The organism is Gimesia fumaroli (genome assembly GCF_007754425.1).
In the GTDB taxonomy this organism is placed as follows: Bacteria; Planctomycetota; Planctomycetia; order Planctomycetales; family Planctomycetaceae; genus Gimesia; species Gimesia fumaroli.
In genome coordinates this window covers 5915448-5973118 of the sequence record NZ_CP037452.1, presented here as the reverse complement: position 1 = coordinate 5973118, position 57671 = coordinate 5915448, and the positions used below count along the sequence as shown (strand labels likewise).

The window sequence follows — 57671 nt, the reverse complement described above, 5'->3', positions numbered from 1 at the left end:
ATCTGGAAGATTTCAGTGAAGACCATGCGAACGTGATCACGATTTCCAATAACGATATTACGATGAACCAGGGGGATGGTATCGAGTACTCGAATGTGTCCTCTTCGTTTAATCCTACCGATGTATTTACTGTGAATATCACTGGCAACGTGATCGACTTCAACAATGGTCGTGGTTTCGATGTCTTAGCCCGACCGGGTAACGGCGGTTCGTATTCCGAAACTGCGATCACGTTTAACAACAATATCGTGAACCGCAACGACCTGGAAGGTATCTACGTGGTCTACACAGCGGATGATGCACAAAACCAGACAGATCCGGCAACAGATCCACTGGCTAATATGGGAAGTACTTTAAGAGATGTCTATCTGAGGTTCAGTATGGACAGCAACATTGTTGTTGATAACGGTATCAACAGTGGCTTCAGTTCGACCGGTTTAGTCGTTCGGGTTGGTACCACACGATCCTTTAGCAGTACCACAACCTCAGGCGGGTTTGCCAGTGACGGTCTTGGGAACTTCCTGAACTCTGGTGTGATCATGACGGCAACCAATAACAGTTTAACGGGTAACCTGGGTGATGATGTGTACTTCGAATCATTCGCTTCTACGGTAGACCCGACTACCACAGCGGGAACCTGGGGTAATACGATCAACCCAACTGCCATCACTGCATTCCGAACCGATCCTCTGGCTCGTCTCGACCTGGACTGGGACGGCAATACGATTCTGTCCTCTGATACAACCAACATTGGAGCCTTCTATGACAACGCTGATACGTTTAAATCACGTTTGAACAACGTTGCCAGCCCAGGACCATTCACGTCAACGTCAAGACGTCGTAATGCACAACGTCTGGCCGTTCGTATTCCCAACCTGAATGCACCGGGAACGACAGGACCTGCCGACTTCCGGTACTCTGGTCTGGGAGCAAGTACCTTCCGAGTTGATAGTACCGGGGATCTGGGAATCTTCACTCTGGATACCAATCCTTTCGTGACTACGCCGAACGATGCAAATGGTGTACTCCTGCCGGGAACAATTACAGGCGAACTACCCTTCGGTTGGGGACAATTCTAATCTCCCTCACTGGGTATGATTTGAAACTCTGTTAAAACGAAAAGGCCATCCTGAGTGATTCAGGATGGCCTTCTTTAATAGACGGTTCAACTTTATTTTATTTAAGCGGGCGACAGAAACTGTTCGATCCGATCCAAGCCTTCTTCCAGTGTTTTGAGATCCGTAGCAAACGAAAGCCGAACATAACCCGGGGCACCAAAGGCGTCGCCGGTCACTAATGCAACATGAGCTTCTTCCAGCAGTGCGGTGCAAAATTCGCTGGAGTCTTTGACGACCTTGCCGCCACCCAGTGGCTTATTGAAGTGGGCACTTACGTTGAAGAATGCATAAAACGCGCCCCCCGGTTCAGCAAAACTGATGTCCGGGAATTTTCGTAAGCGTTCCAGAACATAGGCTCGGCGTTCCTTAAACGCTTCCAGCATCGCCGCCACGCTTTCCTGAGGTCCGCTTAAAGCAGCAATCGTTGCGGCCTGGCTGATGCTGCAGGGATTTGATGTTTCCTGGCTCTGCAGTTTGGTCATCGCTGCCGTCAGTTCGACGGGAGCAATCGTCCAGCCAATCCGCCAGCCGGTCATCGCGTAGGCTTTACTGACGCCGCTGACGATAATTGTCCGTTCGGCGACGTCCGGGCCGAAGGAAGCAAAGCTGCGAAATTCCGAACCTTCGTAGATCAGTTTTTCGTAGATCTCATCTGACAGCACGGCGATATCTTTTTCCACCGCGACGCGTGCCAGTGCTTCGAGTGCTTCCACCGGGTAGGCGGCTCCGGTTGGGTTACAGGGATTGTTGAGCATCATCAATTTCGTTTTCGGCGAAATCGCCTGTTTGAATTGTTCGGCACTCATGCAGAAACCACTCTCTTCGGTCGTTTCGACCATCACAGGAGTCGCTCCCGTTAGTTCGACCAAGGCGCTGTAACTGACCCAGTAAGGGGTGGGAATGATCACTTCATCGCCGGGGCCACACAGCGCAGTCAACACATTATGAATCGAGTGCTTGGCGCCATTGGAGACCACCACCTGATTGGGTTGAAAGCTGAAACCATAGTCACGCTGATAGGCATCGCAGATCGCCTGTTTGACTTCCGGGGTTCCCGCGGCGGGAGTGTAATGTGTCTGCCCCGCGTCCATCGCTGCTTTGGCAGCGTCACAAATGTGGTCCGGCGTATTGAAATCGGGCTCTCCCAGCGTGAACTCGTAGACTTTGACGCCCGTGTTTTTTAATTCCTTCGCTTTGGCAGCAGCTGCGATTGTGGCAGAGGGTTTTAGTTTCTGGACAGTGGAGGAGAGCTGCATCGACATAATTGTGATCTTTGTAGTCTGAATGAATAAAACAGTTTGGATCTGAAAACCAGATTCAGATCGGCTCAAATTCCCTGCTATGACACCGGGAACTCTAAGATGTTCGAAAACACCTGATTCTTTTCACCTGAGTGGAAAGCGTCAAGTCTCTGATAGCTTTGTTTACAAATCGCCAGGGAATCTGGGGCAAATGCCTGTGGGAATTCCTGTTTTCCACCCCTAATAGCTCGGACCAGGAGCGCCAGGTCTGATTTGAGAACGCACAAGGGGCAGAACGGGCATCGATTAACGGGACGCGGGCAACTCGCTCTCGGCATTTTTTCCGACTTCATGGGCCGACATCGCTACATGAATCCGCGATGTCATTTTGAACTCGGACCGGGGTTGTGTCCCCCCTTTGGTTTCCCGTGTGATTTCCACGGTCCATTTCGCCAGACCAAAGGGAATTTCTTTCGTACGCCAGATGGTGCCTTCATTTTTAGAGCGGGCACTGGGGCTTTCGCTCATGAAGGTCCCCTTAAATTCACGGGCAGAAACAGCCCCGGCTGGGGTTTCCACGGTTGTTGCTTCGCCTTCCGAATCCCATTTGGTGTAATGTTCGAGCATGGTGATCATCGGGTAGAATCGCAGCACATTCGTTTTCAAAGGTTCCACGTCCCGATCACCGATTTTTCGATAGCCACGAATAATCGGGAGAAACGTGATCGGAATATTTTGTTTGTCTACCAGCTGGCCGCTGACCGCAGATTCCGGAACAAGCACTTTATAAATCCGCGGACCGGAGACGCCCGGGGCGACCCCTGATTCCGTCGCCTTGCCGGTAATACACTTGAATTCAAGCCAGCGACACGCTGTTTGTGCACCTTCGAATTCCGCCATTTCGGAACCGACCGAACTGATAATCAGATGTCGCGTCCATTGAAGTTTGGCATTCAAATCGTTGGATTCCGGTCCTGGCATCTCTTTTTCATAAGTGCCTTCAAATCGGACCCAGGAACCATCGGGGGGCAATTCCCAGATCAACCCTTGTGCAAACAGGGAACTCGAACAGGAAACTACCAGACAAACGGCAAGAAAGATTGATCGGACAGACATATTGTGAAAACCAGAGCTGAACACAGAAAACGAAGGGAGACGGTCAATTACAGTCAGAACTTAAGACTCCAGTGTGACAAAAGAGGCATCCCCTGACAACACTTTTCGGATTTTCCGGCAGGAATTTTCCCAAGCGAATCACTTTCAGAGCGAATAACGGGAGCATCAGTCAACTCTTTCTTGACCGTTGCCCGTCTTTGGCCTTAGACTGCTTGTAGGAGTTAACACGGTTTTAACGTTTCCCGGAATGTTGAGAAGCCGGTTCCTGCTCTGCTAACAATACATACGTCCCCTCTACTGGAGATTTCTGATGTCGATGTCGTTCCTGAAAAATCGATGGTTACTATTCGCTCTGGTTTTGGGGTGTAGCTGCTGTTTCATGCTGGATTCCGCTTCAGCCGCCGAGGAAAAAGCCAAGCCCACGCGGGAAAACTGGGCACACATTATTATTAAAGGCTCCTATCCTGAAGGCCCCCAGATGCCGGGGCTGTTCGGTGATGTGACCGAGTCGCTTTCAAAGGTCACCGGGCGACTGGAAAAAGCAGCCGAGGATAAATCCCTGCAAGGCGTCATTCTGCATTTGAAGGGCACTCAACTGGGCTGGGCGAAAATCAACGAATTACGCGAAGCCATTTTCAAAGTCCGAAAAGGTAAGAAAAAAGTATATGCCTGGATTGAGTCGGGCATGACGAAAGATTATCTGATCGCAACTGCTTGCGACCAGATTGTAATGCCAGAATCCGCCACGCTGATTCTGCTCGGGATGCGCGCCGAGGTCAGCTTCTATAAAAACCTGTTCGACTGGCTGGATGTCAAACCGGACGTCTTGCGAGTCGGAGAATACAAGTCGGCTGCGGAACCCTACACGCGAACGGATATGAGCCCCGCATTTCGAGAAGAGATGGAAGCACTGCTGGATGACTATTTCCGTCAGATCAAAGAGATGATTTCCAAATCCAGAGGCATGTCGGCTGAAGCAGTGGAAGCTGCGATCAACGCCGGACCCTATATGGCCACGGATGCCAAACAGAAAGGGCTTATTGATCACATTGCTTATGAAGACCAACTCCCCAAGCTGATCACCGGAGGGAAAGCCAAGACCGAAGTCAGGATCATCAAGAAATATGCGAAAAAGCGAGCGGATACCGACTTTTCAGGGATCGCCGGTCTGATTAAATTGATGGATCTGCTAGCCGGCATCGATTCCTCACAACGCATTGGTTCAGGACCAAGGATTGCCGTGATTTATGCCACTGGCGCCATCATGTCTGGTTCCAGTTCACAAGGCGGACTTCTGGGTGTGCATGTGCTGGGTTCTGATACCTTCATCAAGGCTGTTGAGAAAGCGGCCAAAGATGATCAGGTCAAAGCGATCGTCCTGCGGGTCGACAGCCCGGGGGGAAGTGCTCTTGCCAGTGATTTAATGTGGCGCTCACTGCAGGAAGCAGACAAGCCAATTGTGGTCAGCATGGGTGATGTTGCCGCCAGCGGTGGTTATTATATTTCCATGGGCGCGAATCGCATCTTTGCAGAGCCAGGCACGTTGACTGGATCGATTGGTGTGGTAGGTGGAAAACTGGCTGTGGAAGGTCTGTATAACAAAATCGGAATTACCACCAGCGTGATTTCACGAGGCAAGAACAGTGGGACCTTCAGCCCCATGACCGGCTTTACCGAATCAGAGCGGGCCGCTGTGACCAAGCTGCTGTATGCCGTCTATAAACAGTTTACGGAAAAAGCCGCTGAGGGACGAAAAATGGAGTATACCGCATTGGAAAAACTGGCCAGAGGCCGCGTTTATACTGGGGCGATGGCGCTCAATAATGGCTTGGTGGATCAACTGGGAACGCTGGACGATGCCATCGAGCACGCCCGCCAGCTCGGTAAAATTCCGGATGGTGAGAAATTTGAAAAGTTAATTCTTCCCCGTCCAACCAGTCCTTTTGAGCAGATTTTTGGCCCCATTGATGCACAAGCCGGGCAGGCTCAGCAAATGTCACGCATGCTCAATCTCCTTTCTCCCGAACTATCACAGCAATTGAAACAACTGGATCTGATCAACTTGCTGGCCCGGGAAAAAACGCTCACGCTGATGCCATTTCAGATTCGTGTGAACTAGTAAAAAATTGGTCTGAAGATTTTACAACTCTGAAACTGAAGACCAGAGTAGAAATATGAGAACGAGGAGACAGGATGTTTAACGGCTTACGAAAAGCGGACCAGGTTTTTTGCTTCTTTGCGTTAGTGGCTTTCGTGATCGGGGGGAACGGGAATCCCGCTTATTCAGACGAAAAAGTCAATCTGGCCGAATTCTATGGATTCAAGCCTCTCGAACTCTTCAAGTTATCCAGCCGTTCTTCCAATATGCTGGCGGAAGATATGAACGGCGATGATCTGAATGACTTGATTCTGATCGATAACAGCCACAGCCGCATCGATATTTTACAGCAGCGTGCCGCCGGGGATCGGGAAGTGAATGATGATTCCGATGACGGAGTCAATTCCATTCCCAGTGATGCTCGCTTGAAGCATGTGAAGGTGCCTGTAGACGTTTCCGTTTCTGCTCTGACGGTTGGTGACTTTAACGGCGATGGTCGTAATGATCTGGCATACCTTGCACTGCCGGATCGTTTGATTATTCGCTATCAGTCGGAAAAGGGAGACTGGACCAAACGCAAGCGAATTCGACTTGCCGATTTGCTGCCAACGCAGTGGACGATTGCTGCCGGCGATCTGAATTTCGATCAGAAAGACGATTTAATCGTTCTGGCTAAAAATCATACCTACGAGATTCTGCAGAACGCGCAGGGTGAACTGGAGACGCCACGCTCGATATTAAATACGTCTCCCAAGCTGGGGTTGGCTGCGGTTGCCGACCTGAACGGCGATGGTCGTAACGATTTCACCTACGCTACGCGTGATGGAAAAAACCAGATTTTATGTGCCCGCCTGCAAAAGCAGGATGGAAAACTGGGACCGGAAATTCGGTTTGAACTTTCCAACCCGCGTTCTGTTACGCTGTCGAACATTGATGGCAAACCGGGTTCTGAAATCATGACCATTGATTCACAAACCGGGCGTCTCAAAGTGCAGCAGCTGGAACAGACACAGAATCAAGACAGCGAACTCTCCAAACGTTTGACGCTATATGGATTTGGCGAAGAAGGCTCAGGCCGCAATCGTGGTTTTGATCTGGGAGATATCAACGGCGATGGATTAAGCGACGCTGTCGTTTCTGATCCGGAAACAGCACAAATGCTCGTTTATCTGCAAACCAAAGATCGCGGCCTCGACCTGGGACAAACATATCCCGGTCTGCTGGGCGTCGATCAGTTACGCATTGAAGACGTGAACGGCGACGGACGGGGCGAAGTCTTTGTACTAAGCGAACGCGAAAAAATTATCGGCGTCAGTTCGTTGGAAAATCAACGTTTATCATTTCCCCAGATCCTGCCCATCAAAGGGGAGCCGCTGGCCTTTGAACTGGCTGACCTGGATGGGAACCGGACGCCCGAATTGATTTATGCCGCCAAAGTCGGCAACAAAAGCAGGTATAGTTATAAGCTGCAGGCACTTCGTCTGGGCAATGATGGGAAGTGGAGCGAATACGAGTTCCCCAGCGATCCTCCCAGCTTGGATGCACCCAAATCATTAGTCAAGCTCGACGCCAACGGAGACGGTATTTTTGAACTCATGGCATTTTACGGGCTCTCACGATCACCCAAAATGATCTCGCTGCCACCAAGACAAACACCCAAATTTATCGCACCCTCCGGAGGAATCAATCTGGATGAGATTAAACCGGAATCCATATTTATCGGCGGCAAAAAACGGGACTGGGTGCTGACGGCGCAGAATAACTTTGCCCGCCGACTGAGATTGAATTCGGCCAATCAATGGCAGGTGGTTGATCAGTTCAATGCTCCCGAAAGCAAAGCCCGTGTTGTCGGTGCAGTGAATATCGACCTGGATGGGGAACCGGGGGATGAAATCGTGCTGGTCGATCTGGGGGTTGAGAAACTTCGTATTCTGCGGAAAGAGTCCAACGTCTACAGACCCTGGAAAGAAGTGGAAATTGGCGAATTTCCGTTTATATCCGCGCATGTGGCCGACTTGAACGGCGATCAAAGGCCTGACCTGTTACTGTTCGGACGAGGACAATTCGGGATTCTCTATTCTGGTCAGACACCTCCGACATTGAAGGAAGTAGCTTCCTTTGAATCAAAACTGCCGCAGGCCTACTTTACCGATTCTGTCGCCGGCGATCTGAACAGCGATGGTCGGTCTGATCTGGTGATTCTCGATACACGCACCCATCATGTGGAGATTCTCAACTTCGGTGCGAAACAGGATTTGAAGCATGCCTTGAACTTCAAGGTTTTTGAAGAGAAAACCTTTTCGCGCTCTAACCGGGCTGGCGTTAATCCACGGGAAGCCGTGATCGCCGATCTGACCGGTGACAACCGCAAGGACCTGATCCTGCTGTGCCACGACCGCGTATTGCTTTATCCGCAAGATGACGGGAAAGAGTAAAGAGTGAGCCGATTACAGGTCGGTGGTGTCGTGCATCGCGTACTTTTGTGATAACCGGTCCAACCCCCAGACCAGAAAGGCCGCACCCACAATCAGTGCGAGCGAAGACCAGAACATACCGTCAAAACTGCCCGGCCAGACATTCTCGTAAATTCGATGTTTGAAGGGCACCATTTCAGGTGTCTGATCGGCGGTGTAGGGGGTCGCATCAATCTTAAACGGCCAGATCCGCCTGAGTGAACCCACCATCAAGCCACAGAGAACGGCCATCGTCAACGTGTGGAAATTGTGCAATAGCCAGCGTAGCACTTTGCTGAACAGGATCAGTCCGAGTAAACAACCCATCACAAACACAACAACCGTCAGTAAACCGTTCCAGTCGATGTTCCCTTTAAGTAGTTCTTTCGGAATGGTTTTCAATAAACCGGTGATGTCGTGATATTTTCCCAGCAGGATCAGTATCAGCGCACCACTAATCCCAGGCAGAATCATCGCACAGATGGCAATCATCCCGCAGAGAAAGACATAAAAGTTTCCTTCAGGCGGCTTGACCGAATGTTCGCCCACCAGCAGGTAAACACCAATCAGCGAAGCGGCAAACGCGATCACATTTGCAATCGTCCAGCGATCCACCATTTGTGCCACTAGAAAACTGGAAGCCAGGATCAATCCGAAAAAGAGCGATAGCGTCAGTTGCAGATGATAATCGAGCAGATAATGCATCAGGCTGGCCAGACTGACGACGCCTGTTAGAATTCCCACACCCAGCGGAATTACAAATCGCAGGTCGAGATGTTGTGCCGCCTCAGACCATTTCCGCTGCATCAACAGTTGGAACAATCGGGCGTCACAGTGACTGATGGCAGTAATCAGACGTTGGTAGATGCCCAGAATCAGTGCGACCGTTCCCCCGGAAACGCCGGGAATGATGTCGGCGCCCCCCATTAAAAGCCCTCTTCCAAGTTGAATCAGATCTCCTTTGGCGGGAAATTTGGAGGGGGACTGGGAAACGGAGGGTTCGGAATCAGACATCAATCAACCTTGATTTAATGAACAAAAGGATCTTCGATTCAATTATTTCGACGCCAGCAATTGAACACAGGATACGAGATCAGGTATGTTTCATAGAGATGCAAAGTGTAATCTAGTGAAGCGTTTCTGAAAAGCGTTGATTTCTGATCCCTCAATAGTAAAGAGAAAAGCACTATGAAAGGCCCCGGATTGAAGCTGGACCTCGATGTCAGGCGACTCTGGAAGTGTCCTCAAACGGGCGAAACGATTCGATTGAGCGGCGATGTCACTGCGAAAACAATGCAGGTGAAGGGCGAAACCGTCTTCATGCAACTCGTCGAAGAAAAACGCAGTCTCTACCGGGATCCGTTTCATTTTGACTATTATGAATTACCGGAAGGCGATCAATCTTCTTCAGAACGGGCCGCTGCAGCTGCGCGTTCGATTGAGGGAACGGAATCGGTAGAAGAAATCGTCGTGACTGAAGAACAGTCGCTGGAAATTTCATCAATCACTCCCGAATCATCAGAAACCGAAACGTCTTCGACGCAAAATCCACCAGAGGAACAATTAGAGGAAGAAGAAGACAGCTTCGGCGGCGGTTTGCTCTGAACCACTTTGAATCGATGCGTTCGATTGATCACGATTTCGTTTGAGTTTCTTATCTCGGCATCAGCCGATTGGTATAACGCGGTCTATGTCACAAACAGATATCATTATTACCGGTGCTCGCGAGCACAATCTGCAAAACGTCAGTGTTCAACTTCCCCGCAATCGACTGATCGTCATGACCGGAGTCAGTGGCTCCGGCAAAAGCTCGCTCGCGTTTGATACGCTCTACGCCGAAGGGCAACGACGTTACGTCGAGTCGCTCTCCAGTTACGCGCGGCAGTTTCTGGGGCAGATGCCGAAACCGGAAGTCGATGCCATCTCCGGCCTCGCTCCTTCCATTTCCATCCAGCAGAAAATGAGCGGCCGCAATCCGCGTAGTACCGTGGGCACGATTACGGAAATTTACGATTACTTGCGCGTTTTGTTTGCGCGCGTCGGACTGGGATCGTGTGAAAACTGCGGCAAACCGATCAGCTCTCAGAGCAGCGAACGGATTATCGATTCGATTTCGCTGCTGCCCGAGAAAACCCGCTTTTCAATTCTGGCACCGCTCATTCAGCAACAGAAAGGCGAATACAAAGATCTGTTCGAGGACCTTTCCAAACAGGGATTTCTTAGAGCACGCGTCGATGGTCGCATTGTACAATTGACCGATCAGCTTCAACTGGATCGTCAGATGCGTCACACAATTGAAGTCGTCATCGACCGATTGGTGGCAGGCAAAGTCAGCCGCGCGCGGTTGGCAGAGTCGGTAGAGCTGGCGTTGAAACAGGGCAATGGAACGCTGATCGTCGCACAGGAACTTTCGGCGAAACATCCTGACAAGGAAAATGCAGAGACGCTACAAGACAAAATCTTCAGTTCACGCTATGCCTGTGCCGATTGTGGCATCAGTTATGAACCGCCCACGCCGCAGCTCTTCAGTTTCAACAGTCCGTTGGGAATGTGTAATGAATGTAACGGCCTCGGTATGCGGTACGATTTTCCGCTCGACTCCTTACTGAAAAAAGAATCGCTGTCAATTCAAAAAGGGGCCTTCGAGCTCTTGGGCCCGTTGAGCAAAGTCGGAAAATGGCGACGGCACATCTACAATGGAGTGGCTCGCTCCATCGAAAAGAATCTCAAACTTCCCGAAGACAGCTTTCTGAAAACGCCCTGGAATGAATTGCCCGAAGCCGCCCAGCATCAGTTTCTGTATGGAACCGGCGAACGCAATATTACGTTCAGCTGGCGGCATTCCGGCGGCGTCTGGAAGCATGGCGGTACCTGGGAAGGCTACATTGAGGAACTGCTGGAAAGTTACCGTAAAACCAGCAATCCCATGCGTCGGAGACAGCTCGAAAAGTATATGGACTTTGTCCAATGTTCCAGTTGTCACGGAACGCGACTGAACACACAGGCCCGCCACGTTCACATTACTTCGACCAGTTATTCCTCCAATGGCAGTCAAAAACCATCTGCTAAAACTCTGCCGGAAGTCTGTGCCTTCAGCATTGAAGAAGCCGCCACCTTCTTCGAATCATTGGAACTGGACGAGACCGGATTGCTGATTGCTGATGAGGTCTTGAAAGAGATTCGCGGGCGACTCGGGTTTCTCTTGAGATGTGGTCTGAATTATCTGACGCTCGACCGCACCGCGCCCACGCTGTCCGGCGGTGAAAGTCAGCGGATTCGACTGGCCGGGCAGATTGGCTGCGGTCTGGTGGGCGTTGTGTATATTTTGGACGAACCCTCGATCGGCCTGCACCCCCGCGACAATACGATGCTGCTGGAAAGTCTTTGCGATCTGCGTGATCAGGGAAATACGGTCATCGTCGTCGAGCACGATGAAGAGACCATGCGCGCCGCTGACCATATCGTCGACTTCGGTCCCGGCCCCGGTATCCGTGGCGGGCACATTGTCGCGGAAGGCACCTATCAGAAAGTTCTCAAAGCGAAAGAGAGTGTGACGGCCCAGTTCCTGTCCGGTAAAGAAAAAATCGAAATCCCGGAAACACGTCGTCGTCTTGTCAAAAAAGAATCGATTACAATCAAGGGTGCCAAACACCATAACCTGAAAAATATCAGCGCTTCGATTCCAACCAAAGGTTTTATCTGCGTGACTGGTGTGAGTGGTTCCGGTAAGAGTTCACTCGTGAACGATATTCTCTGGCCTGTCCTCAATAAAAGTGTCAACAAAGGAAAAGGCAATCCTGGCGATCATCAGAAAGTGACCGGCCTGGAATTCATCGACAAAGCGATTGACATCGATCAGTCTCCCATCGGTCGGACGCCGCGATCGAACCCGGCGACGTATGTGAAGGTCTTCGATCTCATTCGTGATCTGTATGCCAAACTACCCGATGCCCGTGCCCGCGGTTACAAAGCCGGGCGGTTCAGTTTCAATGTTGCCGGCGGACGCTGTGAAGCCTGTGAAGGACACGGTGCGAATAAGCTGGAGATGGATTTTCTGGCTGATGTCTGGGTTCCCTGTCCGGTTTGTGAAGGGCGTCGTTTTCATCATGAGACGTTGGAGATTCGCTACAAGGGCGCCAATATCGCCGAAGTTCTGGAGATGGATATTCAGCAGGCGATTGAACATTTTCAGAACGTTCCCAAAATTCTGAAGCTGCTGGAATCGCTGCACAATGTCGGGTTGGACTATCTTAAATTAGGGCAGCCTTCCCCCACACTGTCCGGCGGTGAAGCACAACGGGTCAAGCTGGCACGCGAGCTGGGTAAACGTTCGACCGGCAGCACCTTTTATCTTTTAGACGAACCAACAACCGGGCTGCACTTTGCCGATGTCAAATTACTGTTAAAAGTGCTGCATCATCTGGTCGATGCCGGAAACACGGTCTTGGTGGTCGAGCACCATCTCGATGTAATCAAGACGGCCGACTGGGTGATTGATCTTGGCCCCGAGGGCGGAGAAGGGGGGGGGACGATTCTGGTTGAAGGGACGCCCGAAGAAGTCGCCGCCTGTTCGCACTCCTACACTGGCCTGGCGTTGAAAGAACAGACCGATCTTGTGCCTTCCAAATCGACGAAACGCAAGAAAAAAATAAAAGCGCTGACTCTCAACAACCCGCACCTGCGCTGGCAGTCAGCGAATCAAAAACGGAATGGCAAACCCAAAGGGGACAGCAAAGAGATCACGATCCGCGGTGCCGGCCAGCACAACCTGCAGAACCTGGATTTGCAGATTCCCCGTAATCAGATGAATGTCTTCTGTGGCCCTAGTGGCAGCGGCAAAAGTTCGCTGGCGATGGATACGCTCTACGCCGAAGGGCAGCGTCGCTATGTGGAATCGCTGTCAGCTTACGCCCGCCAGTTTCTCGGCCAGATGCCCAAACCGAAGTTCGAGCACATTCACGGCCTCTCGCCAGCGATCGCCATTGAACAGAAAACAACCGGCCATTCACCCCGTTCGACCGTCGGCACCGTGACCGAAATTTATGATTACCTGCGCGTGCTCTATGCCCGCCTGGGAACCATGTATTGCCCGGACTGCGATGTGCCCGTGGAAACGCAGACCACCGATGAAGTCATTGAACGCATTTTGGCGATGGAAGCGGGAACCAAGCTCTTGATCTTGGCGCCCGTCGAGATCAACGTCGGTCAGGCCTATGAGACGCTTTGGGAAAAACTGAAGTCACAAGGCTTCCTGCGGGTACGCATCGATGGCACGACGTACCGTCTGGAAGAGGTCCCGGAAATCGACCGCCGTCGTCGGCATGAAGTGGAAGTCGTGCTCGACCGGATTACCGTCGCCGCCAAGAATCGTTCGCGCATTGCCGACTCAGTAGAATCCGCCTTGGCGCTCGGCGAAGGGCTGATGTATACCTGCTATTGTGATGAGACGATTCCCGAAGAAGAATGGGATTTCGAAACGTTCAGCCTGTTTTACTTCTGTGAACAGTGTGGCCAGAGCTTTGAAGAGTTAACCCCGCACAATTATTCCTTCAACAGTCCGCTGGGGTGGTGTGAATATTGTGAAGGCCTGGGAACTGAACTGGGTACGAATTTATCCGAATTGATTCCCGATCCGAATCGCAGTCTAGAGGACGCCGCCGTCGCCGCCTGGCCCGATCCACGGACGAATCCTGAGTTCAACAAAACGCTGGTTGCGCTGGCAAAACAGTTTCGGATTCCGCTGGACGTCCCCTTTAATCAGCTCAGCGTGAAACAGCAACGCGTCGTGCTCTACGGCGATGAAGATCGCTGGATTCCACTAGATGACTCCGGCAGAATTCAATTTCAATATAAGGGACTCTATCCGGCAATTGAAGAAGCGTCGCGGCTCTCGTTTGCGTTTCGCAGCCGTCTGCATGAGATGACGGGGGAAGTACCCTGTTCTGTATGTCACGGCAGCCGTCTGCGAACTGATGCCGCCGCCGTGCGGTTCCAGGGTAAGACCATTGGACAGTTTTGTGATCTTCCTTTAAGCGATGCGCTTGCGTTTATAAAAACCGCAAAGCTCGATAAACGGCAAAAGCAGATCGCCGGCGATCTGATCAAAGAAGCCACGAGCCGACTGGAGTTTCTGGTTGATGTCGGGCTGGAATATTTAACTCTCAGTCGCCCGTTGCCGACGCTTTCGGGGGGAGAGAGCCAGCGGATTCGACTGGCAGGGCAGGTGGGACGTTCCCTGACCGGCGTATTGTATGTGCTGGATGAACCGACGATCGGCCTGCATCCGCGCGACAACACACGGTTGATCAACACGCTCAAAAAACTGCGCGATATCGGCAACACGATTGTGATGGTCGAGCATGATCGGGAAGTTTTGGAAGCTTCGGACTGTCTGTACGATTTTGGTCCGGGGGCAGGACGGTTTGGCGGTACGATTGTCGGCAAAGGTTCGCCCAAGCAGTTACAACGCAAAAAGAAATCACTCACGGGGCAATATCTGTCAGATCAGTTGACGATCCCGCTGCCTCAGGAACGCCGCGTGATTTATGAAAAACAGGGCAAGACCGACGTTGCGGTTTCTCCCACCGGTCACTGGCTGGAATTGAAAGGAGCTCGCCAGCACAATCTGCAGTCGGTCGATCTCTCCATTCCATTGGGGGCATTTGTCTGTATTACGGGTGTGAGTGGTTCGGGAAAAAGTTCGCTGATCGAAGAGACACTGGCACGGGCCGTCACCAAAAAGCTGCACCGTTCCAAAGTAGCACCCGGCCCGTTTGATGATCTGCTGGGGCTTGAGCAGATCAATAAAGCGATCATTGTCGATCAAAGGCCGCTGGGGAATACGCCCGCTTCGAATCCTGCCACCTATACCGGCGTGTTTGATCAGATTCGCGAACTCTTTTCTCGACTCCCTGATTCCAAAGTGCGCGGCTATCAACCGGGGCGTTTCAGTTTCAACCGTTCGGGCGGACGCTGTGAAGACTGTGAAGGCAACGGTCAACGCTGTATCGAAATGCACTTTCTGCCCGATGTCTGGGTGACCTGTGAAACCTGTAACGGCAAACGCTATAACCAGGAAACGCTGTCGGTCAAATATAAAGGGAAATCGATCGCTGATGTGCTGGAGATGTCGATTGGCGAAGTGGCAGAGCTGTTTAATAACATTCCTGCGATCAGGCGCACCATGGAAACCCTGTGTGCGATTGGTCTGGATTACCTGACGCTGGGACAATCCGCGCCGACGTTATCGGGGGGCGAATCGCAACGCGTGAAACTGGCGGCGGAACTGGCACGACCAAGTACCGGAAAAACACTGTATCTACTGGATGAACCGACGACCGGCCTGCATTTTGATGACATTGCCAAACTGCTCAAGGTACTCAACAGTCTGGTCGAACTGGGCAATACCGTGATCGTGATTGAGCACAATCTGGACGTGATCAAAACAGCCGACTGGCTGGTGGATGTCGGACCGGAAGCGGGCATTGGTGGCGGACGGATCATCGCTGCAGGAACGCCGGAAAAACTGGTGGAACATGCTGACCGCTTTCAGAAACAAAAAGGCAAAGCACGATCAAGCAAATCTAAACAGCCGCCGCTGCTCCGATCTTATACGGGTGAAATTCTCAAGCCGATTCTTGCCTCCGGTGATCGCGAGGAACGCGAAGTCTTCGACGCACAGTCACTCGGAGAAAAGCAGGCAGGCGACCTTGACCTGAAGCAAATCGGCCGCGACGCACAGATGCCGTGGCAGAAAGAGGGGAGACGCTGGCATACGCAGGACCATGTTTCCCTTTCGGGAGCGGCCTGTCAGTGGGAAGGCGGGGCGCTGGAAGCGGTGATCGACTTTGTGGAGAACAAAGAGGGCTTTGGTGAGATCAACTGGAATCATCGCAGTATTGTGGAAGTGAACGGACCGGTCAAAAAACAGGGGTGGTTCCTGCATGCGAATACCGGGGATGAGTGGCTTCTCCGGCTCAATTTCCGCGTCAAACGAAATACCTTTAAACAGGATGAATTGCGGGAAGAGTTGGCGCTGAAGTCTCTGGATGATCTGGACGAGCTTCCCATCTATGGACGTTCAAACCGGGTGCGAGTTAAAAATCTGAAAGGCCCCTGGCAGGAAGTCAGTCTGACAGTTCACTGGGAGGAAGAAATCAGCACACCCGCGTTTATGGAATTCCTGGAGACGGCGTGCGAATCGTATCTCGGCTTGATTCAACGCGATGAAATCAAGCCCGAAGAGATCATGCCCTGGAAAGTCCTGAAGAAGAAATGGCACTTGTCGCGGAAAGGGTTCCCGAATAACAAACGGGTTGTCTGGGATGCGGCGCTATTGGAGTCTCTGTTTGATCTGGTGGAGCAGACTTACCCCGATGCGGACATTCAATGGGACAGCAAATCGCTGGTGAATTTTACGCGTGCGGGAAAAAAGAAGTCGTTTCTGACGATTCATACCAAACGCCGCGAAGGCGTCGATCTGACACTGCAATCTTCGTCGGGGCAACTCACGCTGGGCAAGATCGCCGACCTGGGAAGCGATCGCGAAATCAAAACCGATTCCAAAGGCAAAGAGCTGGCGCGGATTCGCTTCACAAACCAGAAGCAGGTGCAAACCAAAGCGTTCAAACAACTGCTTAAATCGATGACTGACGAGTGAGCCGTTCCGAAACAGAACTTCAAAAAACGCTTTGAAATAAAGGGGGAAATCCCCGCATCTCGGAAAAGATGTTGACGTTTTTTGGTTTAACAGATAGGATACTTGCTGTAGCAATAGTCTTTTATATTGTTACGTCGTATAGCAATCGAATCTTAATCAGGTCAAATCGCTCTAATCTCTCACTCATCAGTGAGGACCTGTTCAATAAAACGACACTGAATTCGTTTTGGTAGGAATTATGGAAATGTGACGGATGCTCTTTTCTTACTCCAATTCGCGCTCCATTACCGTTCATACTCCTGCAAAATTAAATTTGTTCTTAAGCATCGATCATAAGCGATCCGACGGCTTTCACGATATTACGTCGTTAATGCTGTCGGTGGGAATATACGACACTTTAGTTTTCACGGAGGAACCTTCATCAGAAGTTGAGTTGCGTGTTGTCGAAGCAAATTCTCTTCAGCCCCAACAACTTACAGTCCAGGAGTCGACCCCGACCGGAGAAGAAAATCTGGTAGTTCGCGCAATCAGGTTGCTTCAGGTAAAGTCGGGTAAACAACAAGGAATTCGAATTCAGTTAACAAAACGAATTCCTTCCCAGGCTGGATTAGGCGGGGGGTCAAGTGATGCAGCTGCAGCCTTGTTTGCTGTCAATAAACTTTGGCAATTGGGATTGTCGCTTCATGAACTACGTGAATTGGCGGCGGAACTGGGAAGTGATATTCCCTTCTTTCTGACAGAAAGCACCAGTGCCATCTGCCGGGGAAGAGGTGAACTGATAAAACCTGTTTCAATTCCCCATTGTCTCCATTTTGTAGTTGTCCGTCCCTGTTCGGGACTATCGACTGCTGACGTTTATCGGCACTGTCGAGTGGGAAGCCATTCGGAAAATCAGGTAGCGCAACTCGCAGGCGATCTGGCTTCTGGTCAATTTCATTCATTATCCAGCCTCATGTTGAATGATCTTCAGGCTCCTGCGGAAACACTGAATTCGGACATATTAATTTTAAAAGATTACTTCTCAAAACAATCTGTTTTGGGGCATATGATGAGTGGTAGTGGGACTGCCTATTTCGGTATCTGCCAGAACCGGGCTCAGGCATCTCAGATTGCGGCACGATTACGTTCCACAATCAAAGGGCACATATTTGTCGTCCAGAACCGGCTATAGATGAGCAATTCAAAATTTGGCACAAATGGAGTGAGGCCATGGATATCAGTGAAGTACGCATCAAGTTGATGAATGATCCGCATGAAAGATTACTTGCTTTTTGCTCGATTACTTTCGATGTTTCGTTTGTCATTCGAGATTTGAAAATTATTCAGGGGGCCAAAGGCGCCTTTGTGGCGATGCCCAGTCGCAAACTAATGGATCGCTGCCCGAAATGTCACACCAAAAACCACCTGCGGGCCTCGTTTTGTAATCAGTGTGGTGTGCGACTCGATGAAAACCGGGCGGATAAGGATGACGCGGGACGCGCCCGACTCTATGCCGATATCGCCCATCCGATCAATTCGGAATGCCGTGAATTGATTCAGCAGGAAGTCCTCAAAGCCTATCAGGATGAAACCATCTCCGCAAAGCAGGATGGCTATATCTGTCGCTATGACGACTTTGGTGAAGAGGATTATGCCCGCCTGAGTCCTTCCTATGAGGAAGATTCCGAAGAAACAAAGGCCCCTGCCGAAACAGCGGGTTCTGAATCAATCCACATCCGCAAAAATAATCAGGTATTCCGAATAGACTCTGCCGAGAGTTCTCAGGAATCGAGTCCGCCGCATCATACGGCAGCAGAACAGCCCGAATCAGACAAAGTATCATCGAATGAGAGTGAGTCTCGTTTACGAGGCGGTGATACCTTTGGTTCCGGAATTGTCTGATCTTCACAAACACGTGCCATAAAATCAGAGTGTCACCCCAGGCGTGAACTCGATTCAATGGCCAGGCACTCATTGGCGACTGATTCTGCTACGAACGGATCCTGTTTCATAGCAGAATCAACTACATGATCCCGACCTCAGATTGCCAATGAGTGGGGCTACATCACATCAAAAACAGGCCTGCCACCATGATTGTGATGCCGGTCGCTTTGGACGTCAGCATGTGCTGCAAACGATCAATCATTTTGTCGTTTGCTTGCAGTTCGACAATTTCCTGCTTTTCAACCTCTTTACGCAGTTCGGCATTCAACCACTCCAGAACCGAGATGCTCAGGTTCTGAGAGGTATCTTCCGTTTCAGCTGAATCAGCATGGCCCAGACCTGTGGCCGATGGTCTGGTTGTCTTGGATTGACACTGCTGAGGGGAAATCATTAACTGTTGCATGCTGGCCCATTTCTTTCTCGGTGGTAATCCGAATTCAGCAACTGATCACTCTGAGCACAGGGAGGGAATGATTCAGTGATGAAGGATTCAATCATTGTCCCTGTGAAGCGAATCAGTTTAAGGAGGGAACAGTACTTGTATCGTAAAGTTTGCAGTGTTTCCCTCATGTATTGTTTACGGATTTCAGATATTTGAGGGGAGAGCAGAAAGATATATCGATTATAGGTGTCCTGCACAGAACACGGGACAGCAGGCTTCAGTGCGCCATCTGGAATCGATATGATAGGGAAACAAGATCAGAACATGTTTCCTTGCAATCACCGATTTAACTTTGACTTTCCTGAAAGAAAATATTTGATGAAATCTCTGCATGCATTTTTGTTACTAATGACCTCGGTTTGTTTTCTGACAAGTTGTAGTGATTCCGCACCGACTGAAAAACAAAAAGAGGAAGCACTCAATGAGGTTCCTGCCATCGATTTGCCTGAAAAAACGTTAGAATCGTTATTCGAAGTCGAAGATGGTTTTACGCTTCTGAGCCTGAAAGACTTTAAAGAGTTTCAGGGAAAATCAAAAGAGCCGGTCCAGGAACCGACCTGGACGGAAAAAAATGGTGTGATCTCCTGCACGGGCCAGCCACGGGGCTATCTGCACTCGCTGGAAAGTCTGGGGAACTGCACCGTACGGTTGGAGTATCGTTTTCCGGAATCAGCTGAGAAAAATGAGAACCCCAACACCGGCTTTCTGTTTTTCATCACCGGCGAAAATCGAATCTGGCCTAAGTGTCTGGAAGTGCAGGGTAAATTTGAGGAGATGGCTCACATCAAATCCAACAGCAAAGAAATCACCCTGGAAGTGACCGACAATCAGGCGGCCCGCGAATCTGCCAGACGCCCGATCGGCGAGTGGAACGCCATCGAAGTCGTTTGTAAAGATGGTGCGCTGACTTCGGTTTTGAATGGAACCCCCATCGCTTCCAGTAAGCCGAGTGAACTCAAGTCAGGTTTCTTCGGCATTCAGTCCGAAGGAGACGCTGTCGAGTTTCGCAATATCCGCGTGCAGAAACTGACCGATTAGGCGTTTTGCTTTGCATTAGACTGCCTGTTCACTTTAAAATGGGCAGACTGAAGTCTTGAGTCTTCCTATTAACAAACCGTGGAGCGATCACCATGCAATTTCGATTATTGATGTCTTTCTGCCTGCTGGCATGTACCCTGTTGCTGACCCCCTCCTATTCCCAGGCCGAATCAGGAAAAACCAGGGTGTTGATGCTGACCCAGAGTAAAGGTTATACACACGGCTCGGTAAAGCGGAAGGATAAGACCGAGTTGGCACCTGCCGAAATCGCCATGGTCCAACTGGGCAAACAGTCCGGCCTGTTCTCGGTCGACTGTACTCAGGATGCAGCCGCGGACTTCACGAAAGAGAATCTGAAAAACTATGACATCGTAATGTTCTACACGACCGGAATGCTGCCGATCAAAGAAGCAGATATGCAATATTTTCTGAATGACTGGCTCAAACAGAAAGGGCATGGTTTCATCGGTTTCCACTCCGCCACCGATACTTATAAATCGTACGAGCCCTATTGGGATATGGTCGGTGGTTCGTTCAACGGGCACCCCTGGACTTCCGGTAATAAGGTGACGATCACTGTGCATAATACCGATCACCCGGCGATGAAATCGTTCGGCAAAGAATTTCAGATCAAAGACGAAATTTATCAGTACAAGAACTGGCAGCCGGAAAAAGTGCATGTGCTAATGAGCCTGAATATGGAAAAATGCAATCCCAAACGTCCTTACCAGGTTCCCGTTGCCTGGGCGAAAGAGTGGGGAAACGGCAAGGTCTTTGTGAATAACCTGGGACACAACCCGCAAACCTGGGCCAATCCTGCCTTTCAAAAATCAGTCATCGGAGCCATCAAATGGATCCGCGGCGATGCACCCTCTGCAGTTCCCGTGAATCCGGAACTTTCCAAACGGGAAGATGCAAAGGCAGCCGCTGCTACCAAAGCCGCTGAAAAGTAAAATTCAAAGTCTATTGCAGGAAAACGCATGTCGAAAGTAATCGTCGTGACGGGCGCGACCCAGGGATTGGGGCGCGCCATGTCCGCTGGCTTCATTGAAGCCGGTCACACCGTGATCGGCTGTGGTCGGTCAGCAGAAAAGATCGCAGCACTGTCAAAACAGTATGGTGCAGCGCATCAGTTTTCGGTGGTCGATATTGCTGATGACCGCTCTGTTCAAGACTGGGCGTCTAGTGCGATAGACCAGTTTGGGCCGCCGGATTTGCTGCTGAATAATGCGGCGCAGATCAACGAGAACGCGCCGCTGTGGGAAGTACCTGCGGAAGACTTTGATTCCATTATCGATGTGAATATCAAAGGTACCGCCAACACCATTCGCCATTTTCTGCCTGTCATGCTAGAGCAGCAGACGGGCGTGGTTGTGAATTTCAGTTCCGGTTGGGGGCGTTCGACGTCCGCAGAAGTCGCCTCTTATTGTGCGACGAAATGGGCCATCGAAGGTTTGACGCAGGCACTGGCGCAAGAACTGCCACGTGGCATGGCGGCGATCCCTTTGAATCCGGGGATTATTAATACCGAATTGCTGCAAAGCTGTTTTGGTTCACAAGCCGCACACTACCCGACGGCAGAAGAATGGGCAGAGACCGCCGTCCCCTTTCTATTAGGCCTATCGGCTCGAGATAACGGAAAACAATTGACGGCTCCTGGTTAGAAAACGCACTCAAAAACCGGCAAAGATCGCTTTTTTCCGCAGAATGGTAATTCACTTCGAGTTTGAGTAAACTCGGGGAAGTCAGACCCTCATTACCCTCACTGTCATTCATTTTGCATACATCGAGTCATCAACCATGGCAAAATTTTATAAATATAAAACTCCCGCAGATGTCGTCGCCGATTCAGAACGTCTAGGCTGCCCGATTCAAGTCTCGGATAACTTTGATGTGCTGTATCAACCGATTCAAATCGGACATCTGGTAGCCAAAAGTCGTCTAGGCATTCAGCCGATGGAAGGCTGTGACGGCACCACCGACGGCTTTCCTGATGAATTGACCTACCGCCGCTATCAACGCTTTGGTGCAGGTGGCGCTTCGTTAATCTGGGGAGAAGCGACGGCTATCGGCCCGGAAGCACGAATGAACCCGCGGCAGTTGATGATCAACGACAAAACGGCGTCTGCTTTAGAAACCATGCTCGGCGGTTGTCGCGACGCACACAAAGAAGCCTTTGGTTCTGACGACGGACTGGTCATTGGTCTGCAACTGACGCACTCGGGCCGTTTCAGTTTTGAAAAGCCGCTGGTCGTGACGCGGGATCAGGTGCTTGATCCGCGAACGATTGATAAATCGACGGGCCGTCCCATCGATGACAGCTATCCGGTTCTCACAGATGACGATTTAAAACGCATCGAAGATCAGTATGTAACCTCTGCAAAACTGGCCGAGTCAATCGGAGTCGGGTTTGTAGATATCAAACAGTGTCATCGTTATCTGCTTTCAGAATTACTGGCAGCGAAAAATCGTCCGGGCGAGTATGGCGGCTCATTGGAAAACCGGACGCGTCTGGTTCGGAATTTGGTCAAACGCATTCGAGAAGAGTGCCCGAGTCTGGTGATCGGCACCCGTATGAACGGCTACGACGGGATTCCCTATCAAGGCTTGGGCGATGACTTTGTAGGAGCCCCCTGTCCTCATGAGTTGCCGTTACAGACGGCCTTTGGTACTGATCCGAACGACCATTTAAAAGAAGATTTGACCGAACCACTGGAAGTGGCCAAACTTCTCAAAGAGTGGGGTGTCGGCATGATCAATATTTCGAACGGAAATCCGTATGCCAATCCGCATATTGTGCGTCCTGCCGAGTTTCCGCCGACCGATGGTTATCACGCGCCCGAGCATCCCCTGATCGGCGTCGCACGGCACTTCCGGATTGCCTCACAGATCCAAGCTGCTGTTCCCGAAATACCGGTCGTGGGCAGTGGTTACAGCTGGCTTCAGGATTTTGCGATGCACGCCGCTGCCGCGAACGTTGAACAGGGAAAAATCTCTATTGTCGGCATGGGGCGCGCTACATTGTCGCAACCGGAGTTTGCCAAAATGCTGAAGGAAGAAGGGAAACTCAAGCGGAAAACTGTCTGCCGTACGTTTTCTTATTGCACCAACCTGATGCGCACGAAGGACCATCCACTCGGACAGTACCCGACAGGATGTCCTCCGTTTGATAAAGAGGTTTATGATCCACTGTGGAAAGAAGCCAAGGCGAAGTTGGAAGAAAAACAGAAGCCGGCGTCTGAGTAATCAGGCTGCCTGTTGCAGAGGGGACTCTTCTGCCTGCTCTCCAGCGATGATTTCCTCAACCAGACCGGCGTAGTCTTTGGCGCCCGGACACGAACTGGAATAGTCAAACACAGATTGCCCGTAGCTGGGGGCTTCTGCCAGTTTGATGTTCCGTCGGATTCGACTCTGGAAGACTTTGGCATCAGCCCAGGGAGCCTCTGGATCGCTTTCGCCCAAAAAGGCACACAAGTCGTCGGTGACGTCGGCTGCCAATCGAGTTCCCGTTTCATAGAGACATAATACGACGCCGGAAATTTTCAAATTGCGATTCAAGCGACGCCGTACCAGAGCCGTCGTTTCCAACAGCTTGGATAAACCCTGCAGCGCAAAAAAGTGAGGTTGCAGCGGAATGATGACCTCGGTGGCCGCCGTCAATGCGTTGACCGTCAACACACCCAGAGAAGGGGGGCAGTCCATGATCAGGTAATCAAAGGGTTCCGTTTCCGCCATTTTCTTGATGGCCTCGCGCAGAACGATTTCCCGGTTCTCGGCGTCAACCAGTTCCAGTTCAGTGGCCGCAAGATCGAGTGTCGCGGGAACGACCCATAAATTTTTAGCGACCAGTTGGCGGGTTTCCGCCAGGGTTTTGAATCCTGAAAAGACATCATAGGCCGTGGGAACATTTCCCATCGGTTCAATGCCCAGATGTAACGAAGCATGGCCCTGCGGATCGAGGTCAACCAGGCAGACTTTTTTGCCTTGCATTGCCAGCCCGGCAGCCATGTTCACGCTTGACGTCGTTTTGCCGACGCCCCCTTTTTGATTCATGATTGCAATGATACGCATCGGGAGTCCTTTCCCTCTTTCTCTTCAATAAACTGGGTCGCTGTCTTGTTTCAAACGCTTATTGTATATCACTTTACGTCATTGATGTGTTCCTGATGACGAAGGTGAGAGTATGTCAGTCCTGACCTGAAGGTGAGGCAGTATATCGGGAAATTCCATTTATGGAAACAGGAATTAAGGCACCACAGGCAGGATTTTTTGTGGGGGAATTCCAGGGTGAACTTGCCGGGAAACACAGAAATCAATGATGTTTCACTGTGCAGGCTGTTTCAAAATATGTTGAAACGCTGCAGATTGTTTTTCAGGTTATCGCGAACCAGGTTTGAGAGATTCCAGTTCGCTCTCCGCGTTGTTTTTACTTTGGGAGACCGGATGAGGTTCGCATTGTCGTTGCAGAACATAGAGCACATGCTGGGCACGCAGGTTCGCCAGCCAGGCGCGTTCGACGGCACGATGGTTAATAATCGGGATTTCCTGGAGAATTTCGATTCCCAGCAGCCGCATCAGGTCCTGAAAATCGTGCATCGACATCAGGTGCAGGTTGGGTGTGTTATACCATTCATAGGGTAAGACCTCGGTCACCGGGGCACGTCCCTGTTTTAAAACCTGGAGTCGAATCCGCCAGTTTCCAAAATTGGGAACGACAACCAGTGCCCGCTTTGCAACACGGACCATTTCTTCCAGCAGCTGTTTCGGGTGCAACACCTGTTGCAGTGTCTGGCTCAGGACCACGTAATCGAAGGAGCCATCGGGAATGTCCTGTAAGCCTTCATCCAGGTCGGCCTGAATCACGGGAACACCGCGGGCGATCGCGGCGTGATGTTGTGTGATATCGATTTCAATGCCCAGTACCGAAGCCCCGCGTTCTTCGCGCAACCGGGCCAGCAGGCGACCATCGCCGCAACCCAGGTCGAGTACGCGACTGCCTGGCTGAATCTGTTCCAGCAGCATTCTATCCGTCATTTCCAGTGACGGGTCTTGCATACAGTATCGATGTTGTGCACACATAAAAAATATCCGCGTCCATTTTGAGTCTTACAACAGCCACGTGGCTATTGCACTCAATTATGTTTTTTGAGCACTCTCAATCAGCTGGCTCTGATAGGCCTGTTCCAGAAAGGGAGTGATCATGTTTTGCAGTTGTTCAATTTCAATCAAAAAAGAGTCGTGGCCGAACGGGCTTTTTAATTCGATAAACGACACATGCTTGCCGCATTCAATCAGTGCTCGCAGGATTTCTTTACTTTGAGTGGTGGTAAACAGCCAGTCCGAGTCGTAAGAAGCAATTAAAAACCGGGCATCGGTTTTTCCCAGGGCGTTGGTCAGCGAACCATATTGTGATTCGAGATCAAAATAGTCCATCGCCCGCGTGAGGTAGAGATAGCTGTTGGCGTCAAACCGTTCCACGAATCGTTTACCCTGATAATGCAGATAGCTCTCGACCTGGAACTCGACTTCCGGCAGCATTTCATACGTGAAGGTATCGTGATCCTGCAGGCGGCGACCGAATTTCATTTCAATCGACTGGTCTGACAGATAAGTAATGTGGGCAATCATGCGGGCTAATGCCAAACCATAGCGAGGGCCGGCGCCTGCTTCGTATTCCCCGTCTTTGTATTCGGGATCGGTTTTGATGGCGCGTCTGCCAACGGCGTTAAAGGCGATTCCCTGGGCCGAAAGTTGAGCCGCCGATGCCAGACAGATCGCACTGCGCAACTGTTTGGGAAAACGCGCTGCCCACTCCAGTACCTGCATGCCTCCCAGGCTCCCCCCAATCACGGCCAGCAATTGCTCGATGCCCAGATGCCGGGTTAATGCGGAATGCACTTCGACAATATCACCTACTGTGATGAAAGGAAAATTAAGCCGATATGGCTGATTGGTTTCGGAATTAATACTTCCGGGGCCCGTTGTCCCCTGACAGCCGCCCAACACATTAGCGCAGATCACAAAGTATTTATCGGTGTCCAGAGTTCGACCGGGTCCGATCAGATCATCCCACCAGCCCGGTTTTGCCTTTTCGTCATCATCTTCATAGTAGCCGGCTGCGTGAGCATCGCCGGTGAGCGCATGGCAGATGAAGATGGCATTGTCTTTCGCCGGCGTCAATTCGCCATACGTTTCATAGGCCACCTGAATCGGCCCCAGTTCACCACCCCCGGCCAGTTTCAACCAGTGAGGAGGCACAAACAAGGTCGCCAGTTTGGTCTGAACAAAACCCACCCCTGAATGTTGGCGAGCTTCCGTTGTTTCCTGTTGTGTTGCCATAGAAAAAATTGCTTTTCAGATTACCTGCAGTATCGACGGTTCTCTCTTCATCGTGGAATCAGTATACCGAAGGTCCTCCGGAATTTCGACACGGGACCGATTCATTAAATCGGGATCTGTTCGCATTTTAGACCAGCATTCACCGCAAATGAGTCCTTTTATGGAATATTTGCGGAAAATGAGGTTGAGGCAATGTGCAGTAGAGCCTATTTCCTGAACTCATCAAGCTTTACGCCAGAGAGGTGATGGGGAACGCATTCACCTTTACTCTGCCAGTTCCAGGAAACGGTCGACCCGGCGATCAATGATATCAATACTCTTGTTCCAGAAGTCGGTTTCTCCCAACTGGTAGCCAAATGTATTCGCAACAGCTTCTTCAGTCACCTGACACCCGGTGGCAATCAGCAGTTCACGGTATTTTTCAGCGAATTCCGACGGATCGGAAAACGTATCAGCCAATGCATAAACGCCAAGCGAGAGTAAATAGCCAAACGTATAAGGAAAATTATAGAACGGTAATTCGCTGATATAAAAATGTAGTTTGGAAATCCAGAACTGCGGATTCCAGCCTGCGTCATCCAAGGCACCGGCATACGCTTCCTTCTGGGCCTGTTGCATCAACTCGGAAAAACGGTCGGGCGTCAATTCGCCTTCCTGCCGTTCCTGGTGCAGCCGGTCTTCAAACAGGAAGCGGGAGTGGATATTCATCATGAAGGCCACCGAGTCTCCCAGCATGCCGTCCAGGATCTGCAGTTCTTCTGCTTTCGACTTCGCGGCTTTCAGGCGTTGCTCCCCGAGTACCGCTTCGGCAAACGTGGATGCGGTTTCTGCCAGGTTCATTGGATAGTCACTGAGTGCGTAAGGTACATCTTTGAGGACATACGAATGATAGGCGTGTCCCAGTTCATGCGCCAGCGTCGACATGCTGTCGGCGGAATTAGTGTAGGTCATGAAAATGCGTGACTGCTTCTGAACCGGGAACGTCGTGCAGAAGCCCCCCTGTCGTTTCCCAGGCCGATTCTCCGCTTCGATCCAGCGTTCACGGAGTGCCCGTTCGGCGAACTCACTTAAGTCGGGGCTGAACTGGTCGAAGGAATTGACAATCAGTTCGCACGCGCGATCGTAGTGAATCTCCGGCGATTCGCCACCTGATAGAGGCAGTGGTGCATTCAGGTCGTACCAGCAGAGTTGGGAAAGCCCCAGCATTTCGGCTTTCTTTTCCAGAAATTGCACTAGCTTCTGTTTACGCTTCGAAATGACAGACCACATGGTATCCAGAGTGCTGCGCTGCATCCGATTATAGATCAACGGGGCATCCAGATGATCGGTAACCGGCAGATGACTGTATATGGTGAGCCTGGTTCCCGAGAGATGATTCAACGCGTCAGCACAGGAATCGGCGATCGTGTCCCAGGCTTTGTTCGCAGCAAAGAAATTATTTTCGCGAATCGAGCGCTCTGGTGAATCAAAGTGGACCTGGCCGGGAGAGCGTTCGACCAGTTCCCCCTTTTCCATAATCCGAATTTTCAGATCGCCCGATAGACGGTCATACAAACGTCCCCAGGCATGCAAACCGTCGACCGCCAGTTGCGACGCCAGAATCTCCTGTTCCTTAGGCAGTCTGAGTGTGGCATTCCGTTTGCAGTCTTCCAGGAAGAATTGGATCTCTTGAATCCGCGCATCCTGCTGGCAGAATTGCTGCAGGACTTCATCAGAAAGTTCTCGCACCGTGAGTTGCAGTTGTGTTTCTATATTTTCGCGTAAGGGACGGATACTGGCCAGACGCGCCATTAAGATCTGGTAGTGTTTATTATTCGCATCTTCGGAACAGTAACACTCCAGGCAGGCGAAAAGCCCCGCGAGTTCGGCGATAGCAGCTTGGTAGTCCGTGAGAAAATCACCCCAGATGCCGGCATCCGTTTCTGGATTGGTAGACGTTGACAATTCAGCAACTTGTGAGACCAGTCCCTCCAGTGACGCTTTCATCTGCTTCAAAACGGATTCAAAGTCAGCGTGCTCCGGGTGAGGGTACAGGGAAGCCAGATCCCAGGTCAGGGGGTACGAAGTTGCCTCAGTCATGGTGATGAATCCCAAACAGAAAGAAAGAAGTTATAGTCATGTCCTGAATGTATTCTATTGCCGGTCATCCCGTCAATTAAACATAACCGGATTCGAAAACTCGTTTCACTTTCGAATAATTCAAACAGGCGATGGAAGACGATGGTATAATGAGAGTAACCGAAGTGAAATGAAAATAAAGAGATCAGCGAGAATCACGATCAAGAAAGCGAGCTGCATTGAAATTCAACACCCCCACCATCTTAATGTGTCCGCCCGATTTTTATGGGATTGAATACGAAATCAATCCCTGGATGAGCCGCAGTCAGCAAAGTAATCTCGACGTGGCCCGGCAGCAGTGGGAGGCTTTGCATCAGCTTCTACAGACGTTAAAAGCCCAGATAAAATTAATGACGCCCGTGAAGGGACTACCCGATCTCGTCTTTACGGCGAACGCCGGCCTTGTCTGGAAAGACAAGGTATTTTTGTCCCAATTTCGCCATGAAGCGCGACAGGGAGAAACTGCCGTCGATCGGGACTGGTTTCAAGAGGCCGGCTTTGAAACGATAGAGATGCCCGACGATTATTTCTTTGAAGGGGCCGGCGATGCGCTTTTTTGTGGAGACACCCTCTTTGCCGGTTATCTGATTCGCAGCGATGTGAAGGCGCTGCAATGGGTGGCTGGTGAAATAAACTGCCGCGTGATTCCGTTACAGCTGGTCGATGAATTCTACTATCATCTCGATACCTGCTTCTGCCCGCTGAGTGAGACGGAAGCCATATATTATCCGCCCGCTTTTGACAGCTATGCACAACAGGCTTTGAAAGAACATATTCCGCATCTGATTCCCGTGGTGGATCAGGAAGCCCAGCGGTTTGCCTGTAATGCAGTCGTGATCGGGAAATCGGTGGCCTTGAATACCGGCTGCCCGCAACTGGAAAAAGCTCTCAAGGAACGTGGTTATGAGGCACACAGCACGCCCTTGGATGAATTCATCAAAGCAGGCGGCTCTGCGAAATGTTTGACCTTAAGGTTGGACGGAGAGTGTGCGGCTGCTTGGCCTTGAGGCGGCATTATAGTTCAAACGCTTCATATGGTAGACACCCGACGAGGTCGTTTCGGACGGAAAGAAGCGCGAGCCGTCATTCGCCAATGAGAGATCACGGTTGAGTGAAACCTGCTTCAAAGGTACAGCAGGAGTCGAAGCTTCAAACGTGCCAATTCCGGGAGAGACCAGAGAGACCTGGACTTCACCCAGCGCGTAAACATTTGGGTTCTGTTCGGGGATCGGCGAAGGTAAGAACACAATCCAGGTCTGATCAGTCGGTTGACCTGCACCAAACGCGTTTCCGACACGCGGAGTTTGTGTGCTTGGCGTGGTCGAACAATTACGCGTCCATTGTGCGAGGGAAATCGTCTCGATTGGTTTTGCCAGGAACTGTTGATCCCAGACATGTAACAGCAATTGACGCTGGCCGTAGAGGGTGATGTTAACGTTTCCGGAAATCCGAGCGGGATTGCCCATTCGGTCAAAGCCCTGCACGCGAATCGCCAGTGCGTTCCAGTCTGCTTTGCCGCGTGTATTCAGCGGCGTCGCCTGAACGCCAATCTGTGTCAGTTTTCCCAGGATCGGATTTACTGCCGGGGGCGGCGGAAAATCTTGCGGAGACGGGGGCGTTCCCAAAACCCGTTGAGCCGCCTGCGAACGCATCAGTTCCAGAGCAAACCCACGTTCTAAAGTCGGAACGCCTTCAGGATAAACCTGATTCAACAACGGTTCATAAGCACTCAGGGGATCATCGTGAATGCCAATAATGGTGCCACGACTGCGATTGGAAGGACAGGGCCAGGGTAATTGGCAATGGAAATCGCCTGAGGGTGCTTTCTCTGTCAGGTGCTTGAGGGAAGTCGCTCTCTCTCTGGGATCATTTTGAATTGATGTGAATGTGGCTGGCTGAACCAGGTGCCGGTTTGCCGACGCCAGTTGAATTGTTTCCTGATCATAGTGCGAGCCATCAATCGACAGCCGTTTGATTTGGTCCAGAGAATGTGTTGATTGAACCGTTCGGTTCTGGCGAGCAGTTTCGAGGATCAAAGTTGACGAGGCACCCCACTCAATGCGGTCAGCAGTGACGATGCGTCCGTCTGTCAGTTCGATTTCAATTCCTGCCTGAAGGAGGGAAAACGAACATAAGCTCACGGATAGAATGATGAGGGTGAAGCGGAATCGACGTTGCATGGTGTTCCCCGGGTGAAGAGTCAAACTGAACTGCCGATGAGGGCAGAATGTCCTTTGTTCAACAGCACTAAGGGGCAAACAGTGCGCCTGAGATCAGGGCGGTGCGCTGACGGGAACGCCTGAAAGCGAGGTTTTTCAGGTGGCAGGCAATCTGTCAGGGTTATGCCAGTTGCAGTTAAAGAGAAACCGGGGAAACCGCGGGATTATGATTGATTGTGGGGCATTCGCGCTGCACTGCGTGAATCGGAGCGGCGGTGTTGTATCAAACGTTGAACACGATTCACAGAGAGACGTTTCACTCTCTTTACAATTAGGGCGCTTGAAATCAGCTGCAGGGATTTCCCAGGCACGGTCGAGTTCGTCGGTCCTTTTCACCTTAATAAACGGGGATTTAGACAATCTGAGTCTGCGAGATTACACAAAGTCTGCTGAATATGGCACTTAGACCCGTAGATTCCCGTAAACAATATTGCGAATATGCTTGACAGCAAGGAAGGAAAGCGTGATGATCATGCATAATCAGGGACGTGTTGTCCGGATGCAAATTGATGTTAGTCTAATGGGAATATCTGTTTAGGTGATTCCCTTTTTAGTCGCAACAGATATAATTTGTTACTTTATTCAATTCGTTTTTATGATCGATTCCGATCGGGCCAGGCAATCGTAGGTAGTTTCACGTCAACGATAATGTATTCATAGGGAATACATGTGCCAACGTCGGATTTTGTCTTTTTAGAAGAGGGTGGGCTGGAATTATGGCAGCTGGTCACCGTCGTGTTGACATCGAGGAAGTCAATGATGTCACCATTGCAAAGTTTATTGACAAGAAGATCCTTGATGAGGGGAATATCCAGATCATCGGGACTCAGTTATTTGGGCTTGTTGATGAAGATGGTCGCAAGAAGATTATTCTCGACTTTTCCAATGTCGAATATCTTTCCAGTGCTGCACTCGGAAAGTTAATTACACTGGATAAAAAAGTGAAAAAGGCAAAGGGGAAATTGAAACTTTGTTCAATTCGTCCTGATATCTATGAAGTATTCGCCATTACAAGACTGAATCAACTTTTTGATATTGCCGAAACACAGGAAGCTGCTCTCGAAGGGTTTTAGCTTTGGCTCGGGAATTGCTGTTTCGAACGCGTTCCCGGTCATTTGCAGAGTACTTTTGGAGAACAAAATGTTGTGAGATAGCGAAACAAGGAATACCGCGGTTCATTTTTGAAACTGTTTTCCTGAAACTGCTTGACCTGTCTCTAATTTAGTAACTGGATAAACACCAGAAATCGTGTGCTGGCCAAATACATGTCATCGGACGAACATTTTGAAGTAACGATTCCCAGCGATACCTCGGAAGGTCAGGCTGTTCAAGCCAGAATTGTCGAGGCTCTTGAGGTACGTGAGTATCCAGATCGCGATGTCTTTGCTGTGCGCCTCGCTTTAGAAGAGGCGCTGGTGAATGCCATTAAGCATGGTAATCGAATGTCGCCTGACAAAAGCGTCGAAATCAACTGCTGGTTGAGCGACGAACGGGTTCGCATAGAAATCCAGGATGAAGGCGAAGGGTTCGATCGGACCGATGTCCCGGATCCTACCCTGCTGGAAAATCTCGAACGTCCCTGTGGCCGGGGAATTATGCTGATGGGGGCCTTTATGAACCTCATCGAGTACAATGAGCAAGGCAATAAAGTCACCCTGGAAAAGGTTAAAGGGGTGGCCCCCGAACAGCCGGACGCCGAAGCTGAGTGACTCAAAACAGTTACGATGTCCGATCAGTCCGAATTTTCTTGAGAATTTTGCCAGAACACATCTGGTTCATGATTAACATCGGTTGACTTCATCCATACCTCACAATATCTTATACGCACAAAGGGGTTGAGAGCTTTCTTCTACCGCTAATTTATTCCTCGATAGCTCAATTGGTAGAGCGAGCGGCTGTTAACCGCTAGGTTGTAGGTTCGAGTCCTACTCGAGGAGCTTCTTGTTATGCTTATGAATAAGCGTGACCCATTACTTAACAAAAAACGCCGGTCGAGAAATCGCCCGGCGTTTTTTGTTTATCCACGAACATAGTAGACATGTTCACTATCTGTTTTGAGATACAATGTATCAGGATATTAATATGTCACCACCCAGGCAGGATAGCACGAGGAAATATCGATGGAACCTTAGGGGAAAATCAGGTAACACGAATTCATCTTAGCTCTCCTTCGTGATCTGGAGTTTTGTTGGTGAATATAATTCTTTAATGAATCACTATCTAACGGTCTCCGTTGAGTAAGGGGCCAAGCAGTCATCTGCACCAGTACAAAATATGGATGCGATTCAAACTACAGTTGTTCAATTATCTACACCTCTCAGCCTGACGCTGATTTTTGTGGGAACATCGCTTGGTATCTTCGTGGGTGCGATTCCCGGTTTAACCGGCGCCATGTTGATTGCACTTACGTTGCCGTTGACGTTTACCCTCGATCCTCAACTGGCGATGACATTGTTAGTGAGTATGTATGTGGGATCAATCAGCGGTGGCTTGATAACCGGCACACTCTTGCGAATGCCCGGCACGCCCGCCTCTGTAATGACAACGCTTGATGGTTACCCCATGACGCAACAAGGTCAGCCCGGTCGTGCGCTGGGGCTGGGAATATATGCTTCCCTGGTGGGTGGTTTAATTTCCTGTGTGTTTTTAGTCACCTTGTCTGCCCCAATTGCCCGCTGGTCAACACAATTGGGACCTTTTGAATATTTCTCGCTGGTATTAATGGCCCTGGTATTAATCGCGACCATTGATGGTGCATCGCTGACGCGGTCACTCTTTTCGGGAACATTGGGAATTTTGGCAGCCATGCCGGGGATTTCCGCAGCCACAGGCGAAGTGCGACTCACATTAGGGTTCACTCCTCTCAATGGTGGTTTCAAGTTGTTGCCCGTGTTAATTGGAATGTTTGCGATCAATCAGGTGCTGCGCGATATTGCGAATATTGACCAAAAAGTTCCGCGCGTCTCGGTAACACACAGTGGGTTGTGGCTTACTTTCAGAGATTGGAAAAATCAATGGGTTAATATGTTGCGGTCTTCCTTTATTGGAACGTTTATTGGAATACTTCCCGGCATTGGTGCAAACATCGGCTCGATAGCCGCTTATTCAGCCGCCAAAAACAGTTCCAAAACTCCGCAGAAATTCGGTTCCGGTTCTGCGGAGGGAATTATTGCTTCAGAAGCAGCCAATAATGCGACTGTAGGGGGGGCTTTAATTCCACTCGTAGCGATGGGCATCCCCGGCAGTGTGATCGATGCCATTTTGCTCGGCGCATTAGTTCTGCATGGTTTGCAACCAGGTCCGCGGTTATTCAGCGATCATCCCGAACTCGTGCATACCATTATGGGAACCTATTTTCTGGCAAATCTGGTCATGTTTGCGGTGATGATCGCATCAGTCGGTTTTCTGGCAAAACTGGTACGGTTTCCACGTCCTTTTTTGTTGCCCATTATTTTCACCTTTTGCATTGCCGGAGCATTTGCGTTGTCGAACCGAATGTTCGATGTCTGGGTGATGCTCGGTTTCGGGCTGCTGGGACTGGTATTAGAGCGAAACCGAATCCCATTGGCCCCCTTTGTCATTGGTTTTGTCTTAGGTCCGATTGCTGAAGAAAATTTGTGCGCCGGGCTAATGTCATCGCATGGTAGCTGGTTACCGATCATCACTCGGCCAATTTCTTTACTCTTTGTCGCCATCTCTGCATTATTGCTGATGGTGCCGCTTGTGCGTCGGTTCCGCAAACAATCGGACAGCAAAAAAGAGACCTTGCATGATGATGCCGAAAAGACGACTGCTCTTAATTCCTCAGAAATATTGAGTGAAAACGCAGAAGATGAGTCTCACTCATTTTGGAGTCGATACGGTTTACCAGTTTGGCATACCGTTGCGGTGATGGCCATTATTGGCATGATCGTCTTTCAGTTTTCTGGTTTCTTCGCGAATCAACATGAGCTGACGCAATTTCCACAACGCCCCGTTCAGGTTGTCGTGCCGTTTTCTGCAGGAGGCGGAACGGACCTGTTTGTCAGAATTATTCAAAAGTCCATCACCGAGAACAAGCTGCTGAAACAACCTGTCGTCATCATTAATCAGCCGGGGGGCAGTAGTACGATTGGGAGCCGAAATGTCAAACAGGCGCGGCCTGATGGTTACAAAATACTCTGTAACCATGAGGGGATTATTACATCGAAATACTCCGGCAAAGTGAACTACGGTCCGGAGGCTTTTGATCCGATTGCCCAAACGGGAGAGATTAACCTGGTGGTAGCCACGCATCAAAATGCCTGGTACAAAAATCTGGCTGAGCTGTTGCATTATGCCGAGAACCATCCTGGTAAAGTTCAATTTGGAACCAATTTCGGGGCAGTCGCCCATTTCGCTGCCAAAAAGATAGAACAGGCCTCTGGTGGAGAATATTTTAATTATGTGCAATCGGGAGATGGGCAAAAGCGATATACGATGCTCATTGGTGGTCATATCGATGCCACCATTTTTTCGCTGGCAGAATTTCTGTCCTACCAGGGAGACGGGCAGATTCGCGCTTTGGCAGTATTGTCTGACAAGAGGCAATCCGCCCTGCCAGACGTTTCGACGGCTCGTGAACAGCATCTCGATGCCGTGGTTGGTAACTCGTTTTACTGGTGGGCACCCAAAGGCACTCCGCAAGAGCGAATTGATCTACTGGCAGATACACTGGAACAGGCGATGCAATCTGATTCTGTGCGGAATAGTTTGCGGGAGTTGTCTATTGCACCGGTGTTTTATCGGGGCGAGAAATTAAATGAGAACATCAGCCAAAGTGAGAAGAAATTCAGCGAACTGGTTCCTGGCTCAACAGTTCAGCTTCCTGATTTTCCTTTCTATATGATCATGGTAATTCTCTTATTGATGAGTATTATCGTCGTACAGGAAAAACTTCTCAGTCAAACACCATCAACAAATAGATTCTCAAGCTGCAAGCCGCGCATCTGGCTGGCCGTTATTTGTTTTGTACTGCTTTGCGGTTATGTGCTGGTGTTAGAGCAGGGCTGGCTCAGTTACTGGCTGGCAACGGCATTCATGGTTGCAGTCACTGGGGGAGCTATGGCAAAATGGCAACCGAACTATTTGTTAATTCTCATCGAACTCTCTTTGTTGACTGGGTTGGGTACAGAAATTGTGTTCACATCAGTATTCTCTGTTGTACTGCCGTAACTGGATCATTCCAGCGCAGAAAATAGACCTCACGCAGAGATTGCAGAGTTTTTTCAACCACAAAGTCTCTAAAACACGAAGGCGATTCCATGACCCGTCCTAATATTTTATGGTATTGCACCGACCAGCAACGGTTTGACACCATTGGTGCGCTGGGGAACGCGTATGTGAAAACGCCTGTGGTTGATTCGCTCGTGGAAGAGGGGGTGGCCTTTACGCATGCGTATTGCCAAAGTCCAATCTGTACCCCCAGCAGGGCGAGTTTTATGAGCGGGCTGTATCCTTCGCGCTTACACAATACCAGAAATGGCAACGACACCTTTCCTGATTGGCCACCACTGATCAGCAAGTTAATCGCAGAGAGTGGTTACCAGTGTGGGTTGATTGGAAAATTTCATTTAGTGAGTGCCGGCCATCGCGCGGAACCTCGGCTGGATGATGGATTCACAGTCTGGCAGCATAGCCATGCTCCGCGCGATGATTGGCCTGAAGGAACACACGATTATGCCGACTGGGTACGCGCGCAAGGTAAAAGCCTTGAGGACATGCGAAATAGCCAAGAGCATGTTGACCCCGAATATCATCAAACAAAGTGGGCATCTGATCGGGCAATCGAATTTATCGAACAGGATCACCAACAACCCTGGTTGCTGAACATCAATATTTATGACCCGCATCCCCCGTTTATTCCTCCTGAAAAATATGCGAATCTGTTCGACCCTGCCGCGATGCCCGGTCCCCATTTTAAGGAGTCTGATAAGGCGACTCAAGAACTGCTGTCCCAGGTTGATTTTCAGCCTGTCACGATGTCAACGGAAATCAGTGAGCTGAAAAAAGTTCAGGCACTTTATTATGCAATGATTGCTCAAATTGACGATCAGTTTGCGCGCATACTTAATGCATTAGAATCAACAGGACAGAGAGACAATACGGTCATCATTTTCACTTCAGACCATGGTGAGACGTTGGGAGATCATGGGCTGGTACAAAAGGGATGTCGGTTTTATGAAGGATTAGTTCGGGTACCGTTGATTTTTTCCTGGCCGGGACACTTTGTCGCCAATCAGTGTGCGACCGGTCTTGTGGAATTGCTCGATCTTTCTGCTACATTACTCGATTTAACAGGGATGCCCATCCCAGACTATCATCAGGGGCAGAGCCTGCTCCCGGTGCTTACTGGCGAACAGACAGGCGCACAAATTCGCGATAGTGTTCGCTGTGAATACTTTGACGCACTCGATCCGTTTTTCACGGGCGGGGAGGGCAGTTTTGCGACCATGTATCGCGACGACCGGTTTAAATTATCTCTGTATCACGACAAGGATTTGGGGGAGCTTTACGATTTGCAAACGGACCCCTGGGAACACAACAACTTGTGGGACGACCCGGAACATCAGGCTGCCAAACAGCAGTTGATATTAGCGAGCTTTAATAGCCATGTCGTCTTAACAACTGATGTTGGCTCCAAACGGATTGCCCCGATGTGATAAGACGATGGAGAGGCCGCTGTTGTCTCTCTTAGTGTAGGGTCCCGTAGAGTTTACGCTTTTCTCACAGTATTTTTTACGCATAACCTGTTTGAGAGCCTGCGCTTGCCGCGAAATCTGATCCTTGAAAGCTCAACCGGTAGAGTGAGCGGCGGAAAGTCAGGATGCAGGGAATCAGACGCGACCGCCTTGCTCCGGGTTGAGCGGGCCGGAGAATTCTACGAAATGGCAGGCTTTTCTTGTCGCATTTCGGTCACGGCGCGCATCTATTAAGATATGGGCTCTCGCAAGGAAGGTTGGAGCAAAGATCTTGACATCAACTGCTGAACTAGTGACTTCTGTATTGCGTGGTGAGCGGGCTGCGTTCGCCGAGCTTGTGCGGCGGTATGAGCGACTTGTCCTTACGACCGTTTGGTCAGTCGTGAAGGACTATCACCTGGCACAAGATGTCACTCAGGATGTGTTTCTCTCCGCCTACGAAAATCTGCTGACGCTTCGTAGTCCTGCACTGTTCGGGCCGTGGGTGGCACGGATTGCCGAGCGACAGGCGGCCCTGGTGCTGCGACGGCGGCAAATCGATGCGTGTTCGCTGGAAGCGGTTTCTGAAATCGCCACGCCTCCCGAAGTTGAGGGCGACGAGGCAGAGTTCCATGACGTGTTGGCCGCAATCCCAAGACTACCCCAGCATGAACGCGCAGTCGTGCTGCTCCGGTATGTGGACGGCCATTCTGTTCGAGTCATTGCCGAATTGACCGGCCGTCCTGTTGGTACCGTAACCAAACAACTCTCGCGTGCCCTGGAGCGGTTGCAGAAAATGCTAAGGAGGGTCGAACTATGAATCCGCATCATGAACTTGAGGAATTGCTGCAGTGTCTCGGGAAGCCGCTCCCTCCGGAAAACTCCCTTGTGGACAAGGTGATGGATCGCCTGCCCAATTCGCCGGTTTTTACTCCAAGCAATCGGAAAGGACTCCGAATCATGAGATCAAGTTTAGGACTGTCTGTCTCGGTACTGGTGTTATTGGCGGTGTGGCTGTTGTCTTTGAGCGCGCCTGAACTGACTCTGGCGGAGCTCCGCGAGGCGATTGGCCGCGAGCACTGCTTGCATGTAGAATTCGATACGGGGGACGAACTTTGGATTCTGTTGGGAGAACATCAGAGTTGGCACCGCGACCGCAATGGGAACGCCGCGTACCATGATCATCGGCGCAACATCCACCAGCAATGGAATCCTCAACTCTCCTTTATCATGGAAGACCATTTGTCACGGACGGCCCTCGGACCGCCGAGTTCGCCGCTGGATGCTGTCGGGCTCCCACAGGAATGGCTGACCACGCCGAATGCCGATTTGCCATCCGGCGACAGCCCCTCCTGGACTCGGAGCACGGAATCAGTAGAGGGACTGCGCTTAATTCGGTTTGATTTCTTCGGGCAGAACTCCCTCAAGCAGCGCGTTGTCAAGCGGCAGCTTTGGGTTGATCCGCAGACGAAACTCCCGGTACGAGTACGGCAGCGTTTGGGGGATGGCTCATATCGGGACGGTCGCTACAGCTTTCCCCAGTCAGGTCCCCGCAGTCTGGCCGACTTGGGGGTGCCGGCGAATCTGCCTGTGAGAATTATCTCGGACGTTCAGCCAGCATCCGAACCCGAACTCGCCCGAGCATTGAAGAAGATCGACGAAGCGATTGGGCGGTTTCCAACTCGCTACCGCGCTCTTATCTGGGGCGAGGAAATGCAAGTGCTCTACCAGGACGGATTGCCACAGTGGGACGAAAGTGGGTTCTACTGGGGGCCCGTCAAACTCTGTCGGTTGCGATACGATGCCTCCGAAGTCCGTCTCTGGGATTGGTTCGAGACACCGCAGCCATGGAGCATTCTTTTGAACGACGGCCAAAGGCGAGTCGATTACAATACTCGCGAGAACCGAATCCGTATCGGGCCGCGCGGTAGGGGCAATTCGATTATTCCAATGGAATGTTTCTGGCCAATTGGGGGAACTGCTACTCGGCTCAATACTCCCGGCAAGAACGACGCTGGTTTAATCGGAATCCGTTTCGAGGGGGTCAACTGGCGGAAGGACTGTTGGTTCGATCCTGCTCACGATCACATCGCAGTGGAACAGATCGATTGGAACGTGGATTCCGACGGCTGGTGCCGAACTGAAGAACACAGGCTGACTGATTTGCGACAGCTACCCGGCGATCGCTGGTATCCCGCGATGCGGATCACCACACTTCATCGCCCCGGTCTTACTGACGAAACGATCGTCACGTTGTTTCACATCCAACCATTCCAAGCCAGGGAACACCCTCTGGCACAATTCGACATCGACCGGTTGTTACAAGAAGCCCGCAAACAGGGTGCCACAGTTACTACTGATTGATTCACTGCAACGACTAAACCATTCTTCAGGTGCCACCTCTCACGCTCTCCGACAGTGAAATGGGTGGAGCAGGCGAATCGGGAGTGAACGGACGCTTTTAAAAGAACTTAATTAAAACGCCGCGTGTTGGTGTGCCCGGCGTTTTTTAATTTCCTGGATTTAGCAATTGCGCTCAAAGTGGAACACTTGACCGTTTCCGCAGCCTCTGTTTGCAGGTACGATAGAGGAAAATCAATCAGCTCTTCATCTGTCGATTCAGCAGCAGAGCATAACTTCCAACCAATGGGGAACTGAAATCATGGCGCGAATGATTTTTCTGTCCATGCTGGCACTCCTGTGTGCCTCGCATCAGACTTCGGCTGCCGAGCGGCCCAATATTGTATTGATCTTTATTGACGATATGGGCTGGAAGGATGTCGGCTGTTATGGCAATGACTTTGTGGACACGCCGCGGATCGATCAACTGGCTAAAGAAGGGATGCGGTTTACCGATTTTTATGCAGCAGGTGCTGTCTGCTCTCCCACGCGGTGTGCGTTGCAGTCGGGACAGAATCAGGCGCGGATTGGGATTACCGATTTTATTGCCGGACACTGGCGGCCGTTTGAACGAGTGATTACTCCCCGGCCAGCAACAGCGCTTCCCCTGGATACGGTGTCCGTGGCGGAATCTTTGAAAACCGTCGGTTACGAAACCGGATACATCGGAAAATGGCACTTGGGAAGAGGAGCACAATTTCAACCGGATCGGCAGGGATACGATTTTTCGGCTGTGATAGGTGGACCGCATCTGCCGGGCAAGTACCGCGTGCAGGGACGGCGGGATCTGAAGCCGAAAGCAGGCCAGTATCGGACCGACTTCGAAGCCGATCTGAGTATCGATTTCATTCGCGACAACAAAGAGAAGCCGTTCTTTCTGATGCTCTCACCATTTGCAGTTCATATTCCGCTGGGCGCGATGTCGCAAAAAGTTGAGAAGTACCGGCAGAAGTCCGCCAGTCTGAAACGTGAATTTCCGCACCCCGTTTATGCCGCGATGATTGAACATTGCGATGACATGGTCGGCCGGATTGTGGATGCCATCGAAGCTGAAGGATTGACCGACAATACTATGGTTGTGTTTACCTCTGACAACGGAGGCCTCTATCGCCGCTATGATTATCGCGAACAGGCCGATGATAATGTCTCAACTCAGGACCCGCTCAAGGGAGAGAAAGGATCGCTGCACGAAGGAGGCGTGCGAGTGCCTTTGATTATCAAATACCCTCCCCTGGTGAAGCCGGGAACCGTCTGTGCTGAGCCGACGATTACGTACGACTTTTATCCTACGTTTGTCGAACTCGCGGGAGGAACACTACCGAAGAATCAGACAATCGATGGTATGAGTCTGATTCCATTATTGAATGACCCTGATACGAAACTCAAACGAAGCGCGCTGTACTGGCACTATCCCCATTACCACCACGATCGACCTGCGAGCAGTATTCGCGAGCGTGACTGGAAGCTGATTGAGTATCTCGATGGAACTGGCGATGTCGAGCTGTACCAGATCAGCAACGATATTGGTGAAACGAAAAATCTGGCAGCAGAGAAAAAGGGACGTGTTGCCGATTTGAAACAAAAGCTCAATGCATGGCGGCAGGATGTCAGCGCGCGAATGCCGATTCCTAATCCCAGCTACGATCCTGAGCGTGCCGCCGAATGGTGGAACACACGTAACGGGAAGCCGGTTGACAGTGACAATCGCAAGAGTTTTCCACCGACAGAAAAAGATCTGTAATCGTATCGCTGTTCTGATTCAGTAGGGAAAGAATCAACACCACACCGCTCTCATTGGGAAAGTCAATCACATGAAATCGCCTCTTTGGAAATCGATGTTCTGTCTGGTTCTGTTTTTCTGTGTACTGGTGCCGGTATTTGCTGATGCCCCTGCCAGACCGAATGTCGTGCTGTTTCTGGTCGACGACATGGGCTGGATGGACAGCTCGGTTTACGGATCTCAGTTTTACGAAACTCCTCAGATGGAGCGTCTGGCAAAGCAGTCGATGCGGTTTACGAACGCGTATGCCGTGCCGCTTTGTTCGCCGACGCGGGCTTCGATTTTGAGCGGTCAATATTCGTCTCGTCACGGGATCACCAGCGCCGCAGGCCATCAGCCGCCTTTACCAGAGGGACGCCACTATGAAACAAAGAGGTCACCTAACAAGCAATTTATTTACCCGGCAAGTAAACGTTATCTCGATCCGAAGCTGATCACACTCTCAGAAGTCTTGCGAGACGCCGGCTATCGCACGGGTCACTTTGGTAAATGGCACCTGGGTGCGATGCAACAGCATTGGCCCGATAAACAGGGGTTCGAAACGATCTGGCACTGTGCTCCCGACCCGGGACCGCCAAATTATTTTTCTCCATATGGAGTGCATGCCGAGGGGCGACCCACCGGCAGGCATAAGGTTGGCAATATTACCGATGGCCCCGAAGGAGAGCACATCACTGATCGATTGACAGACGAAGCACTGCGGTTCATTGAACAACACCAGAAAGAGCCGTTCTATCTGAATCTCTGGCAGTATTCGGTACATGGCCCGTGGCAACATAAAGCAGAGTACACGGCTCGGTATGCGAAGAAGAAAGACCCGCGCGGCGAACAGCGTAATCCCGTAATGGGGTCGATGCTGCAGAACGTCGATGAAAGTCTGGGACGTGTGCTGGATAAACTCGACGAATTGAATCTGACCGACAATACCATTTTCATTTTCTATTCCGATAATGGCGGCAATACGCATAGCTGGCGTGCCGACGATCCCAAGCTGAGGAATGTCACGCCAAAGCATCCCAAGTATGAGACGATCAAAAGTTATCGTAAATGGGCCAAGGGGGAAGCACCCACGAATAACGCGCCACTGCGCGAAGGGAAAGGGCGAATCTATGAAGGAGGACAACGCGTGCCACTGATGGTTCGCTGGCCGAAGCACATCAAACCTGGTTCAATTTCTGATGCTATTGTCGGCCCCATTGATTTGTATCCAACGATCCTTGATGCCGTGAAAGTCGACAAACCTAAAGAGCAAATTCTGGATGGCGTCTCAATTCTGCCAGTGTTGTTACAGCAGGGAACGTTGAAACGCGAAGCCTACTTCACTTGGTTTCCGCATCTGATTCCCGCTGCATCAGTACGAGCTGGCGACTATAAACTGATCCGTCGCTGGGAACCGCATCCCAGTTATCCAGACCTGTATGAGCTTTATAATCTGAAAGAAGACATCGGCGAATCGACGAACCTGGCTGCAAAAATGCCGGACAAGGTGAAAGAGCTGGATGCATTGATTGAGGAATTCACCCGGGAGACAAACGCGCTCGCGCCTAAACCCAATCCCGATTTTAATCCACGTCGGAAAACACCGAGGCGAGGCCCCTCGTTCGGACTGGTTCCGAAAATGTGTAAGTTGTCGTTGGTCAAAGGAGCCGCTCGAATCGAAGCCGATGGTCGCACACCATTTCTCGGAACCGCGCAAGTCAAACTGACAGGACCACTGACGTTAAAGCTTCGCTTGCGTAGCAAATCGGGTGGGGCAGGCAAAGTACAATGGAAGACGGCAGATCAGGAGACGTTTCCACGCACGGGCCAGATCGTTGAGTATACCTTTAAAGGGAGGGAAGACTGGCAGGATGTTGAACTGAAGCTCCCCGTTGAAGGCAAAACGGGTATCGTGCGGCTCTATCTGCCGGCAAACGAGGCTCCCTTAGAAATTCAGAGAATCCAATTTACCGGCAAAGGGGCCGGCGAAAAAAACTGGTCTTTTGAAGGGGCGCAACCATGAAACTGATGACACGAATTATGCTCTGCCTGATCCTTTTTCTCACAGTGACGGTGTCTGCCAGAGCGGGAGATAAGGTCATTCCGCAAGAGCGGCCCCCCTTTACACTCACGAAAGCAGACCGTAATGCTATTCGTTCAGAAATCCAGGCGGTGATTGACGAAGGATATTATCCGGGGATCTCCGTGCTGCTGATTCATCGCGGCAAAGTCATCATGCGCGAAGCGCACGGCGTTGTTAACATTGAAACCAAAGATCCGTTTACCGTGGATCAGCTCTGCTGGCTGGCCTCCACGGGCAAGCTGTTTACCGCGACCCTGATGGCGTCTCTGATGGATGACGGTCTATTAACGTTTGATGATCCGATCGCGAAAACGTTTCCCGAGTTTGCTGAGATTCGCTTGCCAGATGGCTCCAAGCCGAAACAACCGGTCCGTATACGTCACGTGCTCAGTCATACGTCGGGAATCCCGAATGACAACTGGCTCAAAGTGAACAAACAGCTGGAGAAAACTAGTCCGGAATTGAAGGACTATATTTTCCCCCAGACGCATCAGGATTTCGTGAACGGCTGCCTGAAACTGGGGCTGGTTGCGGAACCCGGGACAAAGATGATGTATGGTCGCCCCATCGATCTCTCTGCCTGTGTTGCGGAGAAGGTCACCGGAAAAACATTTGTCGAACTGATGCAGGAACGCGTCTTCAAGCCACTCAATTTGAAGAATACCACCATTCAGCCAACGCTAGCAGAATTGAAACGTCTGGCGCCTCTGTATCAGTCGAACAAAGCAGGCGTCTTTGAGCTGGACAACTTTGGTCTGGAAGTGGCAGAGCGTCAGGACAAACGATTTTCAACCGCTGGCGGCGGTGTCTATTCAACCCTTGACGATATCGGTACTTTGATGCAGATGCACCTGAGCCGTGGTGTATACAATGGGAAACCGTTCATCGATCGAAGGATCTTGCAGCAACTCTATCTGCCACAGCCGGGAACCAACGACCGCTACGCACTCGCGTTTCAGTTTAAAGAAAACAATAAATATGGTCCTTCGGTAATTCTATCGCATCCTGGTTACTCGGGTCCTGTCGCCTGGATCGATTTCAATCGGGATCTGGTCGGCGTGCTGCTGATGCAGAGTAACACAGTGAATCGCACGAAACATCATGATCGTATTATGGATACGATCATGCGAATCGTTCCTGTAGAGAAATAGCCACGTTGAGTGTCCGGTCATTGATCCTGTTGCAGGTTTACTCAGAACTTGATCGGCCCTTTGGGGCGGACTGCTGCAGGCAAGAACTGGCCGTCATGGACGCCGACTTCTTGCATCATCAGTTCGTTCATTAAGCCGTTTAATCTTAAGATCAGTTCCCTGTTTGCTTCCGGCTCCATCGCCAGGTTGTTCATTTCATGGGGGTCACAGTAAAGGTCAAACAGTTCAAGGTCGTTGTATTTATATATCTGTTCGAGCGTTTCTGGCATGTTAAATTCGCTGGGTGAGTAATACCGGGCGTATTTATAGCGCCCATCAAATACGAAATTCAGGAAGCCGCGTTTTTTTAGATTGGGGTGGAGTTCTTTGAGGGGTGGTACAAACTTGCTATGTGCCTGGAGAGGGGCAATCTTTTTTAAGTAATTGGCATCGATGGTCTGTAGGCCGACATAATTAAACAAGGCCCCTTTTCGAATCGCATCAGAGGGAGCTGACTCCGGTTGATACAGCAAGACCGAGATATCTTTACCGGGCATACTCTGAGTTGCTTTTTTCTGTGCGTCAGAGGATTGTCCTGTTAAACTGGCCAGCGTGGGTAACAGATCGATATGGCTGGTAACGGCAGTACAACTGCGTCCTCCCTGATGATCCGGATGAACAATGATCAGCGGGACGTGTGACTGTTGCTCAAACGGAAACGGCCCTTTCCCCCGAAGTCCGCCGTGACTACCTCCTAATTCGCCATGATCGGCGGTGAAGATGAAGATCGTATTATTCCAGAGATCCAGTTCATCACACGTCGCCAGCAGCGATTGCAGCATGCGGTCATTATCACGGATTAAATTGAGATAGTAGTTATAAAAGATTCTCCACATATCGGTTCGATTCGTGGGAATCGTTCCCAGCCAGTACGACCATCCTTCCAGGTATTGCAACTGCGCGTCCGGTCGAGCGGGAGGATTGAGGGACTGAAGCCGGCTGGGTGAGAGGGCAAATTGCCATGGATATTGATAGAGACTGTTTTGAGGCGGATGGGTTAATTCGGCACCAGCTTGAGAGACCTGAACTTTTTCGTCTGGCAGATTCCCATCGGCGTACATAATGTCGTGCGGGCTGACCATGCTGGTCAGTAAAAACCAGGGTTTGCCTTCGCGATTCAGTTGCTGCGCGTTGGTTCGCAGCCAGCGGTTCCCGGCTGCAACCGTATAATTGTCGGTATCATAGCCCTGGTTGGGACCACCGATCTTGTCTCCATCCGGGGCAAAAGTGTCGAAACCGTATTCGTTTAGTGCTTTGGTATAATTAATCGTGTCCTTGGGGTAGATGATGTCGCGCAGGAGTTCAAATTTTCCAAAGTACGCGGTTGCATATCCGAGGTCCTTCATCACTGTCCCGATACTCGGCTTGTCTTTATTCAAGCTGGGAACATAACCGAGTTCCATCTGGTCGAACACCCCATTGATTTGGGGAGGATGTCCGCTGAAGAGCGCTCCCCGTGATGGAGTACACATCGCGGCGGCGATATAATGGTTTTCAAAGGTGGTTCCCCGGCGACTCAGTTCTGCGCGCGAGGGGAGTTCATAACCGGCTGCTTGATTCAGGTGATAAGCTTCCTGATCGGCCATCACCATCACAATATTATAAGGCTGTTGGCGAGCCGCTTCATTTTCGTCCGCCGTCGCACTTTGGCTGGCTGAGACTGCTCCGCTCATTGCTGCGACGGTCAGCTTATTGAAATCGCGACGGTTCATCGGAGATTGTTCCATGACGTTTTTCCTTTTTTAAGAAGGAGACAGCTCAGGACCGGATTTCTAAGTGGTGGGGGAACAGTAGCAGGCAGTAATAATCGCTACAAGATCGAATCCAACGTGATCACATGCGGAAAACAGCTTGAGTCATTGCGGCTCTGGTTGTCATTTGAGCAATACCGGATTTTCAGATCGTGACTGAAAATTGCGTCAAATTCTTCAAAAAACGGGGCGGTTTTGCGTGAAACTTGAGAAATCACCGGTTTTCTCAGGTAAAATAAAGAAAACCGCTTCGCTTATGGCGTATATTTCAATACGAACTCCTTGAAGCCGGTCGCGCTGTCAGGTTTCAGATCTCATCTAAAATCTCCTCATCTACAGAATCGTCATTGAATCACTGCAGGGAAATAGAATGTCGCGAAAAGGTATTATTCTGGCAGGGGGCGCCGGTACCCGGCTGCATCCCGTCACAAAAGTGATTTCAAAACAGCTGCTCCCGATTTATGACAAACCGATGATTTATTATCCACTTTCGTCTCTGATGTTAGCGGGGATCAGAGACATCTTAATCATTTCCACTCCTCATGACCTGCCCATGTTTCAGGACTTATTGGAAACGGGAAAACAATGGGGCCTGCGATTTGAGTATGCGGAGCAACCAGCGCCCGAGGGGATCGCACAGGCTTTTCTAATTGGTGAAAAATTTATTGGGCAGGATCCGGTCTGTCTGGTTCTCGGCGATAATATCTTCTACGGCCATGGTCTGACAGAGAGTTTACGGGCCGCGGCGCAACGGGAAACCGGGGCCACTGTGTTTGGTTATCAGGTACAGGATCCGGAGCGTTTTGGTGTCGTGGAGTTCGACCGGGAAAAACGTGCGATTTCCATCGAAGAGAAGCCACAGGTTCCCAAGTCCAACTATGCAGTCACCGGACTTTATTTTTATGATAACAATGTCGTGGAGATCGCCAAAAACGTGAAACCGTCTGCGCGGGGGGAACTGGAAATTACCACGGTGAATAATACCTATCTCAAACGGGGTGATTTGAAAGTCGAACTGCTGGGGCGGGGGCACGCCTGGTTTGATACCGGGACCCACGAAAGCCTGCAGGACGCAGGGCACTTCTTTCAAACGATCGAAAAACGCCAGGGACTCAAAATTGCCTGTTTAGAAGAGATCGCCTATCAAAAGGGCTGGATCTCCAAAACAGAACTGGCAAAGCAGGCAGAATCACTGGCCAATACCAGTTATGGTCAGTATCTGCTGAAGATTAAAGAGAATCTTTTCAAAGATTAGACCGAATTCAGCCCGGCAATTGTGTTTTCTGTTTCATTTTCAGTCCGCATCACGGATGATTTGCTGGTATCAGGTAATTGTCCGCCTGAACTTTGAGAACTCGGGAAGATAAAATCGGGGGGGATAAGCCAGTCGCTTGATTTAAAATCTCCTCAAGTAAGCTTGATCTGATATACGAAAGTGTATATGATACACTAAGTGTTCCGGGGAGAAACAATAATGCTTACAAACATCTATGAAACCTCTTTAGCGCTCCTGACAGACCTCTATCAGCTGACGATGTCGCAAGGCTATTGGAAGTCAGGGCGGTCCGAGCGGGAAGCGGTCTTTCATTTATTCTTTCGGAGCAACCCGTTTCAAGGGGGCTACACAATTGCTGCGGGGCTGGAATATGTGCTCGACTATCTGAAGCACTTTCGGTTCACCGCTGAGGATATTGAATATCTTTCAGAGCTGAAAGGAAACGATGGTGAGCCGCTGTTTGCCACAGAGTTTTTGACCTATCTGTCGGAACTGAAATTTAGCTGTGATCTGGATGCCGTGCCGGAAGGAACGGTTGTCTTTCCGCATGAGCCTCTGGTGCGTGTGAAAGGTCCGATCCTGCAGTGTCAGCTTCTGGAGACGGCATTGTTGAATCTCGTGAATTTTCAGACGTTGATTGCCACCAAATCCGCACGGATTTGTGCAGCGACGGGGGGCGATCCTGTGCTGGAGTTTGGTCTCCGGCGTGCCCAGGGAATAGATGGCGGCTTAGCGGCCAGCCGTGCCGCGTACATTGGCGGTTGTGCGGCCACTTCCAATGTGTTGGCGGGAAAGCTGTTTGAGATCCCCGTTAGAGGGACCCACGCTCACAGCTGGGTGATGTCATTCGATGATGAACTCTCTGCATTTGAAGAGTATGCTCACGCGATGCCGAATAATTGTGTGTTCCTCGTCGATACCTACGACACGCTGGATGGTGTGCGAAATGCGATCCAAGTCGGGCTGAGACTGCGGGAAACGGGCCACGAAATGGTGGGCATACGCCTTGATTCCGGCGATCTGGCTCAATTGAGCATCGAAGCACGTCAGTTGTTAGATGAAGCCGGACTGACCAATGTCGCGATTGTTGCGAGTAACGATCTGGATGAAGCAGTCATCACCAGTCTGAAATCACAAGGGGCGACGATTGCCGTCTGGGGCGTTGGCACGAGACTGGTGACCGCGTATGACCAGCCTGCACTGGGAGGCGTCTATAAGTTGGGTGCAGTAAAAAATGAAGCGGGGGAATGGGAGCCGAAACTGAAATTATCGGAGCAGGCCATTAAAACCTCAACGCCCGGTATGCTGCAGGTTCGACGGTTCCAGAATGAATCAGGTGCTGTTGCCGATGTGATGTATAATGAGTTCAATGCCAGGCTGGACACGGTGGTCATGGTGGATCTACTGGACCCGACACAGCGACGTCCTTTGGGGGGTGATCTGAAAGCCGTGAATCTGCTGGTTCCCGTTGTTCGCAATGGAGACATTGTCTATCGGCACGAATCACTGTCAATAATCCGGGAGCGGGTTGAGCAGCAGCTTGCTTTGTTTCATGTGGGAGTGCGGCGGCATGAGAATCCTCAAGCTTATCCTGTCGGCTTGGAAGAGCAACTCCACGAATTGAAGACAGAATGGATTCATCGGGCGCGTGGCACACAGATTCCATTATGAGACAACAATGATTATTCAACTGCTGAAAATGAATTGACACGACGATGCAACTCATCAAAGTCACAACCGCCGCTCTCAATCAGACCCCGCTGGACTGGGAAGGCAACGTCACCCATATTCAATCCGCGATCGCCGCTGCCCGCGATCAGGGAGCCAGCCTGATCTGCTTGCCCGAATTGTGTATCACTGGTTATGGATGTGAGGATGCGTTTCTCTCAGTGGGCGTTCAGCAAAGGGCGCTACAGGTATTATTGGATCTGGTCCCTTTGACCGAAGGGCTTGTAGTATCACTGGGCCTTCCTCTATTTCACGGCGGAGCTCTTTATAATTGTGCCTGCCTGATCGCCGATCAACAGATTTTGGGCTTTGTTGCTAAAAATCAGCTTGCCGGTGAAGGAATTCATTATGAACCCCGCTGGTTTAAGCCTTGGGATGCCCGCCAGGTGAGCGAAATTGAAATTCAAGGTCGTTCCTATCCGATTGGGAATCTGATCTTTGATTGCAAGGGGGTACGGATCGGATTTGAAATCTGCGAAGACGCCTGGGCCTCACATCGACCCGCGCACGCCTTATCGCAGGCAGCCGTGGATCTGATTTTGAATCCGAGTGCCAGTCATTTTGCCTTTGGTAAACAGGAGATTCGTCGTCGGCTGGTGCTTGAAAGCTCCAGGGCATATGGCGTGACTTATGTCTATACGAACCTGCTCGGCAATGAGGCGGGACGCATTATTTACGATGGCGCCGCGCTGATTGCCAGTAGTGGAAAGTTGTTGGCAGAAGGACGCCGGTTGTCCTTTGCCGATGTTGTGCTCACCACTGCCATTGTTGACGTTGATCTGACACGCATGAACCGCGCCCGGCTGATGAGTTTTCAACCACAGCAAGCTCATCTAACAGCGAATCGTGTGGCCGTTTTATTTTCATTTCCGGACATCGAACCTGAGACGGTCCAGAATAAAATTCCCATGTGGGAACACGGGCCCGCTGTCAAAGAAGAAGAGTTTGCCCGCACGATTGCTCTGGCGCTGTTTGATTACTTGCGAAAAAGCCGTGCGAAAGGTTTCGTGATTTCTCTCAGTGGTGGTGCGGATTCGGCTGCTGCCGCCGTTCTGGTCTGGCTGCTGCTGAAACTGGGGCTGGATGAATTAGGGACAGAAAAATTTCTCTCCAAACTGGCTTATATCGAAAGATTGGCGGAGCTAAAGACAGCCGAACAGATCTTGCCCAGACTGCTGACGTGCATGTATCAGGCCACGCGAAACAGTTCTGAGACAACCGAGCAGGCGGCTGCTTCACTTGCCGAGGCACTGGGGGCGGAGTATCTCAGGCTGGATGTAGATTCGATTGTGGAAGCGTACACCGACATTGTGTCGGAAGCGGTCGGTCGAGATCTCAACTGGGACGAGGATGATATCGCTCTCCAGAATATCCAGGCGCGCGTCCGTGCCCCCGGTGTGTGGTTGGTTGCGAATGTGCGGGACTCACTGCTATTGGCAACCAGCAATCGATCAGAGGCGGCGGTAGGCTATACGACGATGGACGGCGATACCTGCGGCGGACTCTCGCCGATTTCAGGAATCGATAAAGCATTTTTACGTCGCTGGCTGAACTGGATGTGTGAGACCGGGCCGCGGGAAACAGGAAATCTACCGGTGCTCGATTTGATCAATCTTCAGGAACCGACGGCGGAATTACGCCCGCAGAACGCGGGCCAGACAGACGAACAAGATTTGATGCCCTACGATCTGCTGGATTGGGTCGAGCGAGCCGCTATTCGTGACAAGCAGGCGCCCGTGGATCTGTTTCGTATGGCGCGGGTAGAATTTCCAGAATACGCACCCGCACAGTTGGAGGATTGGATTGAACGTTTCTTCCGACTCTGGTCACGCAATCAATGGAAACGAGAACGTTATGCGCCTTCGTTTCATGTGGACGATGAGAATCTAGACCCGAAAACCTGGTGCCGCTTTCCGATTCTCTCTGGCGGTTTCGAGCAGGAGTTAAGCGAAATGCGGGATCTGTTATAATTTCGGTCACATTTTTTGACCGGTCTCAGTTTTTTTGTGAACCTGTTTGTTTTTTGATTGTCAAGGTGTTGTATAGACACTAATATTAGTGTGTTGTATACACTAAAGGTTTGAGAATGAATTATCATTACGAATATCCCCGAGCGGCGCTCACGGTTGACTGCGTAGTATTTGGGCTGGATGAGGAAGATTTGAAAGTCTTGCTGATTCAGCGTGATCTGGAGCCGTTTGAAGGTTGCTGGGCGTTGCCTGGCGGTTTTGTCCGTCTGGAAGAAACGCTTGAAGAAGCGGCCCGCCGTGAATTAAGCGAAGAAACCGGCATCGAAAATGTCTACCTCGAGCAACTCTACACGATCGGCGAGGTCGACCGCGATCCGCGCGAACGCGTAGTAACGGTGGCCTATTATGCTTTAGTGAACCTTGCCGATCACCGCGTGCATGCTGCCACCGATGCTCGAAACGCGGCCTGGTTTGCCATTGAGGATGTGCCCTCGCTCGCATTTGATCACCCGAAAATCTTGAAGATGGCGCATGAGCGTTTGCGAGGCAAGGTTCGCTATCAGCCAATTGGATTTGAACTGCTGCCTGCCAAGTTCACGCTGCGTCAGATTCAGCATTTGTACGAGGTCATTCTGGATCGTCAGCTGGATAAACGCAATTTCCGCAAGAAAATTCTCAACATGGGAATTCTTGTCGAACTGGATGAAGTCGAAACAGACGTCGCCCATCGCGCGGCACGACTTTATAAATTTGATCGCCGCAAATATCGGCGTCTCACCAAACAGGGATTTCACTTCGAGATCTGACATGGAACGTTATTCAAATATATTGGGATGTATTCTTGGTACAGCAGTCGCTGACTCTGTGGGATTGAAGCGGGAAGGATTATCAAAACAACGGGCCCGTCGACTTTACGGCGGACCTCCCCTGAAACAGAATCTGATCTGGGGACGGGGTTTGTGTAGCGATGATACCGAACATACTCTCATGGTGGGGCGTGCTGTGGTAATTTCCCGGGGCGATGTCACTCAATTTGAAAAACAGTTTGCACGAGAATTGAAACGCTGGTTCCTGTGTGTGCCGGCAGGCGTTGGTTTTGCGACACTGAGGGCCTGTCTTAAGCTGCTGGTTGGATTTCATCCGCAACGAAGTGGCGTGAATAGTGCCGGGAACGGACCGGCAATGAGGTCTGCGATATTAGGAGTGTGTGCTGAAGACGAGGAGCATCTGTCCAAGCTGGTCTATTCCAGCACACGCATGACTCATGTGGATTCAAGAGCAGAAGCAGGTGCACTGCTGATTGCACAAGCAGCGCGACAGACAATTCAGGGAGCCGCTTGTAATCCACTCGAGTTTTTGCAGTCCACTGTTTCGACAGTGCAAAACGAAGAGTTACAAAATTCGCTCCGAAGTGCGATCCAACATCTCTCAGTAGGAGCATCACCCGAGCGTTATGCGGAGGCTGCAGGCTGGGGAAGAGGGATCAGTGGTTACGTGAATCAAACGGTTCCGGCTGCCTTGTATTGCTGGGCTTATTCACCCGATGATTTTCGACGGTCGGTGGAAAATGCCGTGATGCTTGGAGGCGATACTGACAGTGTGGCTGCGATTACCGGTGCGGTCAGTGGTGCAAATCTGGGAGCCGATGCCATTCCCGTTGAATGGAAAGAACGCCTGATGGAGTGGCCTCGTACTACTGCGTGGATGGAATTGTTGGCAACGAGTCTGTCGGAAGGATCACTTTCAACAGAAGCTTTGAAACCACCTTCCATGTACTGGCTGGCAACAATACCGCGAAATCTAATGTTTGCTTCCGTAGTGTTAACGCTTGGGTTTCGTCGCCTGTTGCCACCTTATTGAATAGAACAATAGAACGATGAAAGCATTAATCCTGGTTGACCTGCAATATGATTTCCTGCCGGGAGGGCCACTTGCTGTTTCCCAGGGAGATCAAGTCATTTCCGTTGCCAATGAGTGGATGCACCGTTTTGAGCTTGTTATTGCGACGCAGGACTGGCATCCGGAAAATCACAAGAGTTTTGCCAGTCAGCATGATCACAAACAGATTGGTGACGTGATTGAGTTAAGAGGCCTGGAGCAGGTTTTATGGCCCGATCACTGTGTGCAGGGAACACCGGGCGCGGAACTTCACGCTGATCTGCACACGGATCGTATTACGCGTGTCTTGCATAAAGGCACAGATACTAATATCGACAGCTATAGCGGCTTTTTTAATAACTGTCATCAGCATTCCACGGGACTGGCGGAGTATTTAAAACAACGCGCCGTCAATGAAGTTGTGATCATGGGGCTGGCTACAGATTACTGCGTCAAATATACGGCCCTCGATGCGATCAAGCTCGGTTTGAAAACCAGTCTGATCCGGGAAGGGTGCCGGGGAGTGAATTTAAACCCGGGTGACGTGCAGCGCGCCTGTGATGAAATGCAGGCTGCCGGTGTCACACATATCTAATACAAGAAAAAAATCGAAAAGTAAGAAAGAAAAGAGTTAAAAAAATGAACGAAAAAGAAGTACGAAGAAAAAGCAAGTTTCTGAGTCTGGTGCTCCGGCATCAGCCGGAAACGATTGGAATCAGCCTGGATGAATCGGGCTGGATTGATGTCGAAGAACTGTTAGCCTCCATGGCGCGACATGGTAAATCAATGTCTCGGAACACTTTGGAAATGGTGGTTCGAACGAACGACAAACAGCGGTTTTCTTTTGATGAAACGGGGACTCGCATCCGTGCGAATCAGGGGCATTCGATCAATATCGATCTGGGGTATGAAGCCGCGGTCCCTCCAGAAATCTTGTTTCACGGTACACCTCGACAGTTCGTGGATTCGATCGCGCGTGAAGGGCTCAAGAAAATGCAGCGGCATCATGTGCACCTGCATGTAGATGAGCAGACCAGCCTTACCGTGGGGCGCAGGCGTGGGACGCCGGTCTTACTCAGTGTCCGGTCACTCGAAATGCATGAGGCGGGCTGTGAATTTTTTGTGACGCCCAATCAGGTCTGGCTGACAGAAAGTGTGCCGGCGGCATATATTGATTTTCCCTGAGCGGGGATCACTGGCTCTCCAGCCGAAGTTGTTCCCGGACTTCTACCAGTATCCGCCCCAGCATGTTCTTGCCGCTCCCGTCTCCCCCATCTCCCCAGTAAGCATCATTCGTCGTATGCTCCACCAGCTTCGCCTCGCCTGTGGAAAGCAACAGTTCACGAAGATCATCGTGTTGAGTGAATTTGCAGACAACGGCCTTCCGCATGATGGAGTCTTTGACCGACTCCCAGTCTTTTCTGATCGGGCGTTTCCGGTCGCGGCCCATCCGCGCGGCCCGCATCGGCGATTTCTCTTGACGAATGTCTTCCTGGTGTGCCGCATCCTGAAATTTCATCGCCTGAAAATAATGCTCCGAGGTCGGCCAGCATTTTCCATCTAACTGAATCGGGTACCCGGCAAAATTGGAGAACTCCCCGTACGGTTCCGTCACGCTGTAAAAATTGATGACATGGGCTGGTTCTGACATGGTGGTCGGCTTGCTCCGTTGACATGACATAAAAAAGTGAAAAAGTTTAGAAGATAGACTCGAAAGGTGACACGCAGCATTTTGTCATGGTTCATGGCATGCCTCTATTTAGCGATACTTTGATGACGGTATCAGAGTGAACAGTCAAGCTCAACATCATAGAAAAGTTCCCTATCCGAAATGCGCAGAAATGCGTTAAAGTAATAGAAGAGGTCGAGGTGTGATTGAGTATTTTCAGAGGGCATCCAGGCTATAGGAGCAAGAACGATGAATAGTCTTGCCATTTATTATCACACGCAGCGGGGGCCGCTCTGTCTGTTTATCTATGCGGCCGCGGGGCTGCTGTATCTGGCAGCATGGTTCACGCGGAACGAGCCGCCTCGACCCTATCTGTGTCTCTATTTCTTCGGCATCGGACTGCTGCTGAGCGTCGTAGCGACCGGTTTCCATCATTTGACGGTGGCCGATGAAATCGATCGGCTGCGGATTCGCTTTGGTCCACTGCCACTCTTTCAGCGGTCCGTTTTGTATGAAGACATTCAGAGTGCCGAAGTCGGCCGCACGACGATTTTGGATGGCTGGGGCATTCATCTCAGTTTTCGTGGCGGCTGGGTCTGGAATCTCTGGGGGCGCGACTGTGTTGTACTCAAACTTCGCAAGGGAACCTTGCGCGTTGGCACTGACGACGCGGAGAATCTGGCCGCATTTGTGAAAAGCCGGATTTCTATCAAAGAGGAAGATTGAAATCCGTTCCGTTGAATGAAAAAATCCCGGGGTCGATTTCTCGAACCCCGGGGAGCAGATGATGCCATCTGACATTCTACAGCAGGTTGACCACTCGATCTGCCAGGCCCTTTTCGCCGAGGACGATGTTGAGCTTGTTTTTCGAAGCGATCTTTTCCAGGACTTCCAGTTCCCGCATTCGCATCAGAACCGGGTTGTCCTGCAGCAGCTTGGCCGTGTTGACCTGGCTGCGGATTGCCGCCGTTTCCTCACGGCGTGCGATCAGGTTGGCCTCGGCTGCTTTTTTGGCCTCCGTGACCTTGTTCATCAGGTCCTTCATCTCGCCCGGCAGGATGACATCACGAATGCCAACCGAAGCGATTTCCAGACCCAGTTCACCTGCACGACGACGAATGCTTTCCTCAATGTCGCTCGCCAGCGCATCCTTTTCCGTCAGGAAGACGTCCAGCTCACGCGCACTCAGGACCGCTCGCAGCACCAACTGCGTTTCACGATACAGCGCCTGCCGCATGTCGTCGGTCTGGCTGACTGCTTTTCGCGCGTCAGTCACTTTGTACGTTACCGCAGCATTCACGCGCAGTGTCACTTTGTCAGCCGTCATGATATCCTGACCGTTGACGTCGACTGTGGTTTCCCGCATGTCGATTTCAACTATCAGCGCATCAGACTGACCCAGCCAGAAGGCATAGAGCCCCGGAGCTAGAGTGTCGACATACTGACCGTCAATAAACAGAACCCCCACGCGGTCACGTTCAACCGTGCAGATATCGAGATACTGCTTTGCTAAAGGAGACCGAGCGATCAGCTTCAAATCAATGTGCTCGAAGCGGGCCTCGCGTGTATCGACCACTTCAACCCGAACTTCTTTCTGGCCTGTCCAGTAAACATAAGGGCCGGGTGGCAGAATGTGGCTGAATCGATTTTCAATCCAGACCAGACCGCGTTCGTGGTCTTTCAGGTCCAGCACGATGGCGTGCCCCTGGAGCGCTTTTGATTTTACAATCAGGTCCAGGTGCTGATGAACCAGTAAGGGTTCGCGCAGCGAGATCACATCAACGTAGAAGTCTGAGAATGGTTTGAAGTACCAGTACGTTCCTTCGTTGAGCAGTCCCTGGAATTCTCCATTCTGGAACAGTAGCCCCAGTTCGTAGCTGCGAATTTCATAGCGTTTGATACCAAACATCTCATACCTCCTCAGGGATAATCCCTGGACCTTTCCGCTCCTCTCGGTTGAGGAGCACATACATAAAAAGCGGTTTCAGTACCGCGGACAGTTCGATAAAGACACCTTTCGAAGACAGAATGTTCGCCGATCACACGAGCGCATCGCGGAGTCCGCTTGAGTGAACGTCTTCCATAGCGTCTACACACCGTCACGCTGTTGTGCTTCGTCCTGGTCTCCTGCAGGATTCCAATCGGAAACGCACATTGATTCGATGTGCTTTCAAAATGGAAGCACGAACACGGTATCCACGTACTGCAAGGCGTCGCCACGTGCTGCTTCGGGCAATGTTTCTGATCTGAGTCGTAAGCGATTCAGAAACAGTTCATCACACAAAGCCGACCGTGAAACATCTGTCTTCGTCCGGTTTTCTGGGTAATGCTGTTCAAGCATTTGGTGAACCGGCGGTGGGCCGGCTCTGGAGTCGGAACGGGACTCGAACCCGTAACTTTCAGATTATGAGTCTGATGCTCTGCCATTTGAGCTATCCTGACGTTGACATCACCTGGTTTAGAACCCATACACGGGACGTGCGGCACCCAACCTGATTCGGTGGC

General features: G+C 50.9%; 42 protein-coding genes and 2 tRNA genes (1 of these 44 only partly in view). 30 read left to right on the top strand and 14 right to left on the bottom strand.

Features of this window, described 5'->3' with window-relative positions; all coding sequences use genetic code 11:
- On the top strand, nucleotides 1-1079 hold the 3' portion of the coding sequence (locus Enr17x_RS22605) for a right-handed parallel beta-helix repeat-containing protein (protein WP_145311955.1). The gene continues 3796 nt to the left of window position 1, outside the view; 1079 of the gene's 4875 nt are visible here — the last part of the coding sequence; the start codon falls outside the window, past its left edge; its stop codon occupies nucleotides 1077-1079.
- 101 nt (nucleotides 1080-1180) lie between these two features.
- Here Enr17x_RS22605 and Enr17x_RS22600 read toward each other — a convergent pair whose 3' ends face one another.
- Together Enr17x_RS22600 and Enr17x_RS22595 are read right to left on the bottom strand one after the other, a co-directional pair.
- Entirely contained in the window at nucleotides 1181-2380 is a 1200-nt protein-coding gene (locus tag Enr17x_RS22600; protein WP_145311954.1) for a pyridoxal phosphate-dependent aminotransferase, read from the bottom strand.
- Between the two features lie 285 nt (nucleotides 2381-2665).
- Nucleotides 2666-3475 (bottom strand): hypothetical protein, encoded by an 810-nt coding sequence (locus Enr17x_RS22595; RefSeq protein WP_145311953.1) that lies wholly within the window; start codon nucleotides 3473-3475, stop codon nucleotides 2666-2668.
- A 310-nt stretch (nucleotides 3476-3785) separates the two neighbouring features.
- On the opposite strand from Enr17x_RS22595, the gene sppA reads away from it, so the two are divergent.
- Both sppA and Enr17x_RS22585 read left to right on the top strand, forming a co-directional pair.
- Nucleotides 3786-5594 carry a signal peptide peptidase SppA gene (sppA, locus tag Enr17x_RS22590; RefSeq protein ID WP_145311952.1) on the top strand — a complete coding sequence of 603 codons (1809 nt, stop codon included), beginning with the start codon at nucleotides 3786-3788 and terminating at the stop codon, nucleotides 5592-5594.
- A 74-nt stretch (nucleotides 5595-5668) separates the two neighbouring features.
- On the top strand, nucleotides 5669-8008 hold the full coding sequence (locus Enr17x_RS22585) for an FG-GAP repeat domain-containing protein (RefSeq protein WP_145311951.1): 2340 nt from the start codon (nucleotides 5669-5671) through the stop codon (nucleotides 8006-8008).
- Between the two features lie 12 nt (nucleotides 8009-8020).
- Here Enr17x_RS22585 and Enr17x_RS22580 read toward each other — a convergent pair whose 3' ends face one another.
- Entirely contained in the window at nucleotides 8021-9040 is a 1020-nt protein-coding gene (locus tag Enr17x_RS22580; protein WP_145311950.1) for a DUF368 domain-containing protein, read from the bottom strand.
- Between the two features lie 174 nt (nucleotides 9041-9214).
- Between Enr17x_RS22580 and Enr17x_RS22575 the strand changes: the two genes are divergently transcribed.
- The 4 genes from Enr17x_RS22575 (at nucleotide 9215) to Enr17x_RS22560 (ending at nucleotide 18566) form a co-directional block, all read left to right on the top strand.
- The gene (locus tag Enr17x_RS22575; protein WP_145311949.1) at nucleotides 9215-9631 is read left to right on the top strand and encodes a hypothetical protein; all 417 of its coding nucleotides are present in this window, start codon (nucleotides 9215-9217) and stop codon (nucleotides 9629-9631) included.
- 85 nt (nucleotides 9632-9716) lie between these two features.
- Nucleotides 9717-16685 (top strand): excinuclease ABC subunit UvrA, encoded by a 6969-nt coding sequence (gene uvrA / locus Enr17x_RS22570; RefSeq protein WP_145311948.1) that lies wholly within the window; start codon nucleotides 9717-9719, stop codon nucleotides 16683-16685.
- 253 nt (nucleotides 16686-16938) lie between these two features.
- Nucleotides 16939-17856 (top strand): 4-(cytidine 5'-diphospho)-2-C-methyl-D-erythritol kinase, encoded by a 918-nt coding sequence (ispE, locus tag Enr17x_RS22565; protein ID WP_145311947.1) that lies wholly within the window; start codon nucleotides 16939-16941, stop codon nucleotides 17854-17856.
- A 38-nt stretch (nucleotides 17857-17894) separates the two neighbouring features.
- Nucleotides 17895-18566, top strand: coding sequence for a SpoVG family protein (locus Enr17x_RS22560; protein ID WP_145311946.1), 672 nt, complete (start codon nucleotides 17895-17897; stop codon nucleotides 18564-18566).
- A 163-nt stretch (nucleotides 18567-18729) separates the two neighbouring features.
- Here Enr17x_RS22560 and Enr17x_RS22555 read toward each other — a convergent pair whose 3' ends face one another.
- Nucleotides 18730-19011: a hypothetical protein gene (locus Enr17x_RS22555; RefSeq protein WP_145311945.1), complete on the bottom strand. Its 282-nt coding sequence runs from the start codon at nucleotides 19009-19011 to the stop codon at nucleotides 18730-18732.
- 357 nt (nucleotides 19012-19368) lie between these two features.
- On the opposite strand from Enr17x_RS22555, the gene Enr17x_RS22550 reads away from it, so the two are divergent.
- The 4 genes from Enr17x_RS22550 (at nucleotide 19369) to Enr17x_RS22535 (ending at nucleotide 23334) form a co-directional block, all read left to right on the top strand.
- The gene (locus Enr17x_RS22550; protein ID WP_198000748.1) at nucleotides 19369-20088 is read left to right on the top strand and encodes a 3-keto-disaccharide hydrolase; all 720 of its coding nucleotides are present in this window, start codon (nucleotides 19369-19371) and stop codon (nucleotides 20086-20088) included.
- A gap of 92 nt (nucleotides 20089-20180) precedes the next feature.
- On the top strand, nucleotides 20181-21041 hold the full coding sequence (locus tag Enr17x_RS22545) for a ThuA domain-containing protein (RefSeq protein WP_145311943.1): 861 nt from the start codon (nucleotides 20181-20183) through the stop codon (nucleotides 21039-21041).
- 27 nt (nucleotides 21042-21068) lie between these two features.
- Nucleotides 21069-21752, top strand: coding sequence for an SDR family oxidoreductase (locus Enr17x_RS22540; RefSeq protein WP_145311942.1), 684 nt, complete (start codon nucleotides 21069-21071; stop codon nucleotides 21750-21752).
- Between the two features lie 136 nt (nucleotides 21753-21888).
- A complete protein-coding gene (locus Enr17x_RS22535; RefSeq protein ID WP_145311941.1) occupies nucleotides 21889-23334 on the top strand; it encodes an oxidoreductase in 1446 nt (481 codons plus the stop codon).
- Here Enr17x_RS22535 and Enr17x_RS22530 read toward each other — a convergent pair whose 3' ends face one another.
- The 4 genes from Enr17x_RS22530 to Enr17x_RS22515 form a co-directional block, all read right to left on the bottom strand.
- Complete coding sequence (locus Enr17x_RS22530; protein WP_145311940.1) at nucleotides 23335-24159, bottom strand: ParA family protein; 825 nt, start codon at nucleotides 24157-24159, stop codon at nucleotides 23335-23337.
- Nucleotides 24160-24465: 306 nt separating this feature from the next.
- Nucleotides 24466-25143, bottom strand: coding sequence for a methionine biosynthesis protein MetW (metW, locus tag Enr17x_RS22525; protein WP_232100819.1), 678 nt, complete (start codon nucleotides 25141-25143; stop codon nucleotides 24466-24468).
- An 81-nt stretch (nucleotides 25144-25224) separates the two neighbouring features.
- Nucleotides 25225-26427, bottom strand: a complete 1203-nt coding sequence (metX, locus tag Enr17x_RS22520; RefSeq protein WP_145311939.1) for a homoserine O-acetyltransferase MetX — start codon at nucleotides 26425-26427, stop codon at nucleotides 25225-25227.
- Nucleotides 26428-26691: 264 nt separating this feature from the next.
- A complete protein-coding gene (locus tag Enr17x_RS22515) occupies nucleotides 26692-28506 on the bottom strand; it encodes a M3 family oligoendopeptidase (protein WP_145311938.1) in 1815 nt (604 codons plus the stop codon).
- 218 nt (nucleotides 28507-28724) lie between these two features.
- Here Enr17x_RS22515 and Enr17x_RS22510 point away from each other — a divergent pair, with 218 nt between their 5' ends.
- Nucleotides 28725-29552 (top strand): dimethylarginine dimethylaminohydrolase family protein, encoded by an 828-nt coding sequence (locus Enr17x_RS22510; protein WP_145311937.1) that lies wholly within the window; start codon nucleotides 28725-28727, stop codon nucleotides 29550-29552.
- Here the strand turns inward: Enr17x_RS22510 and Enr17x_RS22505 are convergent.
- Nucleotides 29514-30725, bottom strand: coding sequence for a hypothetical protein (locus tag Enr17x_RS22505; protein WP_145311936.1), 1212 nt, complete (start codon nucleotides 30723-30725; stop codon nucleotides 29514-29516). The genes Enr17x_RS22510 and Enr17x_RS22505 overlap by 39 nt on opposite strands.
- 755 nt (nucleotides 30726-31480) lie before the next feature.
- Here Enr17x_RS22505 and Enr17x_RS22500 point away from each other — a divergent pair.
- The 10 genes from Enr17x_RS22500 to Enr17x_RS22455 all read left to right on the top strand — a co-directional run bounded on the left by Enr17x_RS22500 (nucleotide 31481) and on the right by Enr17x_RS22455 (nucleotide 44855).
- Nucleotides 31481-31837, top strand: a complete 357-nt coding sequence (locus tag Enr17x_RS22500; protein ID WP_145220013.1) for an STAS domain-containing protein — start codon at nucleotides 31481-31483, stop codon at nucleotides 31835-31837.
- Between the two features lie 192 nt (nucleotides 31838-32029).
- Nucleotides 32030-32473 carry an ATP-binding protein gene (locus tag Enr17x_RS22495; RefSeq protein ID WP_232100818.1) on the top strand — a complete coding sequence of 148 codons (444 nt, stop codon included), beginning with the start codon at nucleotides 32030-32032 and terminating at the stop codon, nucleotides 32471-32473.
- 155 nt (nucleotides 32474-32628) lie between these two features.
- Nucleotides 32629-32701, top strand: a tRNA-Asn gene (locus Enr17x_RS22490).
- 337 nt (nucleotides 32702-33038) lie between these two features.
- Entirely contained in the window at nucleotides 33039-35957 is a 2919-nt protein-coding gene (locus Enr17x_RS22485) for a tripartite tricarboxylate transporter substrate-binding protein (protein WP_145311934.1), read from the top strand.
- Between the two features lie 89 nt (nucleotides 35958-36046).
- Nucleotides 36047-37444 (top strand): sulfatase family protein, encoded by a 1398-nt coding sequence (locus Enr17x_RS22480; protein WP_145311933.1) that lies wholly within the window; start codon nucleotides 36047-36049, stop codon nucleotides 37442-37444.
- Nucleotides 37445-37754: 310 nt separating this feature from the next.
- The gene (locus Enr17x_RS22475) at nucleotides 37755-38282 is read left to right on the top strand and encodes an RNA polymerase sigma factor (protein WP_198000747.1); all 528 of its coding nucleotides are present in this window, start codon (nucleotides 37755-37757) and stop codon (nucleotides 38280-38282) included.
- Nucleotides 38283-38422: 140 nt separating this feature from the next.
- On the top strand, nucleotides 38423-39826 hold the full coding sequence (locus Enr17x_RS22470) for a hypothetical protein (RefSeq protein WP_145311931.1): 1404 nt from the start codon (nucleotides 38423-38425) through the stop codon (nucleotides 39824-39826).
- Nucleotides 39827-40124: 298 nt separating this feature from the next.
- Nucleotides 40125-41603 carry a sulfatase gene (locus Enr17x_RS22465; protein ID WP_145311930.1) on the top strand — a complete coding sequence of 493 codons (1479 nt, stop codon included), beginning with the start codon at nucleotides 40125-40127 and terminating at the stop codon, nucleotides 41601-41603.
- Between the two features lie 70 nt (nucleotides 41604-41673).
- Nucleotides 41674-43644 (top strand): sulfatase, encoded by a 1971-nt coding sequence (locus Enr17x_RS22460; protein WP_232100817.1) that lies wholly within the window; start codon nucleotides 41674-41676, stop codon nucleotides 43642-43644.
- Complete coding sequence (locus tag Enr17x_RS22455; protein WP_145311929.1) at nucleotides 43641-44855, top strand: serine hydrolase domain-containing protein; 1215 nt, start codon at nucleotides 43641-43643, stop codon at nucleotides 44853-44855. The genes Enr17x_RS22460 and Enr17x_RS22455 overlap by 4 nt, the downstream gene beginning before the upstream one ends.
- A gap of 41 nt (nucleotides 44856-44896) precedes the next feature.
- Here Enr17x_RS22455 and Enr17x_RS22450 read toward each other — a convergent pair whose 3' ends face one another.
- Nucleotides 44897-46621 (bottom strand): sulfatase-like hydrolase/transferase, encoded by a 1725-nt coding sequence (locus tag Enr17x_RS22450; RefSeq protein ID WP_145311928.1) that lies wholly within the window; start codon nucleotides 46619-46621, stop codon nucleotides 44897-44899.
- Nucleotides 46622-47015: 394 nt separating this feature from the next.
- Between Enr17x_RS22450 and rfbA the strand changes: the two genes are divergently transcribed.
- The 7 genes from rfbA (at nucleotide 47016) to Enr17x_RS22415 (ending at nucleotide 54682) form a co-directional block, all read left to right on the top strand.
- Complete coding sequence (gene rfbA / locus Enr17x_RS22445) at nucleotides 47016-47900, top strand: glucose-1-phosphate thymidylyltransferase RfbA (RefSeq protein ID WP_145311927.1); 885 nt, start codon at nucleotides 47016-47018, stop codon at nucleotides 47898-47900.
- A gap of 219 nt (nucleotides 47901-48119) precedes the next feature.
- Complete coding sequence (locus tag Enr17x_RS22440) at nucleotides 48120-49592, top strand: nicotinate phosphoribosyltransferase (protein WP_145311926.1); 1473 nt, start codon at nucleotides 48120-48122, stop codon at nucleotides 49590-49592.
- A 44-nt stretch (nucleotides 49593-49636) separates the two neighbouring features.
- Nucleotides 49637-51619 (top strand): NAD(+) synthase, encoded by a 1983-nt coding sequence (gene nadE, locus Enr17x_RS22435; RefSeq protein ID WP_145311925.1) that lies wholly within the window; start codon nucleotides 49637-49639, stop codon nucleotides 51617-51619.
- Between the two features lie 116 nt (nucleotides 51620-51735).
- Nucleotides 51736-52425: an NUDIX hydrolase gene (locus Enr17x_RS22430; RefSeq protein ID WP_145311924.1), complete on the top strand. Its 690-nt coding sequence runs from the start codon at nucleotides 51736-51738 to the stop codon at nucleotides 52423-52425.
- 1 nt (nucleotide 52426) lies between these two features.
- Complete coding sequence (locus Enr17x_RS22425) at nucleotides 52427-53479, top strand: ADP-ribosylglycohydrolase family protein (RefSeq protein WP_198000746.1); 1053 nt, start codon at nucleotides 52427-52429, stop codon at nucleotides 53477-53479.
- 16 nt (nucleotides 53480-53495) lie between these two features.
- Nucleotides 53496-54092: a bifunctional nicotinamidase/pyrazinamidase gene (gene pncA / locus Enr17x_RS22420; RefSeq protein ID WP_145311922.1), complete on the top strand. Its 597-nt coding sequence runs from the start codon at nucleotides 53496-53498 to the stop codon at nucleotides 54090-54092.
- Between the two features lie 44 nt (nucleotides 54093-54136).
- Complete coding sequence (locus tag Enr17x_RS22415; protein WP_145311921.1) at nucleotides 54137-54682, top strand: RNA 2'-phosphotransferase; 546 nt, start codon at nucleotides 54137-54139, stop codon at nucleotides 54680-54682.
- A gap of 7 nt (nucleotides 54683-54689) precedes the next feature.
- On the opposite strand, the gene Enr17x_RS22410 is transcribed toward Enr17x_RS22415, so the two are convergent.
- The gene (locus Enr17x_RS22410; RefSeq protein ID WP_145311920.1) at nucleotides 54690-55148 is read right to left on the bottom strand and encodes an NADAR family protein; all 459 of its coding nucleotides are present in this window, start codon (nucleotides 55146-55148) and stop codon (nucleotides 54690-54692) included.
- Between the two features lie 267 nt (nucleotides 55149-55415).
- Between Enr17x_RS22410 and Enr17x_RS22405 the strand changes: the two genes are divergently transcribed.
- Nucleotides 55416-55892, top strand: a complete 477-nt coding sequence (locus Enr17x_RS22405; RefSeq protein WP_145311919.1) for a hypothetical protein — start codon at nucleotides 55416-55418, stop codon at nucleotides 55890-55892.
- 76 nt (nucleotides 55893-55968) lie between these two features.
- Here Enr17x_RS22405 and Enr17x_RS22400 read toward each other — a convergent pair whose 3' ends face one another.
- The 3 genes from Enr17x_RS22400 to Enr17x_RS22395 all read right to left on the bottom strand — a co-directional run bounded on the left by Enr17x_RS22400 (nucleotide 55969) and on the right by Enr17x_RS22395 (nucleotide 57608).
- Nucleotides 55969-57075 (bottom strand): slipin family protein, encoded by a 1107-nt coding sequence (locus Enr17x_RS22400; protein WP_145311918.1) that lies wholly within the window; start codon nucleotides 57073-57075, stop codon nucleotides 55969-55971.
- A 261-nt stretch (nucleotides 57076-57336) separates the two neighbouring features.
- The gene (locus Enr17x_RS29745) at nucleotides 57337-57507 is read right to left on the bottom strand and encodes a hypothetical protein (protein ID WP_198000745.1); all 171 of its coding nucleotides are present in this window, start codon (nucleotides 57505-57507) and stop codon (nucleotides 57337-57339) included.
- Nucleotides 57508-57533: 26 nt separating this feature from the next.
- Nucleotides 57534-57608, bottom strand: a tRNA-Met gene (locus tag Enr17x_RS22395).
- Between the last annotated feature and the right edge of the window lie 63 nt (nucleotides 57609-57671).

Bases quoted from the DNA above. Each gene is read 5' to 3' on its own strand.
- Enr17x_RS22600 (WP_145311954.1), bottom strand. From the start codon at position 2,380: ATGTCGATGCAGCTCTCCTCCACTGTCCAGAAACTAAAACCCTCTGCC.
- Enr17x_RS22595 (WP_145311953.1), bottom strand. From the start codon at position 3,475: ATGTCTGTCCGATCAATCTTTCTTGCCGTTTGTCTGGTAGTTTCCTGT.
- sppA (WP_145311952.1), top strand. From the start codon at position 3,786: ATGTCGATGTCGTTCCTGAAAAATCGATGGTTACTATTCGCTCTGGTT.
- Enr17x_RS22585 (WP_145311951.1), top strand. From the start codon at position 5,669: ATGTTTAACGGCTTACGAAAAGCGGACCAGGTTTTTTGCTTCTTTGCG.
- Enr17x_RS22580 (WP_145311950.1), bottom strand. From the start codon at position 9,040: ATGTCTGATTCCGAACCCTCCGTTTCCCAGTCCCCCTCCAAATTTCCC.
- Enr17x_RS22575 (WP_145311949.1), top strand. From the start codon at position 9,215: ATGAAAGGCCCCGGATTGAAGCTGGACCTCGATGTCAGGCGACTCTGG.
- uvrA (WP_145311948.1), top strand. From the start codon at position 9,717: ATGTCACAAACAGATATCATTATTACCGGTGCTCGCGAGCACAATCTG.
- ispE (WP_145311947.1), top strand. From the start codon at position 16,939: ATGCTCTTTTCTTACTCCAATTCGCGCTCCATTACCGTTCATACTCCT.
- Enr17x_RS22560 (WP_145311946.1), top strand. From the start codon at position 17,895: ATGGATATCAGTGAAGTACGCATCAAGTTGATGAATGATCCGCATGAA.
- Enr17x_RS22555 (WP_145311945.1), bottom strand. From the start codon at position 19,011: ATGCAACAGTTAATGATTTCCCCTCAGCAGTGTCAATCCAAGACAACC.
- Enr17x_RS22550 (WP_198000748.1), top strand. From the start codon at position 19,369: ATGAAATCTCTGCATGCATTTTTGTTACTAATGACCTCGGTTTGTTTT.
- Enr17x_RS22545 (WP_145311943.1), top strand. From the start codon at position 20,181: ATGCAATTTCGATTATTGATGTCTTTCTGCCTGCTGGCATGTACCCTG.
- Enr17x_RS22540 (WP_145311942.1), top strand. From the start codon at position 21,069: ATGTCGAAAGTAATCGTCGTGACGGGCGCGACCCAGGGATTGGGGCGC.
- Enr17x_RS22535 (WP_145311941.1), top strand. From the start codon at position 21,889: ATGGCAAAATTTTATAAATATAAAACTCCCGCAGATGTCGTCGCCGAT.
- Enr17x_RS22530 (WP_145311940.1), bottom strand. From the start codon at position 24,159: ATGCGTATCATTGCAATCATGAATCAAAAAGGGGGCGTCGGCAAAACG.
- metW (WP_232100819.1), bottom strand. From the start codon at position 25,143: ATGCAAGACCCGTCACTGGAAATGACGGATAGAATGCTGCTGGAACAG.
- metX (WP_145311939.1), bottom strand. From the start codon at position 26,427: ATGGCAACACAACAGGAAACAACGGAAGCTCGCCAACATTCAGGGGTG.
- Enr17x_RS22515 (WP_145311938.1), bottom strand. From the start codon at position 28,506: ATGACTGAGGCAACTTCGTACCCCCTGACCTGGGATCTGGCTTCCCTG.
- Enr17x_RS22505 (WP_145311936.1), bottom strand. From the start codon at position 30,725: ATGCAACGTCGATTCCGCTTCACCCTCATCATTCTATCCGTGAGCTTA.
- Enr17x_RS22500 (WP_145220013.1), top strand. From the start codon at position 31,481: ATGGCAGCTGGTCACCGTCGTGTTGACATCGAGGAAGTCAATGATGTC.
- Enr17x_RS22495 (WP_232100818.1), top strand. From the start codon at position 32,030: ATGTCATCGGACGAACATTTTGAAGTAACGATTCCCAGCGATACCTCG.
- Enr17x_RS22485 (WP_145311934.1), top strand. From the start codon at position 33,039: ATGGATGCGATTCAAACTACAGTTGTTCAATTATCTACACCTCTCAGC.
- Enr17x_RS22480 (WP_145311933.1), top strand. From the start codon at position 36,047: ATGACCCGTCCTAATATTTTATGGTATTGCACCGACCAGCAACGGTTT.
- Enr17x_RS22470 (WP_145311931.1), top strand. From the start codon at position 38,423: ATGAGATCAAGTTTAGGACTGTCTGTCTCGGTACTGGTGTTATTGGCG.
- Enr17x_RS22465 (WP_145311930.1), top strand. From the start codon at position 40,125: ATGGCGCGAATGATTTTTCTGTCCATGCTGGCACTCCTGTGTGCCTCG.
- Enr17x_RS22460 (WP_232100817.1), top strand. From the start codon at position 41,674: ATGAAATCGCCTCTTTGGAAATCGATGTTCTGTCTGGTTCTGTTTTTC.
- Enr17x_RS22455 (WP_145311929.1), top strand. From the start codon at position 43,641: ATGAAACTGATGACACGAATTATGCTCTGCCTGATCCTTTTTCTCACA.
- Enr17x_RS22450 (WP_145311928.1), bottom strand. From the start codon at position 46,621: ATGGAACAATCTCCGATGAACCGTCGCGATTTCAATAAGCTGACCGTC.
- rfbA (WP_145311927.1), top strand. From the start codon at position 47,016: ATGTCGCGAAAAGGTATTATTCTGGCAGGGGGCGCCGGTACCCGGCTG.
- Enr17x_RS22440 (WP_145311926.1), top strand. From the start codon at position 48,120: ATGCTTACAAACATCTATGAAACCTCTTTAGCGCTCCTGACAGACCTC.
- nadE (WP_145311925.1), top strand. From the start codon at position 49,637: ATGCAACTCATCAAAGTCACAACCGCCGCTCTCAATCAGACCCCGCTG.
- Enr17x_RS22430 (WP_145311924.1), top strand. From the start codon at position 51,736: ATGAATTATCATTACGAATATCCCCGAGCGGCGCTCACGGTTGACTGC.
- Enr17x_RS22425 (WP_198000746.1), top strand. From the start codon at position 52,427: ATGGAACGTTATTCAAATATATTGGGATGTATTCTTGGTACAGCAGTC.
- pncA (WP_145311922.1), top strand. From the start codon at position 53,496: ATGAAAGCATTAATCCTGGTTGACCTGCAATATGATTTCCTGCCGGGA.
- Enr17x_RS22415 (WP_145311921.1), top strand. From the start codon at position 54,137: ATGAACGAAAAAGAAGTACGAAGAAAAAGCAAGTTTCTGAGTCTGGTG.
- Enr17x_RS22410 (WP_145311920.1), bottom strand. From the start codon at position 55,148: ATGTCAGAACCAGCCCATGTCATCAATTTTTACAGCGTGACGGAACCG.
- Enr17x_RS22405 (WP_145311919.1), top strand. From the start codon at position 55,416: ATGAATAGTCTTGCCATTTATTATCACACGCAGCGGGGGCCGCTCTGT.
- Enr17x_RS22400 (WP_145311918.1), bottom strand. From the start codon at position 57,075: ATGTTTGGTATCAAACGCTATGAAATTCGCAGCTACGAACTGGGGCTA.
- Enr17x_RS29745 (WP_198000745.1), bottom strand. From the start codon at position 57,507: ATGCTTGAACAGCATTACCCAGAAAACCGGACGAAGACAGATGTTTCA.